Here is a 52,947-nt window from a genome sequence, read left to right on the forward strand (position 1 = left end):
ATTGCCTAAGCACCGTGACACCGGCAGCAGCAACTTTGCGCTGCACACCTTCCGCGGCGCGGCGTACTCGTCCAGCGAGGACAAGTACCAGAAATACGCGTTCGACAAAGATGAAAACCTGAGCGTCACCACCAAAGACGGTTGGGTCGCCATGCTGCAGCAGTACTTCGCCACCGCGTGGGTGCCGGCGACCAAGGGTGACAACACCTTCTACACCGCCAAACCGGGCGACAACCTGTCCACCATCGGCTTCAAATCTACGCCGGTCGTGGTGCAGCCGGGCGCTCAGCAGCAGCTGAACGCGACCCTGTGGGTCGGCCCGGAGCTGCAGGACCAGATGGCCCAGTTGGCGCCGCACCTGGATCTGACCGTGGATTACGGTTGGCTGTGGTTCATCTCCCAGCCGCTGTTCAAACTGCTGAAGTTCATCCACGGCTTTATCGGCAACTGGGGCTTCTCCATCATCATCATCACCTTCATCGTGCGCGGCATCATGTACCCGCTGACCAAGGCGCAGTACACCTCGATGGCGAAAATGCGCATGCTGCAGCCGAAGCTGCAGGCGATGCGCGAGCGCATCGGTGATGACAAACAGCGCATGAGCCAAGAGATGATGGCGCTGTACAAGGCGGAGAAAGTGAACCCGCTCGGCGGCTGCCTGCCGCTGATCATTCAGATGCCGATCTTCCTGGCGCTGTACTACATGCTGATGGGTTCGGTCGAGCTGCGCCACGCGCCGTTCGCCCTGTGGATCCATGACCTGTCGGCGCAAGACCCGTACTACATCCTGCCAATCCTGATGGGTGTGACGATGTTCTTCATTCAGAAGATGTCGCCGACCACCGTGACTGATCCGATGCAGCAGAAAATCATGACCTTCATGCCGGTGATCTTCACAGTGTTCTTCCTGTGGTTCCCGTCCGGTCTGGTGCTGTACTACATCGTCAGCAACCTGGTGACCATCCTGCAGCAGCAGCTGATTTACCGTGGTCTGGAAAAACGCGGTCTGCACAGCCGCGACAAGAAAAAAAGCTAAGCGTAGTGTAGGGGTTCGGCGCGCCGACCCTTGCAGTAACACCAAAGGCGGTCATTAGACCGCCTTTTTGCATCTTAATCGTCAGAGAGAACCGTTATGAGCACCACCGATACCATCGTAGCCCAAGCCACCCCGCCGGGACGCGGCGGCGTCGGCATTCTGCGCATTTCAGGAAGCAAGGCCAAAGACGTCGCCCAGGCGTTGCTCGGCAAGCTGCCGAAGCCGCGCTACGCTGACTATCTGCCGTTCCGCGACGCCACGGGCGCCACCCTCGATCAGGGCATCGCGCTGTGGTTCCCGGGGCCGAACTCCTTTACCGGCGAAGACGTGCTGGAGCTGCAGGGCCACGGCGGGCCGGTGATCCTCGATCTGCTGCTCAAGCGCGTGCTGGCGCTGCCCGACGTGCGCATCGCGCGGCCGGGCGAGTTCTCCGAGCGCGCGTTTCTCAACGACAAACTCGATCTGGCGCAGGCCGAAGCGATTGCCGATCTGATCGACGCCAGCTCCGAGCAGGCGGCGCGTTCGGCGATGAACTCGCTGCAAGGCGCGTTCTCCACCCGCATCCACCAGCTCGTGGAAGCGCTCACTCACCTGCGAATCTACGTGGAAGCGGCGATCGACTTCCCGGACGAGGAAATTGACTTCCTGTCCGACGGTAAAATCGAGGCGCAGCTCAACGACGTCATGGCGGATCTGGACAGCGTGCGAGGCGAAGCGCGCCAGGGCAGCCTGCTGCGTGAAGGGATGAAGGTGGTGATCGCCGGGCGCCCCAACGCCGGCAAATCGAGCCTGCTCAATGCGTTGGCCGGGCGCGAGGCGGCGATCGTCACCGATATCGCCGGCACCACCCGCGACGTCTTGCGCGAACATATCCATATCGACGGCATGCCGCTGCACATCATCGACACCGCCGGCCTGCGCGACGCCAGCGACGAAGTGGAGCGCATCGGCATCGAACGTGCATGGAACGAAATCGAACAGGCCGACAGGGTGCTGTTTATGGTTGACGGCACCACCACCGCCGCCACCGAGCCGGCGGAGATCTGGCCGGAGTTTATGGCGCGCCTGCCAGGCACGTTGCCGATCACCGTGGTGCGCAATAAGGCCGACATCACCGGTGAAACGCTGGGTCTGACGGAAGTGAATAACCACTCACTTATTCGCCTGTCGGCCCGCACCGGCGAAGGCGTCGATGTGCTGCGCGATCATCTTAAACAGAGCATGGGCTTCACCAGCAACATGGAAGGCGGCTTCCTGGCGCGCCGCCGCCACCTGCAGGCGCTGGAACTGGCGGCGCAGCACCTGGTGCAGGGCAAAGAACAGTTAGTGAGCGCTTACGCGGGGGAGCTGTTGGCCGAAGAACTGCGCCAGGCGCAGCTGGCCTTGAGTGAAATCACCGGTGAATTCACCTCCGACGACCTGCTGGGCCGCATTTTCTCCAGCTTCTGTATCGGCAAGTAACACCGCCAGACACCTTCACGGCCGGGACAAGCCCTTGTTCCGGCCGTTTTTCTTTTCCGCTCTCGCTCTGCGCGCCGGCTCACAGAGCCGCCGCAGCGTCCCGCGCTATACTGGCCAGTCAGGAATCTCTCTCAGGAACGAGTCAACATGGCATTGACCCTCAGGGTACTGCTGGAAAACCGCCGCGCCGCCGGCGCCAACCCGCTATTGCAGGCCAAGGCCGGGTTAAGCCTGCTGATTGAGGATGATACGACGTCCATACTGTTCGATACCGGCCCCGACGACAGCTTTCTGCGCAATGCGGCGCTGATGGGTGTCGATCTCTCCCGTATCACCGCGACGGTGCTCTCCCACGGCCACTATGACCACTGCGGCGGCGTCGCCTGGCTGCCAGACAACAGCCGTATCATCTGCCACCCGCAGGTCGGCGATGAGCGCTATGCGGCGCTGAAGGTGCTGGGCCACACTCGGAAAATCAAAAAGCTCTCTTTGGATATCGACTACTCGCGCCACCGCATGCAATACAGCCGCGAACCGCTGGCGATCGGCGATCGCTTTATGTGGTCAGGCGAAATCGCGGTGCCCGCACCCCGCGCCTACGGGGTGATCGCCGGGGAGAACGCAGCGGTAGATTACGTTATTGACGAAGGGGTGCTGATTTACAAATCGGATCGCGGTCTGGTGATCGTGACCGGCTGTGGGCACCGCGGGATCGTGAATATCGTGCGCCATTGCCAGCAAATCACCGGGATCGATCGGATCCACGCCTTGATCGGCGGTTTTCATCTACGCTGCGCTTCCCCGCGCACGCTCTGGCGCGTCCGCCGTTTTTTGCGCCAGCATCAGCCGGAAAAGATTATGGGCTGCCACTGTACCGGCGCCTGGGGCCGGCTATGGCTGCCGGAAGGGATCGCGCCGGCCACCGGCGATAGGCTGGTTCTGGATTAAGCGTGCCGCTTTACACCAACAACGTTGCGATTACCGCGATCCCGCAGCCCAGCACGACGACGCCGATCCCCTTTTGCCTGCCGCCGCCCCGTAGCAAAAAATACAGTGATGGGATGAAAAAGACGGTCATCACGATAACGGGTATCGACCAGCCCGAGATGATCTTGATAATGCTCGGGTTGATCGCGCCAATAAACGTACAGACAACGATATTCCCTGCGATGATTCTCTTTTTGCCCGCCACGCCGAAGGACGTAATGCCATCGATCACGCCGGTCAACGTGCCGATATAGGCGCCGCCGGTCAGTAAACACAGCAACAGGGCAGCGCCTAACCACGCCGTGGCGTTGCCGGTCAAACCGGCGGTATAAAACAGCGCATCCACATTGCGGCTGTTAATGATTGAGATGTCATCCAGCGTCAGCAAGCGGCTGATGGCGATAACGATCATGACGATAAACGCCATGATCAGTACCTTGCCAAACAGAATACTGCGCGCCTGCGGTCGTAAGGCGCTTTTCGCAAAGCGTTGGATGCACGGGGTAAAGTTAAATGTAAAAAGAAAAATCGGCAGCAGCAGCCACGTCTGCAATGAAATGCCAGGCGGCGCCTGCACCGCCTGCTGCCCCCCCGCAGGTTGTAACAGGAAAAACACCGCCAGGATCGCCACCAGTACGATAGAAACCAGTGCCATTCTGGAAATCAGGTGCTCGATTCGCTGACTAAACGCCAACCATGCCGCCGACAGCGCGGCACTCAGCAACAGCGAAATGCCGCCCCTGACCCAGAATCCGTTGTGGAAAAAAGACGCGACGACGTTGACTAAGGTGATGAAATTTATCAGCACGATAATAATCATCGACAAAATAAACAGCACACAGACGATTGCCGCTGCCCGCTCGCCGATAAATGTCGATGATGCCGCCAGGAAATCTTTCTCCGGGTGCGAAATGATGAATTTGAAAAAAAGATAGTGCGCCATCATCGATACCGACATGGCGATAACGATAAACAGCATGAACACTTTCATCCCCAGCACGCCCGGCCCCACCGCCTGTGGCAAAAAGAAAATCCCGGCGCCAAATGCCGTGGAGAAGAAAGTGACAGGCCAATACAGGTGTGAGATTTTCATGATGATGCTCGACCATCATGGCTATGCGTGACGCATAGCCAGCTGGCACAAAAATGTCATTCGAAACAGGATTTGCCGAAGAAGACCAGTAAAGAAGGCAAAGCGAAGTTATCGTAAAAAGTCGCGGCCGCACGATAGCCGTTAAGCACGTTGACGCGTGAACACAGCGGAAAAACGCCAATATGCGACGTGTAATTATCAAAGATTTTATTGGGGGAAATGCGATACCGAATAGCCCTGAACGTCGCAGCATTTCCCGCCGCGCAGGTCGGTTTATTTTCCTTGATGATATCGAACGTGTGTTCACCCACCGTCATCTTCACATTTCCGTCTTGGCGCTGAAAATACGCCTCTTTATCCATACGGTTTTTAATGTGGCGTTTAAAGCGATCCGCCATGTTTTTTTCACTGACATAAAATGCATTGATATCAATGCCATGACGTTGATTCGACGCCAGAATGTAGTCGTTTATTTTTTCCGGAATAATGTACGGCGATGTCGCCATCTTCCTGAATTCGTTAGCGCCGTCTATCTCGCTACCATCGCTTTTTTCCATATAGAAATCATTTATTTCCATCAAGAAGTCAGGCTGAACACTGAGCCGTCTGATGGATTCGGCAATGTAGTCAATGCAGAAGCGCGCAGACTTTTCCACTTCACTGCTGACAGAAAAACGATCGTCCAAATTAACCACGGTATGCCCGCCGGAAATCACCACCTTATCCGTCAAAAAAGACGATGCCAGCGCGATGAGATCTTCAACGTTGTTATTTGAAACCTCATTGTTGATAACCTCAGCGATCCTATTCTGATCGGCTTTGTAGACGATAAAGCGATCTTCACCCTTCCAACCTTTTTTGCAGTTACATTTATATTCTTTAAAAACAACACGTTCAGCTGTCTTATAAAAATCGGCGCTTTGCAGCGGCATTAATTCGAGATCTGGCATACCCTTCTTCCCTATTCGTAGCCAATGACGCCAACTTTTTATAACAATAGCTAATGTAAATTTAGTGACCTGACTCTGATAATTAATAAACACACACAATAAATAGGGTTTTTGTGGGTTTGCTCACATTTTCAAGTTCAGGTTATTTTAACCATTTTAATTATGTGGTTTTATATTTCCAACAAACGAACGCGGAGAGGTGGGCGAGTGGTTTAAGCCAGATTTAAGAAACTAACCGTTTCTTAAATCCACACGAGTCATCGTGTCGTAGGTTCGAATCCTGCTCTCTCCGCCAACTTTTTCTTATCAGGCGATATTTTATGGGTTCATTGGACGCCGTCGATTCGAAAGCGGCTGGCTTCGGAACTGATTAATTTTATGCACGACCCCGTTACGCAACGCGATTTGAGGTCTGAATAACCTTCGCCTTGCATGCCCCCATGCCCCCATGCCCTCCTGCACAGCGCAAAAGCCAACAAATCGGATAATCCGCATAGTGTTTTTTGATGATAAATCCTCAACTTAGTCTTAATCTAACACCCCTGCGTTCTTAGCGACCCTCTGTCATGGAGTGAACAATGGCGTGTCATTTTGCCCGATGGACCCCGGCCTCCGCTGTCCTGGATACCCAGAGACTCTCCGACGAAGTGATAGCCGCCACCCGCACCTTTTCCGTTAAGCGCCGCACGCGTTACCTGCAAGGGCGCATTCTGCTCGCCGAAATGATGTTCTACCTGTACGGCCTGCCGACGCTGCCCCCCATCGCCACCACGCCGACCGGCCGCCCCTGCTTCGCCGATCATCAGTTGCCCGATTTTAGCCTCGCCTATGCCAGCAACACCGTGGGCGTGCTGCTTAGCGACGAGGGCAAAGTCGGACTGGATATCGAAGTGATGCGGGCGCGCGGCAGCCGGCAAAGCGCGCTGCAGAACGCGCATCAGACGCCGGCGGAAAGTGCCTGGATCGGCGCGCAGGACGATCGGCTGGAGGCGGAGACTCAGCTGTGGAGCATTCGGCAAAGCGTGCTGAAAATTTCCGGCCTCGGCAACAGCGGCCAATCCACGCTACGTCTGCATCCCTTCTCCGGTCACCTGCGCTCCAGCGCCACGCCGGACGTTCAGGTGATGAGCGACGCCGACGAATATCTGAGCTGGGCCTGCGCCGGCAGCCCCGAGCTGGATCGCCTGCTGTGCTGGCGCTACGAAGAGCGCGGCGGCCTGCACAAAGACGGGGAAATCTCGCCGCGCAGCCCGGCGGCATCCTCACGCTTCGTTAAACTGACGGGCCTGAAGACGCCAGGTTGACGCGGCGCAAAGCGGATAACGCGGTCTTTACCGCACGAGTTACTGGATTAAATTGTAAAGACAGCTAAATGTTGAGCAATCGCCTATTCTCGACCCGCGCTTTAGCCTACTATTCGCCCATGTTGTACGCTGAATCTGCTCATTCGAAAGGGAGAATCACCATGTCAGACCAAGCCTTAAAAATCGTCACTCTACTCGGCAGCCTGCGCAAAGGCTCCTACAACGCCATGGTGGCCCGCGCCCTGCCTGGCCTGGCTCCGCAGGGCGTCACCATTGAAGCGCTGCCCTCCATCCGCGATATCCCGCTGTACGACGCCGACATGCAACAGGGTGAAGGCTTTCCTGCAGCAGTCGAAGCGATAGCAGAGCAGATCCGCCAGGCCGACGGCGTGATCATCGTCACCCCCGAATACAACTATTCCGTGCCCGGCGGGTTGAAAAACGCCATCGATTGGCTGTCTCGCGTACCGAATCAGCCGCTGGCCGGCAAGCCGGTGGCCATTCAAACCAGCTCAATGGGGCCGATCGGCGGCGCGCGCTGCCAATACCATCTGCGTCAGATCCTGGTGTTCCTCGATGCGATGGTAATGAACAAGCCTGAGTTTATGGGCGGCGTGATCCAAAGCAAGGTCGATGAACAGGCCGGTGAACTGAGCGATCAGGGAACGCTGGATTTCCTGACCGGCCAGCTGTCCGCGTTCAGCGATTTTATTCGCCGCGTGGAGTGAAGGTCTCGCGGCGCCCGCGGGGCGCCGCAACAGGACATGACGTCCGTCAATTTATTGAAATTAAAGCCATAGCATCATGTATTTTTTCATTTTAGCGTTATTTTTCGTTTCCATCACCAGTCCCGCTTTCGCCGCAGACATGCGTTATCCCGCCGGTGAAGAACCGCTGGAGCTGCCTGCGCACAGCGCGCTCAACGCCCAGCTGTCGCGATCCGCGCAAAACCAGGAAGATAAAAAACTGGGCGCCATGTCGCTGTACCTGACGCTGATGCGCGAAGACGGCCGCAATGTCTGGGCGCCCTACCAGCTGGCGGTGTCGTCGGCGGAGAAAGGGCAAACCGAGCTGGCGGAGCGCTACCTGCAGCTGAGCGCCGACCGCGGCCTGTGGTACTACTACAACCTGCTGGAGGACGACGCCTTCAACAGCATCCAGCACTCCGCCACCTACCAATCTATCCTGGCCGCCACCAAAGCGCGCTATCTGCAGCACGCTCGCCGCTATGAAGGCAAGGCCAGCTACGCGATACCGGACGGCGAAACGCCACCCGAAGGGTGGCCAACGGTGATCTTCCTGCATACCTACGGCAAAGCCGCCGCCATCAGCCCCGAGGAGCGGCTGCTGTTCGGCGAAATGGGCGTGGCCTACATCGAGCTCAACGGCACGCAGATGCTGTCGGAAAACAGCTTCCGCTGGTCGAATTACAGCGACGAGAGCACCCAAACCGCCATTCAGCGTACGCTGCAACAGCTGGCTCCGCAGCTAAAGCTGGATCCCCGGCGGATTTACCTCAGCGCCCGCGGCCAGGGCGCGTTGCACGCTGCCAACCTGATCGCCAAGTACCCGCAGTTTTATGCCGGCGCGCTCTTGATCGCCCCCAACGGCGAGATCAAGCCGGCCCAGCAGTCGCTGGCGGCGCAAAAGAAAATCGTGATGGCGTATTACGATCGGCAGAATTTCAGCGAACAGGCGCTGGCATTGCACTTCGCCAATCTGTTCGGGGAGGATAATCAGGTGCAAACGCTGCACTTCGCCCAGGGAGAGGATGCAGCCGGCAGTTGGCAGGCGCGCTTCAGGCGGCCGTTGCAGTGGGTGCTGGATCGGGCGCCGGATGCGACGCCGGGCGTCTAGGGTTTCAGGGCCGACGGGCGTCGGCCCTTTGGCTGTCAATGGCCGTCGACGAAGACGATCTTCAGCACGAACAGCAGCGCCACGACCACCACGCACGGGCTGATTTCACGCCAACGGCCGGTGCCGAGCTTCATCACGCAGTAGGAGATAAAGCCGAGCGCGATGCCTTCGGTGATCGAGAAACTGAACGGCATCATCACCGCGGTGACAAACGCCGGTACCGCTTCGGTCAGATCGTCCCACTTCACCCGCGCCAGGCTGGAGGTCATCAGCACGCCGACATAGATCAGCGCGCCGGCGGCGGCATAAGCCGGCACCATGCCCGCCAACGGCGACAGGAAGATCACCAGCAGGAACAGCAGGCCGGTGACCACCGCCGTCAGACCGGTGCGGCCGCCGACGGCGACGCCGGACGAGCTTTCGATGTAAGCGGTCACGGAAGAGGTCCCCGCCAGCGAACCGGCCACTGAGCTGATGCTGTCAACGTACAACGCCTGCTTCATGCGCGGGAACTTGCCCTGGCTGTCGGTCAGGCCGGCTTTATCGGTGACGCCGATCAGGGTGCCGGAAGAGTCGAACAGGTTCACCAGCATAAACGAGAAGATGACCCCGGCCAGCCCGATGTTCAGCGCGCCGGCCACGTCGACCTGGCCCACCACCGAGGTGATGCTCGGCGGCAGGGAGAACAGGCCGCCGTATTTCACGTCGCCCAGCATCCAGCCGATCAGGGTGGTGACCACGATCGACACCAGCACCGCCGCGTGGAAGTTGCGCGAAGAGAGCACGGCGATGATGAAGAAGCCGAGCGCCCCCAGCAGCACGTTGTGCGAGGTCAGGCTGCCGATGGTCACCAGCGTGTCCGGGTTGGCCACCACGATGCCGGCGTTTTTCAGCCCCATCATGCCGATGAACAGCCCGATGCCGCTGGTGATGCCGACGCGCAGGCTGACCGGAATGTTGGCGATCATCCAGTAACGGATGCGGAAAATGGTCAGCAACAGCAGGCCGACCGCGCCCCAGAAGATGGCGCCCATGCCCACCTGCCAGGAAATGCCCATCGCCCCGACCACCACGAAGGCGAAGAAGGCGTTCAGGCCCATCGCCGGCGCCAGCGCCACCGGCAGGTTCGCCAGCAGGCCCATAAAGATGCTGCCGAAGGCGGCGATCAAACAGGTGGTGACAAATACTGCCTGGGTATCCATGCCCGCTGCGCCCAAAATTTGCGGGTTAACGAACACGATATACACCATGGTGAGGAAGGTGGTGATACCGGCAATCGTTTCCGTACGCGCCGTCGTGCCATGTTGCTTGAGTTTAAACACGCGCCCAAGCAAGCCTTGCTCAGCGTCAAGGCCAGATACTGGTTTGGTCATTATCAGAATTCCGAAAATGGGAATGGACAGTCGCCGGCTATCCTATAACAAAAAGTGGGGCTTTTGACGCCGGTCACAGGTTTTTTTCGCCGTCTTTACGGCTAAACGCGTCAACGGCTTGTATTTACAGGCATTCATCCCCCTTGCCGCCCGCTGCGTTGCCGTTTGCCGGCACGGCCGATAAAATAGCCTATCGCCCCTCTATCCCTATCCGTTAAAACAGGAATCCGCATGTCTTCGACCTTTATCGATAAGCTGGCGTTGATCGCGCTGAAAGATGACAAAGTGGCGCTGGTGCGCTCGCACAACAAGACGCTGTTTTATATGCCGGGCGGAAAGCGCGAAGCGGGCGAAACCGACGAACAGGCGCTGTGCCGCGAAATCGACGAAGAGCTGACCGTTGCGCTGCTGTCGCAATCCATCGCGTTTTACGGCGAGTTCACCGGCCCGGCGGACGGCAAGCAGGACGGTACCCAAGTGCGCATTCGCTGCTACCAGGCCGACTTTACCGGGCAGTTGCAGCCCGCCGCCGAAATCGCCGAGCTGAAGTGGTGCGACAGCCGCGATCTGCCGCAGTGCTCACACGTCGCCGCGCTGATTTTGCACGATCTCAAGGCGCGTAACCTGATCAAGTGATCGCTGAGTCGCCTCAGCGGCGTTAACCCGAAGGAACCTGTCCCGCATGAATCAGATTGACTGCATTTTGTTCGACTGCGACGGCACGCTGGTGGACAGCGAAGTGCTGTGCAGCAAAGCCTATGTCCATATGTTCGCCCACTACGGCATTCATCTGTCGCTGGAAGAGGTATTCAAGAAATACAAAGGGGTGAAGCTGTACGAGATTATCGATCGGGTCAATGCCGAGCAGGGCACTGACCTGGAAAAAGAGACGCTGGAGCCGCTGTATCGGCAGGAAGTGGCGCGGCTGTTCGACAGCGAGCTGCAACAGATTGCCGGCGCCCGCGAGCTGCTGGCGCAGGTGACGGTGCCTGTCTGCACCGTCTCCAACGGGCCGGTCAGCAAGATGCAGCACTCGCTCGGCCTGACCGGCATGCTGCCTTATTTTGATGACCGGTTGTTCAGCGGCTATGACATTCAGCGCTGGAAGCCGGATCCGGCGATCGTGTTTCACGCCGCCGAACAGATGCGGGTGCCGGTGACGCGCTGCATCCTGGTGGACGATTCTCCCGCCGGCGCGCAGGCCGGCATCAATGCCGGCATTCCGGTCTTTTACTTCTGCGCCGATCCGCATAATCCGCCGATCGATCACCCGCTGGTGACCACGTTTGACGACCTGGCTCAATTGCCCGCGCTGTGGCGCGAACGCGGCTGGCGGCTGACGGCCGATTAACTGGCCGGCAACGGCGGCTTGTTGCGCCACCAGCGCCAGGACCGCTTCAGCGCGCGGGTTTGCGCGCCGAAGCGGCGGTTGACCGCGTTGGCCAGCAGATCGAGCGCCAGGCAGAATACGAAATAGACCAGCGCCACAAACAGGAACACTTCCATCGGATAGACCATGCTGCGGTTGTTAACCTGGGTCGCCAGGAAGGTCAATTCGCCAACGCCGACGATATAAGCCAACGAGGTGTCTTTGATCAGAGAAATCCACTGGTTGATGAACGACGGCACCATCATGCGCAGCGCCTGCGGCAGCACGATCATGCGCAGCGTCTGCCAGCGCGTCAGCCCCAGAGAAAGCCCGGCCTGCCACTGGCCGGGACCGATCGCGGCGATGCCGGCCTTCACCGCATGAGCCAGATAGGCCGAGGCGATCAGCGCCAGCGCACACACCACGGTGGTAATTTCCGGGATCTCGACGCCAAACACCATCGGCAGCAGGAAATAGGTCCAGAAGATCAGCATGATGACCGGAATGGCGCGGAAAAAGCCCAACACCGCCGCCAGCAGCCCGGCGGCGACGCCGCGCGACATTGCCAGCGCCACGCCGAGTAAGGTGCCGAGCACCGCCGAGGCCACGCCGGCCATCAGGCTGATCGCCAACGTCAGCGCCGCGCCGCCCAGCGGCCCATCCGGCCAGGTGCCCCACAGCAGGTAACCCAGGTTGTCGTGAATCACGCTGAAATCCATCTCAATGTCCTCCCAGCGGTTTACGCTGTTGTCGCCACATGCCCCAACCTTCCAGCAGCGCGATGATGGCGATATACAGTACCGTCGCCACGCCGAACGCCTGGAAGGTGCGCAGGGTTTCGGTTTCGACCTGACGCGAGGCGTAAGAGAGTTCGGCAACGCCGATCGCCATGGTCAGCGACGAGTTCTTGATCACGTTCATGTATTGCCCCAGCAGCGGCGGCAGCGCGATTTTCAGCGCCTGCGGCAGCACCACGTAGCGCATCGCCTGCCAGCCGGTCAGCCCCAGCGCCTGAGCGGCATATTTCTGCCCGCCGGCGACGCCGCGAATGCCGGAGCGGATCTCTTCGGCGATAAAGGCGGTGGAGTACAGCGTCAGGCCGAAGAAACCGGCGAGAAACTCGAACGACGGCCACTCAAGCGGGCCGACCTGATGTGCGCTGTTCAGCCACTGCATGGCGGCGGACGGCAGGATTTGCCCGGCGGCGAAGTACCAGAAGAACAGCTGCACCAGCAGCGGCGTATTGCGAAACAACGAGCTGTATCCCATCGCCAGCCAACGCAACGGCCGCAGGCTGCTGTCGCGCATCGCCGCCAGCACGAAGCCCAACAGCGTGGCCGCCAGGCCCGCGCAGGCGGAAAGCCACAGCGTCAGCAGAAAGCCGTGCCACAGCCAGTTCAGGTATTGCGGCGCCAGCAGCCAGTCCAGGTTCATGTTCAATCCTTGTCTTGCAGAATGCATCAGGGGCGCAGCAAGCTGCGCCCCTCCGTACCGATCTCACCGCGAGCGGTTAAATCAGGCTTTCGGTTGCTGATCCAAAGGCGCGATTTTGAAATCGCCGCGCGGCTGGGCGGATTTGGTTTCCGGCCCGAACCAGCGATCGTAAATCTTAACCGCTTCGCCGTCGTTTTCCAGCTTGATCAGCGTCTCATTCACCGCGGCGGTCAGGCGATCCTCGCCCTTGGGAATGCCCACGCCCTGATACTCTTTGGTCAGGCTGAACGGCGAAATTTCAAATTCCGCCTTCTGCGCCGCCGGCAGGTTGCCGAGCAGGCCGACCAGCTTGGCGTCGTCCTGAGTGATCGCCTGCACGTTGCCGTTGCGCAGCGCCACGAACGCCAGCGGGGTATCATCGTAAGAGATCACTTTCGCCGTCGGGAAACGCTCGCGCAGGGTGATTTCCTGCACCGTGCCCTTGTCCGCGCCGATGCGCAGCTTCTTGATGTCTTCCGGGGTTTTCAATACGCCTTTGCGAGCGATGAATTTCTGGCCGGTGGCGAAATACGGCACGCTGAAGTTCACTTCCTTGGCGCGCTCGTCGGTAATGGTGAAGTTGGCGGCAATCAGGTCAACCTTCTTCGACACCAGCAGCGGAATGCGGTTGGCCGGGTTGGTGGCGCGCAGCTCCACTTTCACCCCCAGCGCTTTGCCGATCGCGTCGGCGACGTCCACATCGTAGCCCACCAGCTTTTTGCTCTGCGGATCGATGTAGCCGAACGGCGGGTTGCTGTCGAACACCGCGATACGCACCACGCCGGCTTGCTTGATATCGTCAAGTTTGTCCGCGTGCGCGGCGCCGGCGGCGAGGCCGGTCAGACTGGCTAACAACGTTAAGGCCAAAGCGCGATGTTTCATAGAAAGCTCCTAAGTGGTTGATGTCCTGCTGGCGAATAAGCTAGCAAGCGCCACATAGGTCAGGAAATAATATAAAAAGCTATATTTATAACCTTTTTATCTTTACGCGCTTAAGATGGAATAAAGGCGCGGGAAACCGCGCCTTTGAAGGATATTACCCGGAAAGAGTTAGTCGGCCTTTTCGTCTTTACCGCCCGGAGAGAGCAGCTTTTCCAGGGCATCGCCGCCCAAATGACGGAAATCCTGCCCCTTGACGAAATAGAAGATAAATTCGCAGATGTTCTGACAGCGGTCGCCGATACGCTCGATAGAGCGGGCGCAGAACAGCGCGGTCAGCACGCTCGGAATGGTGCGCGAGTCTTCCATCATGTAGGTCATCAGCTGACGCACGATGCCTTCGTATTCCTGGTCGACCTTTTTATCTTCGCGGTAAATACGGATCGCTTCGTCCAGATCCATGCGCGCGAACGCGTCCAGCACGTCGTGCAGCATCTGCACGGTGTGGCGCCCCAGCGACTCCAGACTGACCAGCAGCGGCTGATGCTGGTGCGAGAACTTTTCCAGCGCGGTGCGGCAGATCTTGTCCGCCACGTCGCCGATGCGCTCCAGCTCGGAAATGGTTTTGATGATCGCCATCACCAGGCGCAGATCGCTGGCGGTCGGCTGGCGCTTGGCGATGATGCGCACGCACGCTTCGTCGATCGCCACTTCCATCATGTTGACCTTGGCGTCGCCTTCAATTACGCGCTTGGCCAACTCGCCATCCTGATTGTGCATCGCGGTGATGGCGTCGGTCAGCTGTTGCTCCACCAGCCCGCCCATGGTCAGCACCTGGGTGCGGATATGCTCGAGCTCTGCGTTGAACTGGCCGGAAATGTGTTTGTTTAAATTCAGGTTATCCATGATGCTTCCTATCAACCATAACGGCCAGTGATGTAGTCTTCAGTCTGCTTTTTCTGCGGCGCAGTGAACAGGTTATCAGTATCACTGAACTCGATCAGCTCGCCCAGATACATAAATGCGGTAGAGTCGGAGCAGCGCGCTGCCTGCTGCATGTTGTGCGTCACGATCACCACGGTGTAATCGGCCTTCAGTTCACTGATCAGCTCTTCAATCTTGCCGGTAGAGATCGGATCCAGCGCCGAGCAAGGCTCATCCAGCAACAGCACTTCCGGACGAATGGCGATGCCGCGGGCGATGCACAGACGCTGCTGCTGGCCGCCGGAGAGGCTGTAACCGCTCTGGTGCAGCTTGTCCTTGGTTTCGTTCCACAGCGCGGCCTTGGTCAGCGCCCACTGCACGCGCTCGTCCATATCGGCGCGCGACAGCTTTTCAAACAGGCGAACGCCGAAAGCGATGTTGTCGTAAATCGACATCGGGAACGGCGTCGGCTTCTGGAACACCATGCCGACCTTGGCGCGCAGCAACGCGATATCCGAGTTGTCGGTCAGGATGTTCTGGCCGTCCAGCAGAATGCCGCCTTCCGCACGCTGTTCCGGGTACAGCTGGTACATCTTGTTAAAGGTGCGCAGCAGGGTGGATTTGCCGCAGCCGGATGGGCCGATAAACGCGGTGACCTTGTTCTTGGCGATATCCAGCGTGATGTTCTTCAGCGCATGGAATTTGCCGTAGTAGAAGTTCAGATCACGTACCTGAATTTTGCTGCTGGAAGCGTCAGTAACCATACTCATCAAGACTTCTCTCTTTTCATCAGCGCCGCCAAAGCGGCGCTCAAAATTTTACGAATGCTTTTTCTTGGCGAAAATTACGCGCGCCAGGATATTCAGTAACAGTACGCACAGGGTGATCAACAGCACCCCGGCCCAGGCCAACTGTTGCCATTCGGCGAACGGGCTCATGGCGAATTTGAAGATGGTCACCGGCAGGTTGGCGATCGGCTGCATCAGGTCGGTGCTCCAGAACTGGTTCGACAGCGAGGTGAACAGCAGCGGCGCGGTTTCCCCCGCGATGCGCGCAATCGCCAGCAGCACGCCGGTGATGATGCCGGACACCGACGCCTTCAGCGTGATGGCGGAAATCATGCGCCATTTCGGCGTGCCCAGGGCATAGGCGGCCTCGCGCAGCGTATCCGGCACCAGCTTCAGCATGTTCTCGGTGGTGCGAATGACGATCGGCACCTGCAGCAACGCCAGCGCCACGATGCCGGCCCAACCGGAGAAGTGTTCCATCTTCGCCACCACAATGGTGTAAACGAACAGGCCCACTACGATCGACGGTGCGGACAGCAGGATGTCGTTGATAAAGCGGATCACTTCCGCCAGCCAAGATTTACGGCCGTATTCCGCCAGGTAGATGCCGGCCATGATGCCCAGCGGCGTACCGAAGAGGGTCGCCCACAGGATCAACAGGCCGCTGCCGGCGATGGCGTTGGCCAGGCCGCCGCCCGCGGTATTCGGCGGCGGGGTCATCTCGGTGAACAGCGCCAGCGACATGCCGTCGAAGCCTTTGGTGACGGTAGCGATCAGGATCCAGATCAGCCAGAACAGCCCGAACGCCATGGTCGCCATCGACAGGAACAGCGCGAGGCGATTTTTCTGCCGGCGCCAGGCCTGCATTTTGCGGCGGCTTTCCGCCAGAACGACTGCGTTTTGCATATCCATCGTCGCCATGTTAACGCCCCTCATTCTTGGCCAGACGCATGATCATCAGTTTCGACAGCGCCAGCACGATAAAGGTGATAACAAACAGAATCAGGCCCAGCTCCATCAGTGCGGCGGTGTGCACGCCGGACTCGGCTTCGGCGAATTCGTTGGCCAGCGCCGAGGTGATGCTGTTGCCCGGCATGTACAGCGAAGCGCTGTCGAGCTGATAAGTGTTGCCGATGATAAAGGTCACCGCCATGGTCTCCCCCAGCGCACGGCCCAGGCCCAGCATCACCCCGCCGATGACGCCGTTTTTGGTGAACGGCAGCACGATGCGCCAGATGACTTCCCAGGTGGTGCAGCCGATGCCGTAGGCCGACTCTTTCATCATCACCGGGGTCTGTTCGAACACGTCGCGCATCACTGCGGCGATGTAAGGAATGATCATGATCGCCAGGATCACCCCGGCGGCCAGGATGCCGATGCCGAAGGCCGGGCCGGAGAACAGCTCGCCGACGATTGGAATGCCCGACAGCACGTCGCCCACCGGCGTCTGGAAGTATTCGGCGAACAGCGGGGCGAACACGAACAGTCCCCACATGCCGTAGACGATGCTCGGAATGGCCGCCAGCAGCTCAATGGCGATGCCCAGCGGCCGCTTCAGCCAGTTCGGCGCCAGTTCGGTCAGGAACAGCGCGATGCCGAAGCTCACCGGCACGGCGATGATCAACGCGATAAGCGAGGTGACCACGGTGCCGTAGATCGGCACCAGCGCGCCGAACTGCTCCGCCGGCGCGTCCCACTCTTTGGTCCACAGGAACGCAAAGCCGAATTTCTGCATGCTTGGCCAGGAGGCGAAGATCAGCGAAACAATGATGCCGCCCAGCAACAATAGGGTAATCAGCGCAGCCAGTCTCACCAGCGCGCTGAAAATGATGTCACCGTTTTTGCCCGGTGCTTTGATGGTCGGCTTGTACTCAGCCATAGATTACTCTCTGTTTGAACCCTGGCAGCCCCAACCGGGATCGGAGCCTGAAGAACTGTGTGGGGCGCGGCGAACCCGCGCCCCTGCGTTGTTAGTACAGCGCTTTACCTGAACTGTCTTTTACGTTGGTTTTCCAGGCCGCACGCACCTGCTCAACCACTTCTGCCGGCAGGGTGGCGTAATCCAGCTCGTTAGCTTGTTTTGCACCGGTTTTGTAGGCCCAGTCGAAGAACTTCAGCACTTCGGCGCCCTGAACAGGGTTTTTCTGCTCTTTGTGCACCAGGATGAAGGTGGTGGAGGTGATTGGCCACACGTTGTCGCCTTTCTGGTCAGTCAGATCCTGAGCAAAGGTTTTGCTCCAATCTGCACCTTTGGCGGCGTTGCTGAAGCTCTCTTCGGTCGGGCTGACCGGTTTGCCGTCAGCGGACACCAGCTTGGTGTAAGCCAGGTTGTTCTGCTTGGCGTAAGCGTATTCTACGTAGCCGATAGAGCCTGGCAGACGCTGAACGAAGGCGGCGATGCCGTCGTTGCCTTTACCGCCCAGACCGGTCGGCCAGTTAACGGTAGAACCGGCGCCAATCTTTTCTTTCCACTGCGCATTGGCTTTGGACAGGTAGCTGGTGAACACGAACGAAGTGCCGGAACCGTCGGCGCGGCGCACTACGGCGATGTTTTGGTCAGGCAGTTTCACGCCTGGGTTCAGCTTGGTGATAGCCGGATCGTTCCATTTTTTGACGTTGCCCAGGTAGATGTCGCCCAGGGTTTTGCCGTCCAGCGTCAGTTCGCCGGATTTGATGCCCGGGATATTCACCGCCAGCACCACGCCGCCGATCACGGTCGGGAACTGGAACAGGCCGTCGGCCGCCAGCTTGTCGTCAGACAGCGGGGCGTCGGAAGCGCCAAAGTCAACGGTGTTGGCCACGATTTGCTTTACGCCGCCAGAGGAGCCGATGCCCTGATAGTTAACTTTGTTGCCAGTTTCTTTCTGATAAGAATCTGCCCACTTGGCGTAAACCGGAGCGGGGAATGTCGCACCTGCACCGGTCAGGCTGGCAGCAGCGAACGCGGACACGGCGGTCAGGGAGAAGGTCGCTGCCACAATACTGGCGACGGTGGTACGCATCAGTTTCATAATCCCTCCTAATGGGATACTTAAAATCGACTTCGAGTCGTTTTAATCAGAGTAAGTATTGCTGCAGGAGGGAAAATAGGACAGTTTGGTGACAGAAAAATGTACGCAATATGACAGTTATATTACAGTGCATTTAATGAGTGCTTGTTTGTATTTAAATCAGAAGGTTAGCCGTGAAACAGCACATTTCCCAAGCAATAAAAAACCGGCTTGGCGCGGCCTATCCGCTTGAATATGACAACGTTTATCACCGAAACGGCAGCGCTGTCATCTTTAAGGTCACTCATGAAAAAAGCCGGCGCTAAGGCCGGCTTTTGCAGTTTACCTGCGGCAAATTACTCTACGGTGACAGACTTCGCCAGGTTGCGCGGCTGGTCAACGTCGGTGCCTTTGATCAGCGCCACATGGTAAGACAGCAGCTGCAACGGCACGGTGTAGAAGATCGGCGCAACGATTTCCTCGACGTGCGGCAGAGGAATGATGGTCATGCCTTCGCTGCTGACGAAGCCGGCGTCCTGATCGGCGAACACGTACAGCTGGCCGCCGCGCGCGCGCACTTCTTCAATGTTGGACTTCAGCTTTTCCAGCAGTTCGTTGTTCGGCGCCACCACAATCACCGGCATATCGGCGTCGATCAGCGCCAGCGGGCCGTGTTTCAACTCGCCCGCCGCATAAGCTTCGGCGTGAATATAGGAGATCTCTTTCAGCTTCAGCGCCCCTTCCATGGCGATCGGATACTGATCGCCACGGCCGAGGAACAGCGCATGGTGCTTGTCGGAGAAGCCTTCCGCCAGCGCTTCGATATCTTTATCCATCGACAGCATCTGCTCGATACGCGCTGGCAACGCCTGCAGACCATGCACGATCTCGTGCTCCACGCTTTCCGCCATGCCTTTCAGACGGCCCAGGCGCGCCACCAGCATCAACAGCACGGTGAGCTGCGTGGTGAAGGCTTTGGTCGAGGCTACGCCGATTTCCGTGCCCGCTTTGGTCATCAACGCCAGATCGGATTCACGCACCAGCGAAGAGCCGGCAACGTTACAAACGGCCAGCGAACCGAGATAACCCAGTTCTTTGGACAGGCGCAGCGCCGCCAGAGTGTCGGCGGTTTCGCCGGACTGCGACAGAGTGATGATCAGGCTGCCCGGACGCACCGCCGATTTGCGGTAACGGAATTCGGACGCGATCTCGACATCGCACGGCACGCCGGCCAGCGCTTCGAACCAGTAACGCGCCACCATACCGGAGTGGTAAGAAGTGCCACAGGCGATAATCTGCACGTGCTGCACCTTGGCGAGCAGCTCGTCGGCGTGCGGCCCCAGCTCACTCAGGTTGATTTGGCCATGACTGAAACGCCCTTCCAGGGTGTTTTTCAGCGCCAGCGGCTGTTCGTAAATCTCTTTTTGCATGTAGTGGCGGTAAGCGCCCTTGTCGCCGGCGTCATACTGCACCTGGGACTCGATCTCAGGGCGCTCGATGGCGTTGCCCTGTTTGTCGAAAATGTTGACGGTGCGGCGAGTCACTTCCACCACGTCGCCCTCTTCCAGGAAGATGAAGCGGCGGGTGACCGGCAGCAGCGCCAGCTGATCGGAAGCGATGAAGTTTTCCCCAACGCCGCGGCCGATAACCAGCGGGCTACCGGAACGCGCCGCGACCAGCACGCTCGGATCGCGGCTGTCCATCACCACGGTGCCATAAGCGCCGCGCAGCTGCGGGATCACGCGCTGAACCACTTCCAGCAGCGTACCGCCTTGCAGTTGTTCCCAGTGCACCAGGTGCGCAATCACTTCGGTATCGGTTTCAGAGCTGAAACGGTAACCACGTTCAATCAGCAGTTCGCGCAGCGGCTCGTGGTTTTCGATGATGCCGTTATGCACCACGGTAATGTAGTCGGAAACATGCGGGTGCGCGTTCGCTTCGGTCGGTTCACCGTGCGTAGCCCAACGGGTGTGAGCGATGCCGGTACCGCCGTGCAGATCGGTTTGTTCCGCCGCTTCGGCCAGCTTTTGTACCTTGCCAACGCGACGCAGGCGACTGACGTTGCCTTTTTCATCGACCACCGCCAGACCGGCGGAGTCATAACCGCGGTACTCGAGACGACGTAAACCTTCCAACAGGATTTCTGCGATATCACGTTGCGCTACTGCGCCTACAATTCCACACATTCAGTTATATTCCTAATGAACGCCCTTCATGGGCGCTTTCGATGCCTTGACCTGATTTTTGCCGGTTTTTACCGTGCGCCCCCGAGCCTGTAGATGGTGGGGATTATTATGTTTTGTATTGGGCTCGTGAACGGAGCCCAACGCAAAACACACTATGACTTCTTCTTCACCGGACGTTGCCAGCCCTGAATGTGCACCTGCTTGACGCGGCTCAACACCAGTTCGTTCTCGGCGATATCGCGCGTCACCGTGGTGCCGGCGGCGATGGTGGAGCCTTTGCCGACCGACACCGGCGCCACCAGCTGAGTATCGGAACCGACGAACACGCCGTCGCCGATCAGCGTCTTGTGCTTGTTGGCGCCATCGTAGTTGCAGGTGATGGTGCCGGCGCCGATATTCACGTCATCGCCGATTTCAGCATCGCCCAGGTAGCTGAGGTGACCGGCCTTGGAGCCTTTGCCCAGGCGCGCCTTTTTCATTTCCACGAAGTTGCCGACGTGAGCCCCTGCCGCCAGCTCCGCGCCTGGGCGCAAGCGGGCGAACGGCCCCACCGTGCAGTCTGCTTCCAGCACGCTGTCTTCCAGCACGCTGTAAGGGCTGATCTCGCAGTCATCACCGATCACGCAGTTTTTCAGCACGCAGCCGGCGCCGATTCTCACCCGATCGCCCAGCTTGACGTGACCTTCGATAATCACATTCGCATCAATAGTGATATCACGGCCGTGAACAAGTTCCCCGCGCAGATCGAAACGCGCCGGATCCAGCAGCATAACGCCGGCCAACAGCAGCTTTTCAGACTGTTCCGACTGGAATACGCGCTCCAGAGTCGCCAGCTGCAGACGGTTGTTCACGCCTTCCACTTCACTTAAACGCGACGGGTGCACGGCTTCGATTTTCTTGCCGTCGGCATGGGCCAACGCAATGATATCGGTGATGTAAAACTCGCCCTGTGCGTTGTCGTTATTCAACATTCCCAGCCAGCGTTTCAGATCGCGCCCGTTCGCCACCAGGATGCCGGTATTGATCTCGTTGATCTGCCGCTGCGCTTCACTGGCGTCTTTATGCTCGACGATGCCCACCACGTCGCCGTTCTCACGCACGATGCGGCCATAGCCGCTCGGATCGTCCAGCTTGACCGTCAGCAGGCCGATGCCGCCCTGCGGTTTAGCCGCCAACAGGCGTTGCAGCGTATCGACGGAGATCAGCGGCACGTCGCCGTACAGCATCAGCACGTCTTCATCATCGGCAAAATGCGGCGCGGCCTGCTGCATTGCGTGACCGGTACCCAGTTGCTCGGCCTGCAGCACCCAGTTCAGCGCGCCGTCAGTCAACGTGCTTTTCAGCAAATCGCCGCCGTGGCCGTATACCAGGTGAACATGTTGCGCACCCAGCTTCATCGCGGCATCAATGACGTGTTGCACCATCGGCTTGCCGGCCAACGGGTGCAACACTTTGGGAAGATCGGAATACATGCGCGTACCCTTGCCTGCGGCGAGGATAACTACGCTCATTGCGCTGTTCGACATAAGCAACCTGATAACTCCATTTTGATAGACGAAAGTAAAACCGTTTAGCGACGATATTACTACATATTTCTCATCACGAACCCGGCGCAGGCCGCGCGGCGCGTGGTCTGTCACCACCATGCCCAATTCAGCTCCAGGGCAAAAAAACTGTCGGCGTTCGGCGACGTTTCTTGCCCGATATCAGGGGTTATACACCACTCTGCCAGCCGGGCCGAAATGCTTATTTTAAAGTAAAAAAAAAGCGACCCTATGGGCCGCTTTCTTAAAGTTGGGTGCAGAGCACCCAAACATTACATCGCTTTTCTGGTGAGCTCGATAACGCGCAGTTTTGCGATCGCTTTCGCCAGTTCAGCGGATGCCTGAGCATAGTCGACATCGCCATGAGAGCTGCGAATGTGTTCTTCAGCTTTACGCTTAGCTTCCAACGCTCTCGCTTCGTCGAGGTCAGTACCACGGATAGCAGTGTCCGCCAGCACGGTAACCACGCTCGGCTGCACCTCGAGGATGCCGCCGGACAGGTAGATGAACTCTTCTTCACCGTGCTGCTTAACAATACGCACCATGCCAGGCTTGATGGCAGTCAGCAGCGGCGCATGGCCAGGGAAGATCCCCAGTTCACCTTCGCTGCCTGTCACCTGGATCTTCTGCACCAGGCCGGAAAACATCTGTTTTTCCGCGCTGACTACATCCAGATGGTAAGTCATAGCCATATCACCCTCCTCTCAAGGCGTTACAGTTTCTTGGCTTTTTCCACTGCTTCTTCAATGGTGCCAACCATGTAGAACGCCTGCTCCGGCAGGTGGTCATAGTCGCCGTCCATAATGCCTTTGAAACCACGGATGGTGTCTTTCAGCGATACGAACTTGCCCGGAGAACCGGTGAAGACTTCTGCCACGAAGAACGGCTGAGACAGGAAGCGTTGGATCTTACGCGCACGGGATACGACCAGCTTGTCTTCTTCAGACAGCTCGTCCATACCCAGGATCGCGATGATATCTTTCAGTTCCTGGTAGCGTTGCAGAATGGACTGCACGCCACGCGCTACGTCGTAGTGCTCCTGGCCAACGACCAGCGGATCCAGCTGACGGCTGGTGGAATCCAGCGGGTCAACGGCCGGGTAGATACCCAGAGAAGCGATGTTACGGCTCAGTACCACGGTTGCGTCCAAGTGCGCAAAGGTGGTGGCTGGAGACGGGTCAGTCAAGTCATCCGCAGGAACGTAAACGGCCTGTACGGAAGTGATGGAACCGGTCTTGGTCGAGGTGATACGTTCTTGCAGAACGCCCATCTCTTCCGCCAGCGTTGGCTGATAACCTACCGCGGATGGCATACGGCCCAGAAGTGCGGACACTTCGGTACCGGCCAGGGTGTAACGGTAGATGTTGTCAACGAACAGCAGAACGTCACGGCCTTCGTCACGGAATTTCTCCGCCATGGTCAGACCGGTCAGCGCAACGCGCAGACGGTTACCTGGTGGCTCGTTCATCTGGCCGTAAACCAGGGATACTTTGTCCAGAACGTTGGAGTCGGTCATTTCGTGGTAGAAGTCGTTACCCTCACGAGTACGCTCGCCCACGCCCGCAAACACGGAATAACCGGAGTGCTCGATCGCGATGTTACGGATCAGCTCCATCATGTTTACGGTTTTACCTACGCCCGCACCGCCGAACAGACCGACTTTACCGCCCTTGGCGAACGGACAAATCAGGTCCATTACCTTGATACCGGTTTCCAGCAGTTCCTGGGAGCTGGACAGCTCTTCGTAGCTTGGCGCCGCGCGGTGAATCGCCCAACGCTCTTCTTCGCCGATGTCGCCTTTCATGTCGATCGGTTGACCCAATACGTTCATGATACGGCCCAGGGTAGCTTTACCCACCGGCACTTCAATCGGGTGGTCCAGGTTGTTCACTTTCAGACCGCGACGCAGACCGTCGGAGGTCCCCATTGCGATACAGCGAACCACGCCACCGCCCAGCTGTTGCTGAACTTCCAACACCAGTTTTTCGGTGCCGTTTTCTACCTCAAGGGCGTCGTACACTTTCGGTACGGCATCCTGAGGGAACTCGACGTCCACCACGGCGCCGATTACCTGGATAATCTTTCCAGTAGCCATCTTGAATCCTCTACGTAATTCGTAAACCTAGCTTAAACCGCGGAGGCTCCCGAAACGATCTCGGTGAGTTCCTGAGTGATGCTGGCCTGACGCGCCTTGTTGTATACCAACTGCAGCTCTTTGATCAGGCTACCGCCGTTATCGGTTGCGGCTTTCATCGCGACCATTCGTGCGGCCTGCTCGCTGGCCAGGTTTTCCACGACGCCCTGATAAACCTGCGACTCCACATAGCGGCGCAGCAAGGTATCAAGCAGCACTTTTGGATCGGGTTCATACAGGTAATCCCAAGGCGTTTTCTTCAGCTCTTCGTCATCGGCTGGCGGTAACGGCAGCAGCTGAAGCACCTGCGGCTCTTGGGACATCGTATTAACAAATTTGTTGCTGACAATGTACAGCTTGTCCAAACGACCTTCGTCGTAGGCCTGCAGCATCACTTTCACCGGCCCGATCAGATCCGACAGGGAAGGTTTGTCCCCCATGCCGGTCACCTGGGCAACCACGTTGCCGCCCACGGAACCAAAGAAAGAGGCCGCTTTAGAGCCAATCAGCGCCAAATCGGTTTCGACGCCTTTTTCGGACCAGGCTTTCATCTCCGCCAGCAGCTTTTTGAACAGGTTGATGTTCAAGCCGCCGCAGAGACCACGGTCAGTAGACACCACCAGATACCCGACGCGCTTAACGTCACGCTCATCCAGGTACGGGTGCTTGTACTCCAGATTCCCTAACGCAAGGTGACCAATCACTTTGCGCATGGTCTCTGCATAAGGACGGCTGGCCGCCATGCGATCCTGCGATTTACGCATTTTGGAGGCGGCGACCATTTCCATCGCTTTAGTGATCTTTTGCGTGTTTTGCACGCTAGCGATCTTACTACGTATCTCTTTTGCGCCGGCCATCTCTGCTTCTCCTCAGTGCCAGACGGCCTGCTGTCTTTCAACAGCAGGACCGTTCGGCGTTACCAGGACTGGGTTTTCTTGAAGGTCTCGAGGATGTCTTTCAACTTGCCCTCGATCTCATCATTGAAGTTGCCAGTTTGGTTGATGTGGTTCAGCAGTTCGGCGTGCTCGCGGTCCGCATAGGCTACCAGCGCGGCTTCGAAGCTCACCACTTTGGCGACTTCGACGTCGTTCAGGTAACCGCGTTCTGCGGCAAACAGCACCAGAGACTGTTGTGCAACCGACATCGGCGCATACTGTTTCTGTTTCAGCAGCTCGGTCACTTTCTGACCGTGGCTCAGCTGTTTGCGGGTCGCGTCGTCCAGATCGGAGGCGAACTGGGAGAACGCAGCCAATTCACGATACTGCGCCAGCGCGGTACGGATACCGCCGGACAGTTTCTTCATGATCTTGGTCTGCGCGGCGCCACCAACACGGGATACGGAGATACCCGGGTTAACTGCCGGACGAATACCGGAGTTGAACAGGTTGGATTCCAGGAAGATCTGACCATCGGTAATCGAGATTACGTTGGTCGGAACGAACGCGGAAACGTCACCCGCCTGGGTTTCAATGATCGGCAGAGCGGTCAGTGAACCGGTTTGGCCTTTAACTTCACCTTTGGTGAAGGCTTCAACGTATTCGGCGTTGACGCGCGCTGCGCGCTCCAGCAAGCGGGAGTGCAGGTAGAATACGTCGCCTGGGTAAGCTTCACGACCTGGCGGACGACGAAGCAGCAGGGAAATCTGGCGGTAAGCAACGGCCTGTTTGGACAGGTCATCGTACACGATCAGCGCGTCTTCACCGCGGTCACGGAAGTATTCGCCCATTGCGCAACCGGCGTATGGCGCCAGGTATTGCAGTGCGGCGGATTCGGAAGCGGTCGCCACCACCACGATGGTGTTGGCCAGTGCACCGTGCTCTTCCAGTTTGCGCACCACGTTAGCGATGGTGGACGCTTTCTGGCCGATAGCCACGTAAACGCATTTGATGCCGGAGTCGCGTTGGTTGATGATCGCATCGATCGCCAGCGCGGTTTTACCGGTCTGACGGTCACCGATCACCAGCTCACGCTGGCCACGGCCGATTGGAATCATGGCGTCAACGGATTTGTAGCCAGTCTGAACCGGCTGATCAACGGACTGACGCTCGATAACGCCTGGCGCGATAGCTTCTACCGGAGAGAAGCCGTCGTTCTCAATCGGGCCTTTGCCGTCGATTGGCGCGCCCAGGGTGTTAACTACGCGGCCCAGCAGACCACGACCGACTGGAACTTCCAGGATACGGCCGGTGCATTTAACCTTCATGCCTTCGGCCAGATCCGCGTACGGACCCATGACCACGGCACCGACGGAGTCGCGCTCCAGGTTCAATGCGATTGCGTAACGGTTGCCAGGCAGCGCGATCATTTCGCCCTGCATAACTTCGGCCAGGCCGTGTACGCGGATGATCCCGTCGCTGACGGAAACGATAGTACCTTCATTGTGAGCTTCGCTCACTACATTGAACTGAGCAATGCGCTGCTTGATCAGTTCGCTGATTTCGGTGGAATTCAGTTGCATGCTCCAGTCCCCTTAAGACTGCAAGACGTCTGTCAGGCGTTCAAGACGACCGCGAACGCTGCCATCAATCACCATATCGCCGGCGCGAACAACGATGCCGGCCAGTACAGACTTGTCAATTTTGCAATTCAGCTTAACTTTGCGTGACAGACGTTTTTCCATCGCAGCGGCGATTTTCGCCTGCTGTTCGTCGTTCAGCGCGCTCGCAGAGAGCACTTCGACTTCGACGGTGGATTCCAGCGAGGCGCGCAGTTCGATGAACTGCTGCAGCACGGCAGGAAGAACCAGTAAACGTCCATTTTCGGCCATTACACGGATAAAGTTCTGGCCATGTTCGTCGAGCCGATCGCCACAAACCGCGATGAACGTCTTGGACAGCGTTTCTGGCGCAACCGCGCCAGACAGCAGTTCAGAAATCTGTTCATTGCGAGTGACTTCAGCCGCAAACGCCAGCATGTCCTGCCAGCGCTCTACGCTTTGGTGCTCAACGGCAAAGTCAAAAGCTGCTTTGGCGTAGGGGCGAGCTACAGTTACAAATTCAGACATCAGCCCCTCCCTCCTTACAGTTCAGCGACCAGTTTATCAACGATGTCGCTGTTAGCAGCTTCATCCACGGAACGTTCGATGATCTTCTCGGCGCCGGCAATTGCCAGCATCGCGACTTGCTTACGCAACTCTTCACGAGCGCGCTTACGTTCGGCTTCGATCTCAGCCTGAGCCTGCGCCACGATTTTGTTACGTTCCTGCTCGGCTTCGGCTTTCGCTTCATCCATGATCTGAGCTTTGCGTTTGTTCGCTTGCTCGATGATCACCTGAGCTTCTGCTTTGGCAGTTTTCAGCTGGTCGGTCGCATTGGCTTGCGCTAAGTCCAGATCTTTTTTGGCACGCTCTGCAGAAGCGAGGCCGTCAGCGATTTCTTTCTGACGTTTCTCGATGGCAGCCATGATCGGCGGCCATACGTACTTCATGCAGAACCAGACAAACAGAACGAACGCGATGGCCTGGCCGAGGATTGTTGCGTTAAGATTCACAGCACAATGCCTCTTTAAAAGTTAATAGTTTGGTTACGTCGTAGAGGGTTGCTCTACTTACGCGACGGCGAACATCACGTACAGACCCAGACCTACAGCGATCATCGGGATGGCGTCGACCAGACCCATAACGATAAAGAACTGTGTACGCAGCAGAGGAATCAGGTCAGGCTGACGAGCAGCGCCTTCCAAGAATTTACCACCCAGGATGCCGATACCGATCGCAGCACCGATTGCCGCTAAACCCATCATCACAGCGGCAGCCATGTACAGCAGATCCATACTCAGGTTTTCCATGACAGTCTCCAGTTTGTTTCAGTTTAAAAGTGCAAGTGTTTTAAGAAAATCAGTGCTCTTCAGACGCCATCGACAGATAGACGATCGTCAGAACCATGAAAATAAAGGCTTGAAGCGTAATGATCAGGATGTGGAAGATAGCCCAAGGCAAGCTCAGGACCCACTGTGACCACCACGGCAACAGGCCGGCAATCAGGATGAAGATCAACTCACCCGCATACATGTTGCCGAACAGTCGCAGACCCAGTGAAACAGGTTTGGACAGCAGGCTGACACCTTCAAGAATCAGGTTGATAGGAATGAATACAGGGTGGTTGAACGGCTGCATGGTCAACTCTTTAACAAACCCGCCAACGCCTTTCATTTTGATGCTATAGAACAGAATCAGGATGAACACGCCCAGCGCCATCGACAGCGTGACGTTCACATCGGCGGTAGGCACGACGCGCAGCGCAGGCAGGCCGAGGATGTGTTCGCCAACGTAAGGCAGGAAGTCGATGGGCAGCAGGTCCATCAAGTTCATCAGGAACACCCAGACGAACACGGTCAGCGCCAGCGGCGCAATCACCTTGCTCTTGCCGTGGTACATGTCGCGCACGCTGCTGTCGACGAAACCGACCACCAGCTCCACGGCGGTTTGCAGTTTACCCGGCACGCCGCTGGTGGCGTTTTTGGCCACTTTGCGGAAGATCACCAGGAAAAGCGCCCCGAGGACGACGGAGAAAAACATCGAGTCGATGTTGATCGACCAGAACCCAGTCCCGACCTGAAGCTGCGTCAGGTGGTGACCGATATACTCCTGTGGAGTCAAGACTTCTCCTGCAGACATGATGCCTCTTACCCTTATTTAGTTAAGTTCGGTAACTGTTAATCACGGCCGGTGCCACTATCTGCACCACTAACACCGCTAAATAGGTCAGGCCAAGCGGTATAAACTCCGCCTTGAACACCCCCAGCGCCACGATCAGCAAAACGATGGTGATCACGACCTTTAGCCCCTCGCCGATGGCGAACGACCAGGCAACCCTACCGGGCGCCGGCGTTTGCGCCTGATGGCGCAAGGCAAACAGCATAAACATTGCACTCGGCAACCAGGCGGCGAGACCGCCTGCCAGCGCCGAAGCGCTCCATTCCGGGCTTTTCAGCCAGAAAGCAACGCTGATCAGAACAAAAGTCATTAACTGCAAAAACAGCAGTTTGCGTGCGACTTTCCCGCTGTAAAGGGACACAGACATGACGTTTGTTCTCTCCGTACCCCAGAGGGGGTATGCTGAGTGACGTATACAACTGTTTTTGCTGTCCTGAGTCAAGCAGCAAAAAACGAGCAAATTATACGGGGCATACCAACGAATTCAATCGATAAGTAGCGAAAAGGTGAACAATTATTTAAATTTCCCTATTCCAGCCTATTTTCACAAGAAAACGGTCGGAATAATAGGGCGCATTTAATTGTCTGATTATTCCAGCGTTGCGTTTAGAAACGCGAAGCCGATCACAGTAATGTCCCTTCCTGATTTATAGCCGATGGTCAACCAAACCGTCTTTAGCAATTTGAGCGATCAAAAAATTATATAAATCAAAACATTACCAGTTAACTGTTCAAAAACAATCCGTATACCCGATGAAAACCTTTTATTGACAAGCAGCGGGGCAATATTCCAACAGCCAATTAACATTAGCAGCAAACGCCAATCTTTCGCACATGATTGCTAACGTGACTATTTCCAAATGCAATTACTCTATTGTCGCTAATTAGCCGCGTTTTTTGTGTTAATAGAAAGTAAATTAACTAAAAAAAGCGACCAACTAATTAGCCTGCTTACCTTTCTGCTTGGTACGACCTTTAATTCACGCTTGTTTGATCAAAAGCAAACTCAGTTTGCCTTAAGAATCACCAGATGACGTTCGCCTTCCAGTTCAGGCACCTGCAGCCGCACGATGGACTCCAGGCTAACGCCAGCCGGCAGCTGCGTCAGTTCTTCATCCGGACGCACGCCTTTCAACGCGTAAAAACGCCCCTGCCCTTTCGCCGGCAGGTGATGGCACCAGGACAGCATATCCTGCAGCGAAGCGAATGCCCGGCTGATCACGCCATCGAACGGCGGCTCGGCCGGAAACGCTTCGACGCGGCTCTGCACCGGCTCGATATTGTTCAGGCCCAGCTCATGCTGCACCTGACGCAGAAAACGCACGCGCTTGCCCAGGCTGTCGAGCAGCGTGAAATGCGCGTCCGGGCGCACGATCGCCAGCGGAATGCCCGGTAAACCGGGGCCGGTGCCGACATCGATAAAACGCGAGCCCTGCAGATGCGGATTGACCACAATACTGTCGAGGATGTGGCGCACCAGCATTTGTTGCGGATCGCGCACCGACGTGAGGTTATAAGCCTTGTTCCACTTATCCAGCATGCCGACATAGCCCAGCAGCTGCTGTTTCTGCTGATCGGGCAGCTCAATGCCAGCTGCCGCGAGCAGCGAGTCTAATTTTTTTTGCACAACGGATCCTCTGGCAGGCGCTGAACGACCAGCGGATGGTTAGCTGGCGCAATGAGGCGACTATGATAATTCAGGGCGCAAGTGATGTCAGCGGCCGTTTGGCTACGGGTTGAGCAAACGGCCGCCTGGATGCGGGATTTATGCGCTGCGGCGCAGCAGCCCCTGCTTTTTCAGCCAGATCAGCAAAATCGAGATCGCCGCCGGCGTAATGCCGGAGATGCGCGAAGCCTGGCCGATGGAGTTCGGTTTGTGATCGTTCAGCTTGGCGATCACTTCGTTCGACAGTCCCGAAACCTGACGGTAGTCGAGATCCAACGGCAACATGGTGTTCTCGTTGCGCTGCTGTTTTTCGATCTCTTCCTGTTGGCGAGCGATGTAGCCTTCGTATTTGACCTGGATCTCGACCTGCTCGGCGGCTTGGACGTCGTCCAGCGGTGGCGCGAAAGCGTCGGTGCCGGTCAACTGCGCGTAATCCATCTCCGGGCGACGCAGCAGTTCTTCGCCGTTCGCTTCACGCGACAGCGGCGCTTTCAGCAACGCATTGACCTGTTCGACGTTCTCGGCGTGCGGGTGCATCCAGATGTCGCGCAGGCGCTGACGTTCGCGTTCGATCCGCTCCAGCTTCTCGCTGTAGCGCGCCCAACGCACGTCGTCCACCAGGCCCAGCTCGCGGCCTTTTTCCGTCAGGCGGAGATCGGCGTTGTCTTCGCGCAGCATCAGACGATACTCGGCACGAGAGGTAAACATGCGGTACGGCTCTTTGGTACCAAGGGTGCTGAGATCGTCCACCAGCACGCCGAGATAGGCCTGATCGCGACGTGGCGCCCAGCCCTCTTGTTCATCGGCGAAACGCCCGGCATTCAGACCGGCCAGCAAGCCCTGCGCGGCGGCTTCTTCATACCCGGTGGTGCCGTTGATCTGGCCGGCGAAGAACAGGCCCTGAATGAATTTGCTTTCCAGCGTCGGCTTCAGATCGCGCGGATCGAAGAAATCGTACTCGATGGCATAACCAGGGCGAATAATACGCGCGTTCTGCATTCCTTCCATCGAACGGACGATCTGCATCTGCACATCGAAAGGCAAGCTGGTGGAAATCCCGTTAGGGTAAATCTCGTTGCTGGTCAGGCCTTCCGGCTCAAGGAAGATCTGGTGCGCGTTGCGATCGGCAAAACGCATGACCTTGTCTTCGATCGACGGGCAGTAACGTGGGCCGATCCCTTCGATGATCCCGGCATACATCGGGCTGCGATCGAGGTTATTGCGGATCACGTCATGGGTTTTTTCATTGGTGTGGGTGATGTAGCACGCCATTTGTTCCGGGTGCTGGCTGGCATCGCCCAGGAACGAGAATACCGGCACCGGCGTATCGCCGTGTTGCGGCGCCAGTACGCTGAAATCGATAGTGCGGGCGTCGATGCGCGGCGGCGTACCGGTTTTCAAGCGGTTAACGCGCAGCGGCAGTTCACGCAAACGCTGCGACAGCGAGATCGAAGGAGGATCCCCGGCGCGGCCGCCGCTGTAATTCTCCAGACCGATATGGATCTTGCCGTCCAGGAAGGTGCCTACGGTCAATACCACCGCCTTGGCGCGGAATTTCAGGCCCATTTGGGTGACGGCGCCGACTACGCGATCGTTTTCGACGATCAGATCCTCAACCGGCTGTTGGAAGATCATCAGGTTGGGCTGGTTCTCCAACGCGGTACGGATCGCCTGGCGATACAAGACGCGATCCGCCTGAGCGCGAGTGGCGCGAACGGCAGGGCCTTTGCTGGCGTTTAGTATCCTAAACTGGATGCCGGCATGATCGATCGCCGTCGCCATCAAGCCGCCGAGCGCATCAATTTCCTTAACCAGATGCCCTTTACCAATACCGCCAATCGCCGGGTTACAGGACATCTGTCCCAGCGTATCGATATTGTGTGTCAATAATAAAGTCTGACGTCCCATGCGCGCCGCGGCCATGGCGGCCTCGGTACCTGCATGGCCACCACCGATGATGATGACGTCAAATTGATCTGGATAAAACATGGAACTGCACCTCGCCGTATTGCGAACGATCGTATTTGCCCTGGGGTCGGGGATTCTACTCAAGTTTAGACGATCGACCAAGTGGTCCGGATCGTCGGTAATTAAAAGAAGATCTTTTTTATTTAAAGATCTCTTTATTAGATCTCTTATTAGGATCGCGATCCTCTGTGGATAAGTAACTATTCACGATGAAGATCAGCAGATTAAGGAGGATCGTTTGCTGTGAATGATCGGTGATCCCGACGCAGATAAGCTGGGATCTAAAAGGCTTGTTATGCACAGGACAAAAAGCGCTCTACGGTTGTTATTGGGATAACTACGGCTTTTACCCTGCTTTTAAGCTTAGTTATCCACAATCGTTCGCGCGATCTTTAGACGAATTAGAGTAAATTAATCCAGTTTTTTACCCATTCCTCGGCCGGATCCTCGGGAATTTCATGCTCGGTCACGTCGATCTCGAGACGATCGCCGATCCTTTTAGCGCCTCTGGCGATCAACAGATCGTCGATCTGTTTGATCGCGCCGCAGAAGGTGTCGTATTCCGAACTGCCCAAACCGACGGCGCCGAACTGCACCTCGGAAAGATCCGGCTGCTGCTCAGCGATCTGTTCCAGCAGCGGTTGAAGGTTATCCGGCAGTTCGCCGGCGCCGTGCGTGGAAGAGACCACCAGCCAGCGGCCGGTCAACGGCAGTTCATCCAGTTCAGGGCCGTGCAGCATCTCGGTAGAGAAACCCGCGTCTTCCAGCTTTTCAGCCAAATGTTCAGCCACGTATTCGGCGCTGCCAAGCGTACTGCCACTGATCAGAGTAATGTCTGCCATGAACCAACGATCCCAACCTTCTCACTCAAAGTGGCTGCATTGTACGCTGTGAATCGGCTGGGATCTACCTGTGGATAATGTGGGTATGCAATTTGGCGGGTTACGGCACGATGGTGCGCATAATGGGGTTCTGCAGCGAGATCAGCGTTTCGGTAGACTGGATCTCGTCGATGGTCTGGATCTTGTTGATAAGTACCTGTTGCAACGCGTCGATCGATCGGCACATTACCTTAATAAAGACGCTGTAGTGGCCGGTGGTGTAATAGGCTTCCACCACTTCTTCCAGGCTTTCCAGCTTCTTCAGCGCCGAAGGGTAATCCTTGGCGCTCTTTAAGATGATGCCGATAAAGCAGCACACGTCGTAGCCCAGCTGTTTGGGGCTGACGTCGATGCGCGCGCCGGTGATGATCCCGGCCTGCTTCATCTTCTCCACCCGCACATGAATAGTGCCGGGGCTGACGGCGAAGTTTTTCGCCAGTTCGGCGTACGGTGTGCGCGCATTGTCCATCAGGGCGTTGAGAATGCCGCGATCGAGATTATCGATCTGATAAATTTCCGCCATTTAATCCCCCATTAATTAACGATTGTTGAATTCTGTCCGGGTAAAAATGAACGATTAAAAGTGAAAAGGCAATATTGATTAATGGATATTGAATAGTCGTGTCATTTTGTTGCTTAATCGATGGCAACAGAGACAGGTTTACAAGAGATACGGCAATGAAAAAACAGTTTATCCAAAAACAACAACAAATCAGCCAGGTCAAATCCTTCTTCTCCCGCCAGCTGGAGCAACAGCTCGGTCTGATCGAAGTGCAGGCCCCGATCCTTAGCCGCCTGGGCGACGGCACGCAGGATAACCTTTCCGGCAGCGAGAAAGCGGTGCAGGTCAAAGTCAAAACCTTGCCGGACGCCACCTTCGAAGTGGTGCATTCGCTGGCGAAATGGAAACGCAAAACCCTGGGCAGCTACGATTTCGGTGCCGGCGAAGGCCTGTATACCCATATGAAGGCGCTGCGCCCGGATGAAGACCGTCTGACGCCAATCCACTCGGTGTACGTCGATCAGTGGGACTGGGAGCGGGTGATGGGCGACGGTGAGCGCAGCCTGGACTACCTGAAAAACACCGTGCGCAGCATTTACGCTGCGATCAAGGCGACGGAGGCGGAAGTCAGCCGTGAGCATGGCCTGACCCCATTCCTGCCGGAACAGATCCACTTCGTGCACAGCGAAACCCTGCTGCAGCGCTATCCGGATCTGGACGCCAAAGGGCGTGAGCGAGCGATTGCCAAAGAATTGGGCGCGGTGTTCCTGATCGGCATCGGTGGCAAGCTGTCGCACGGCAAATCGCACGATGTGCGTGCGCCGGATTATGATGACTGGACTACGCCGACGGCGGATGGACTGGCGGGCCTGAACGGCGATATCGTGGTGTGGAACCCGGTGCTGCAGGACGCTTTCGAGCTGTCTTCCATGGGCATTCGCGTCGACGCCGCGGCGCTGAAACATCAGCTGGCGCTGACCGGCGACGAAGAGCGCATGAAGCTGGAATGGCACCAGTCGCTGCTGCGCGGCGATATGCCGCAGACCATCGGCGGCGGCATCGGTCAGTCGCGTTTGGTGATGCTGCTGTTGCAGCTGTCGCATATCGGCCAGGTGCAGTGCGGCGTGTGGTCGCCGGAAGTGCGCGGCGCGGTCGAAGGCCTGCTCTAACCGCCTAGCGCCGCCAGCGGCGCATCAAACGGCTTTTCAACCCGGTATCAAAGCGCCAGATATGATCGAAGATGCGCATGATGCCGGGTTTGCCGTAAGCGGACATCGCCACCGCGTGGAAACGTTGCTGGTGGCTTTGTTGCTGCTGTTTCACCTTCTTTATTACCTCCTCCGGCAACCGCTGGGCGATAAAATCGGAAATGATCACCGCATCGGCGTCGAACCAGCCGCTCTCCGCCATTTTGGTGACGGTGGCGTTCAGGCAGGCCGCCAGATCGGTGCCGCCGCGAAACTGCTGGCCGAGAAAGCGCACCGCTTGTTCGATGCCGCTGGCGGCGGTGAGCTCGTAATGCACGATCTGGTTGGCGAACAGCATGATATAGCAGCGGCGGTTGTCCGCCAGCGCAATGCGCAGCAGCGCCAGACAGAAGGCCTTGGCGCACTGTTCGTTGAAACCGCCCATCGATCCGGAGGTGTCCACGCAGACGATAAACGGCCCGCGCGGCTGTTGATCCTGCTGCTGGTGAGTGACCTGGCGGATCAGGATCTGTTCCTGCCAGACGTCGCCTTGCAGACGGTAGCTCAGCAGCCGCTTTTCCAACAGGCGGCGGTAGAACTCGAATTCCAGCTCTTCTATCCCCAGCGTCGCCAGCTCCGGCGGCAGCAGGCGCAGGATGTCGTCGCTCTGATGAATGCCGCTCACTTCTTCCGGCAGCGTGGCCGGCACCTGCACCATGACCCTGAACGGCTCCGGCTGCGCGTCCTGTTGCTGCACCGCCTTGGCCTGATAGCTGCGGCCCAGCTGTTGCGCCAGCTTTTTCAGCTCCGGCTGCTGCTGCAAAAAGTTGCCGTACTCCACCAGCCGCTGGTAATCGCCACGCTGCAGCTGGCCTTTGCTCATGTCCCACAGCCTGCCGGCGGCGGTGTCGTTTTCCGACAGCAGCGGCTCCAGCGCGCCGCTCAGCGCCAGGCGCTCCTGCAGCTCCGCCATCAGCTGCTCGCGCTCTTGTTCCAGCAACTGGTGGTGCAGCATGGTGGCCTGCAGCGTCAGGCTGATGCGCCAGCGCTGCAGAAACAGGGTTTGAAAGCTGTCGTCAAGCGGGTGATTGGGCAGATCGGCGGCGTCCACCAGCGCGCGCGCCTGTTCATAAAACGGTGAGACCAGCTGGCGCAGCAGTTCCATCGTGTCGTTGAGGTTGTGATAAAACTGGGTGTTGTTCTCCAACTGGCACTGTTGGTAGCGGTAAAATTCCTGCGCCAGCGCCGGCGGCACCATCGCCTCCTGCAGACGTTCCTTAAGCTGCAGCTTCCAACGCGGCAGATCGCGATCCAGCGCCCGGCGAAGGGCCGGAAACTTTTTAAAGAATACCGACAGCTGCGGCGCCGCCAGCATGCCGACGATCATCTCCTCGATCATCTCGCCTTCGGTGATCGCCAGCAGCAGATCGAGCGTCTCCAGACTGAGCATGGTTACTGGCCGCGCATTTGCTGCAGTTGTTGTTTAACCTGTTCCGCGACCTGCAGCAGACTGGCTTCGATCTTGGCCAGGCCGGCGGCGGGCGTGAACAGACAGGGCTGATGTTGGCTGAAGGCGCGGCGTTGCTCCACCAGGCGCTGGGCCAATCCGTCCATTTCATCCAGCAGCGCCTGTGGCGTGGCGGTGGCCTGTTTGCCCGGCAGCGCCAGCAACGATGGCTGGCGGCTGACGTCCAACACCGTGAGGTGCAGTTGATCGTCCACGTCCAAATCGATCGGCTGCGCGAAGCCGATGCCATTTAGCTTGGCGCGCACGTCGCCGCCTTTTTGCAGCCAGTTGTCCAGCGCGCTGCTTTCGATGCTCAGATGATTGACCTGAATGTCATGCAGCTGCAGCGGTTTTTGCAGCAGCAGGGTGAGGGTGCCGCCGGGGAACGGCGTGGCCGGCGCGTATTGCGGTTTACGGCTGAACATGCCGCCCTTTTTCACCAGGCTGATGGCCTGCCGATCGCTTTGCTGTTGCTGGTCCTGCAGCCAGCGGGTGTGGATCTGTTGCAACTGGATCAGCATCGATTGTTGCTGATAGGCCGACTCGGTCAGCAACTGATCGATCTGCTGTTGCAGCAGCTTCAGCGAGGTGAGATCGTGCCACAGGCAGTCTTTCAATAGCATCAGGTCGAGCGGGGCGATGGCGTCGCGCCCGCTGAAGAAGGCGCAGGCTTGCAGCAGGCGCAGGGCTTTTTTCCAGCGCCGATCGGAGACGTAAGGCGCCTGCTCCAGCGCATCCAGCCGCTGGCGCAGCTGGAAGATCAGCTCAAAACAGGCTTCCGGCAGCGCAACTTTGTCGATCTGCGGTTGCCACTGCAGAAACTCTTCGTCGCTGATGCTCAGCGCTGCCGGCACCGGGTTTTGGCTTTCGCTCTGGCGGTTGACCAGCAGCGAGCGGAAATTCTGTTTATCCTGCACCTTGTCCAGCCACAGACGGATCAGCATGCGGTCATATAAGGCTTCGAGGCTGTTGTCCGCTTCGGGCAGTTCGTTGGAGGCGGTGACCAGCAGGCGCAGCGGGATCGGTTCTTCGCTGTTGCCGTTGCGAAAACGGCGTTCGTTGATCGCCGTCAGCAGGGTGTTAAGGATCGCCGGGCCGGCCTTCCAGATCTCGTCCAGAAACACGATCTCCGCTTCCGGCAGATAGCCGGCGGTCAGACGCTGATAGCGCCCCTCATCTTTCAGCGCCTGAATAGATAGCGGGCCGAAGACCTCCTCCGGCGTGGAAAAACGCGTCATCAGGTATTCAAAGGAGCGGGCGTTGCGGAAGGCAAACTTCAGCCGGCGCGCGATCAGGCTCTTGGCGATGCCGGGCGGGCCGAGCAGGAATACGCTTTCGCCGCTCAGCGCCGCCAGCAGGCACAGACGGATTGCCTCTTGCCGCTCATAAAGACCGCTCTCCAGCGCGTTGCTGAGGCGGGAAATTCGTTCTGCCAGAAGGGATGATGGCGTCATATAATTGTCGCATTGTCCGAGAGTTAGCCAATCTTGGTCGATAATCCGATGATAAACCACCATTATTTTTAGTGGTATAGCCTGTTGATTAGTAATATTTTTCTAAGTTAAGCCGGATATTCGGTTCACATTTTGTTTATTTTTCGGCTCTGATATAAGGGTAGGCAAGCGGTATAAATGGTGCATACTGTGCGGCTTTCTGGTGGGCGTGACGGATCTTTGAGCCCGTATTTTGCCTGATGCGGATGCATCGCTAACGGATGTTCTGATAAAGAAACGAATTATGAGCGCAGAGCATAAGCAGTCCTTATCGGCGGTAACCTTGGCTGCCATCGGCGTGGTCTACGGTGATATCGGCACTAGCCCTCTCTATACGTTGAGAGAGTGTTTCTCCGGCCATTACGGCTTCGATGTTCGTCCAGACGTGGTTTTCGGCTTCCTGTCGCTGATTTTCTGGATGCTGATCGTGATCGTTTCCCTCAAATATCTCACCTACGTGATGCGCGCGGACAACGCCGGCGAGGGCGGCATTCTGACGCTGATGTCGCTGGCCGGGCGCAATACCTCGGCGCGCACCACTGCGGTGTTGGTGATACTGGGCCTGATCGGCGGCAGCTTCTTCTATGGCGAGGTGGTGATCACCCCGGCGATCTCGGTGATGTCGGCGATAGAGGGGTTGGAAATCGCCGCGCCTGCGCTTGACGCCTATATCGTGCCGCTCTCCATTCTGGTGCTGACGCTGCTGTTCGTTATCCAAAAGCACGGCACCGGCAGCGTCGGCAAGCTGTTCGCCCCGGTAATGCTGCTGTGGTTCATCGTGTTGGCGGTGCTGGGCGCGCGCAGCATCATTTCGAACCCGGAAGTGCTGCAGGCGCTGAACCCCAAATGGGCGCTCAACTTCTTCATGGAATATAAGAAGGTGTCGTTCTTCGCGCTGGGGGCAGTGGTGCTGTCCATCACCGGCGTCGAGGCGCTGTATGCCGATATGGGGCACTTCGGCAAGTTCCCTATTCGCCTGGCCTGGTTCACCGTGGTGCTGCCTTCGCTGGTGCTCAACTACTTCGGCCAGGGCGCGCTGCTGCTAAAAAACCCTGAGGCGATCAAAAACCCGTTCTTCCTGTTGGCGCCCGACTGGGCGCTGATCCCGCTGCTGATTCTGGCGACCCTGGCGACGGTTATCGCCTCGCAGGCGGTGATTTCCGGCGTCTTCTCGCTGACCCGCCAGGCGGTGCGTCTGGGTTACCTGTCGCCGATGCGCATCATTCACACCTCGGAAATGGAATCCGGCCAGATCTACATTCCGGTGATCAACTGGACGCTGTATATCTCGGTGGTGCTGGTGATCATCGGCTTCGAACACTCCAGCAACCTGGCGGCGGCGTACGGCATCGCCGTTACCGGCACCATGGTGCTGACCAGCATTCTGGTCACTTCGGTGGCGATTAATAACTGGCATTGGAACCGCTTCCTGGCGATCGGCATCGTAACCATCTTGCTGATCATCGACGTGCCGATGTTCTCCGCCAACGCCCTGAAGCTGTTCTCCGGCGGCTGGCTGCCGCTGACCTTGGCGCTGGTGATGTTCATCATTATGACTACCTGGAAGAGCGAGCGTTTCCGCCTGTTGCGTCGTTTGCATGAGCACGGCAACTCGCTGGAGGCGATGATCGCCTCGCTGGAGAAATCGCCGCCGGTACGGGTGCCGGGCACCGCGGTCTTCTTGTCGCGCGCCACCAACGTCATTCCTTTTGCGCTGTTGCATAACCTGAAACACAATAAGGTGCTGCATGAGCGCGTGGTGCTGCTGACGCTGCGCACCGAGGATGCGCCTTACGTGCACAACGTGCGTCGGGTGACCATCGAGCAGCTGTCGCCGACCTTCTGGCGGGTGGTGGCCAGCTACGGCTGGCGTGAAACGCCGAATGTCGAGGAAGTGTTCCACCGCTGCGGGCTGGAAGGGTTGCCGTGCCGCATGTCGGAGACGTCGTTCTTCATGTCCCATGAATCGCTGATCCTCACCAAGCGGCCATGGTACCTCTACCTGCGCGGCAAACTATTCGTTGCTCTGAGCCGCAATGCGCTGCGCGCGCCGGATCAGTTCGAAATCCCGCCGAACCGGGTCATCGAGCTCGGCACGCAGGTCGAGATCTAACCCGCCTGACAGGGGCTCAGTTAGGCTGAGCCCCTTTTGTTTGCGCTTTCTCCGTGCGCGAACGAAACGTTTCGATAACGATCACACTTCTGCATTGTCCTGGTTGCCTTCCCCTGCCGTTTTTTTAAACTCCCCCAAAGAGCGAAACGTTTCGCTAGCGGAGTGAGAAGATGAAAAAAGGCGTATTACTGAATTCCGACGTGTCTGCCGTGATTGCCCGGCTGGGGCATACCGACCAGCTCACTCTGTGCGACGCGGGCCTGCCGATACCGGCGGAAACGCAGCGCATCGATCTGGCGCTGACGCAGGGCGTGCCGACCTTCATGCAGGTGTTCGCGGCGGTCACGCAAGAGATGCAGGTAGAAAGCGCCATCCTGGCGGAAGAGATCGTGAAACAGAATCCGTCGCTCCACGAGGCACTGCTGGCGGAACTGACCGCACTGGGCCAACGCCAGGGTAACACCATCAGCGTGCGCTATATCAGCCATCAGGCGTTTAAAGCGCAAACCGAGCACAGCCGGGCGGTGATTCGCAGCGGGGAGTGTTCGCCTTACGCGAACGTGATCCTGTGCGCCGGCGTAACTTTCTGAGGCGTTTATGCAACCTTTACTGCAACTGAAAGGGATTGATAAAGCCTTTCCCGGCGTGAAGGCGCTTTCTGGCGCCGCCCTCAGCGTCTATCCCGGCAAGGTGATGGCGCTGGTGGGGGAAAACGGCGCCGGGAAGTCCACCATGATGAAAGTGCTGACCGGCATCTACCAGAAAGACGCCGGTAGTCAGTATTTTCTCGGTAAAGAGGTGGTATTCAACGGGCCCAAGGATTCGCAGGAAGCGGGCATCGGCATTATCCATCAGGAGCTGAACCTGATCCCGCAACTGACGATTGCGGAAAACATCTTCCTCGGCCGCGAGTTCGTCAACCGTTTCGGCCGCATTGACTGGAAGCGCATGTACGCCGAGGCCGATCGCTTGCTGGCGCGCCTCAACCTGCGCTACAGCAGCCATCGGCTGGTGGGCGAGCTGTCGATCGGCGATCAGCAGATGGTGGAGATCGCCAAGGTGCTGAGCTTCGAATCGAAAGTGATCATCATGGACGAACCGACCGATGCGCTGACCGATACCGAAACCGCCTCGCTGTTCAAGGTGATCAACGAGCTGAAGGCCGAAGGGCGCGGCATCGTGTATATCTCGCACCGCCTGAAAGAGATTTTTGAAATCTGCGACGACGTGACGGTATTTCGCGACGGGCAGTTCATCGCCGAGCGGCCGGTGAGCGAGCTGCAGGAAGATTCGCTGATTGAGATGATGGTCGGCCGCAAGCTGGAAGAACAATACCCGCGCCTTGATTTGCCGCGCGGGGAAAAGCGGCTGGACGTCAGCCACCTTTCCGGCCCCGGCGTTGAAGACGTCAGCTTTACGCTGTATCGCGGCGAGATCCTCGGCGTGGCCGGGCTGATGGGCGCCGGGCGTACCGAATTGATGAAGATCCTGTATGGCGCCGCCCCGCGCAAGGCCGGCACCGTCAGCCTGGACGGCCGCGAGGTGGTCACCCATTCGCCGCAGGATGGGTTGGCGAACGGCATCGTCTATATCTCGGAAGACCGCAAGCGCGACGGCCTGGTGCTGGGCATGTCGGTGAAGGAAAACATGTCGCTGACCGCGCTGCGCTACTTCAGCCGCGCCGACGGCAGCCTGAAGCAGGCCGACGAGCGGCAGGCGGTGGGGGACTTCATCCGCCTGTTCAATATCAAAACGCCGTCGATGGAGCAGCCGATCGGTCTGCTTTCCGGCGGCAATCAGCAGAAAGTGGCGATCGCCCGCGGCCTGATGACCCGGCCGAAGGTGCTGATCCTCGATGAGCCGACGCGCGGCGTCGACGTCGGCGCCAAAAAAGAGATCTATCAGTTAATCAACCAGTTCAAACAGGAAGGGCTGAGCATCATTCTGGTGTCTTCGGAAATGCCGGAGGTGATGGGCATGAGCGATCGCATTCTGGTGATGCACGAAGGGCATCTCAGCGGCGAGTTCCCGATTGAACAGGCCACCCAGGAAGCGTTGATGGCGGCAGCCGTCGGCAAGCAATACGGCGTAAAGCAGGAGTAATCAGATATGAGTTCCCAGACTATCGCAGCTAAGCGCTGGTTCAGTAAAGAGTGGCTGTTAGAGCAGAAGTCGTTGATTGCGCTGCTGGTGCTGATCGCCGTGGTCTCTTCCATGAGCCCGAACTTCTTCACCCTGAACAACCTGTTCAATATTCTGCAGCAGACCTCGGTGAACGCCATCATGGCGGTGGGGATGACGCTGGTGATCCTCACGTCCGGCATCGATCTGTCGGTGGGATCGCTACTGGCGCTGACCGGCGCGGTGGCGGCGTCGATCGTCGGCTTTGAGGTCAACGCGCTGGTGGCGGTGGCGGCGGCATTGGCGCTGGGCGCCGCGGTTGGCGCCTGCACCGGAGTGATCGTCGCCAAAGGCAAAGTGCAGGCCTTTATCGCCACGCTGGTGATGATGCTGTTGCTGCGCGGCGTCACCATGGTGTACACCAACGGCAGCCCGATCAACACCGGTTTCACCGATGTGGCCGACACCTTCGGCTGGTTCGGCATCGGCCGTCCGCTGGGCGTGCCTACGCCGATCTGGATCATGGCGATCGTGTTCATCGCCGCCTGGTATATGCTGCACCATACGCGCCTGGGCCGCTATATTTATGCCCTGGGCGGCAACGAAGCGGCGACCCGTCTGTCCGGCATCAGCGTCGATAAAGTGAAGATTATCGTCTACTCGCTGTGCGGCCTGCTGGCGGCGTTGGCTGGGGTAATCGAAGTGGCGCGCCTGTCGTCGGCGCAGCCAACCGCCGGCACCGGCTATGAGCTGGACGCCATCGCCGCCGTGGTGCTGGGCGGCACCAGCCTGGCCGGCGGCAAGGGGCGCATCGTCGGCACGCTGATCGGGGCGCTGATCCTCGGCTTCCTGAACAACGGCCTGAATTTATTGGGTGTTTCTTCCTACTACCAAATGATCGTGAAGGCAGTGGTGATACTGCTGGCGGTTCTGGTAGATAACAAAAGCAACAAGTAACCTCCCCCTACAGGAATCACGATGATGAAAATGAAAAAACTGGCAACCTTAGCCTCCGCCATCGCGCTGAGCGCCACCCTGAGCGCCAATGCCATGGCCAAAGACACCATCGCGCTGGTGGTGTCCACCCTCAACAACCCGTTCTTCGTTTCGATGAAGGATGGTGCGCAGCAAGAGGCCAACAAGTTGGGCTACAACCTGGTGGTGTTGGATTCCCAGAACAACCCGGCGAAAGAGCTGGCCAACGTGCAGGATCTGATGGTGCGGGCGCCCAAGCTGCTGTTGATCAACCCGACCGACTCCGACGCGGTGGGTAACGCCATCAAGATGGCCAACCAGGCTAAGATCCCGGTCATCACGCTGGACCGTGTGGCGAGCAAGGGCGACGTGGTGAGCCACATCGCTTCGGATAACCGCGTGGGCGGCAAAATGGCCGGCGACTTCATCGCCAAGAAAGCGGGCACCGATGCCAAGGTGATTCAGCTGGAAGGCATTGCCGGCACCTCCGCCGCGCGTGAACGCGGCGAAGGCTTCAAACAGTCGCTGGATCAGAATAAATTCACACTGTTGGCCAGCCAGCCGGCCGATTTCGATCGCACCAAGGGTCTGAACGTGATGCAGAACCTGCTGACCGCTCACCCGGATGTGCAGGCGGTATTTGCCCAGAACGATGAAATGGCGTTGGGCGCGCTGCGTGCGCTGCAAACTGCCGGTAAAACCGACGTGATCGTGGTAGGCTTCGACGGCACCGCCGACGGCGTGAAAGCGGTCGAAGGCGGCAAGCTGGCGGCGACCGTGGCGCAGCGCCCCGATCAGATCGGCGTGATCGGTGTGGAAACCGCCGATAAGGTGCTGAAAGGCGAAAAAGTGCCGGCGACCATCCCGGTGGATTTGAAGCTGGTCACTCAGTAAGTCATACCAGCGCCATCGGAACGGGGCGTTTACGATGGCGCGCAATTCAGGAATCAATGCGATGGAAACAGGTAAGCTGGTGGTTCTTGGCAGCATCAATGCCGACCATATCCTCAATATTGAACAGTTCCCCCACCCGGGCGAAACGGTGATCGGGAAACAGTATAAGGTGGCGTTTGGCGGCAAGGGCGCGAATCAGGCGGTGGCGGCCGGGCGCAGCGGGGCGGAGATCGCCTTTATCGCCTGCGTAGGCGCCGATGATATCGGCGAGCGTATCCGCCGGCAGCTGGCGAGCGATCGCATTGATACTCAACCGATTGAAGCCATCGCCGACAGCACCACCGGCGTGGCGCTGATCTTCGTCAATGCCGAAGGCGAGAACGTGATCGGCATCAATGCCGGCGCCAACGCCGCGGTGACGCCGGATTACCTGGCGCGCTACCAACAAAAAGTGATCGACGCCGACGCCCTGCTGATGCAGCTGGAGTCGCCGCTGGAGACGGTGATCGCCGCCGCCCGCTTGGCGAAGCAACATCAAACGCAGGTGATCCTCAACCCGGCCCCGGCGCGCGAGCTGCCGGACGAGCTGCTGGCCATGATCGATATCATCACCCCGAATGAAACCGAAGCGCAGCGCTTGACCGGCATCGCTGTGGACAACGACGACGATGCGGCGCGTGCGGCGCAGGCGCTGCACGACAAAGGCATCGCGACGGTGATCATCACCCTCGGCAGCCGCGGCGTGTGGCTGAGCGAAAACGGCAACGGCAAACGGGTGCCCGGCTTCAAGGTGCAAGCGGTGGATACCATCGCCGCCGGCGATACCTTTAACGGTGCGCTGGTGACCGCCCTGTTGGAAGGCAAGGTCATGGCCGACGCGGTGCGTTTCGCCCATGCGGCGGCGGCGATCGCCGTGACCCGCCCAGGCGCGCAGCCTTCGGTGCCGTGGCGTGAAGAGATCGACGCCTTCTTGCAGCAGCAGGGGTGATCCTTTGGCCACCATGAAAGATGTCGCCCGCCTGGCGGGCGTTTCAACTTCTACCGTTTCGCATGTGGTCAACAACAATCGCTTTGTCAGCGACAGCGTGCGCGACAAGGTCATGGCGGCCGTGGAACAGCTGAACTATGCGCCTTCCGCGCTGGCGCGCAGCCTGAAGCTCAATCAGACGCGCACCATCGGCATGCTGGTGACCGCCAGCAACAACCCGTTTTATGCCGAAGTGGTGCGCGGCGTGGAGCGCAGCTGCTATGAACGCGGCTACAGTTTAATTCTGTGCAATACCGAAGAAGACGCCGCGCGCATGAACCGCAGCATGGAGACGCTGCTGCAAAAGCGCGTCGACGGTTTGCTGTTGATGTGCACCGAAAACCACCGGCCATCGCAAGATGCCCTGAGCCGCTACCCGTCATTGCCGATCGTGATGATGGACTGGGCGCCGTTCGAGGGCGCCAACGACATTATTCAGGATAACTCGCTGCTGGGCGGCGAGATGGCGACCGACCATCTGATCGCCCGCGGCTACCGCAAGATCGCCTGCATCGCCGGCCCGCAGGATAAAACCACCGCCCGTCACCGACTGGAAGGCTATCGCAACGCGATGCGTCGCGCCGGATTGCCGGTTCCGCCAGGGTATGAAGTGCATTGCGACTTTGAGTTTGAGGGCGGGGTAAACGCCATGCGCCAACTGCTGGCGCTGGACGAGCCGCCGCATGCGGTGTTCGCCGGCAACGACGCGGTGGCGGTAGGCGTTTATCAGGCGCTGTATCAGGCCGGGCTTTCCGTGCCGCAGGATATGGCGGTGATGGGTTACGATGACATTGAGCTGGCGCGTTATTTGGCGCCACCGCTGAGCACCATTCACCAACCGAAGGATTCGCTGGGCGAATTGGCGATCGATGCGCTGATCAACCGCCTGCAGAACCCGGAGCGCGCACCCCAGGTGCTGGTGCTGACGCCCGAGCTGGTGGAACGCGCCTCGGTGGGGCGCCGTTAACTGGCCGCCTTCGCTTCTTTCTTGCTTTCCTGGCCGCTGATCAAATTGCGGCCATCTTTCCTTCTCAGCAACATAAACACCAGCGCCGACGCCACGGTGACGATCCCCATGGTGATAAAGGTGTAATGGAAGTGGTCGATCATGGTGCCTAACGACAGGGATTCGTAAAAACGCAGCACCGCCGCGCTGATCGCCACGCCGAAGCTGATGGACAGCTGTTGGGTGACCGCCAGGACGCTGTTGCCGGCGCTGGCGTTGGCGTCGTTCAAATCCGCCAGGCTGATGGTGTTCATGGCGGTGAACTGGGTGGACATCGCCATGCCCAGCACGAACAGCGGCAGGATCATCAGCCACAGCGGCATGCCCGGGCTTTGCAGGGCGAACTGGGCGATCAGCACCCCGATGATAACGGTGATGCCGACCAGCGTTTTACGGTAGCCGAACCAGCGCAGTACCTGAGTGACGGTGGATTTCGCCATCAGCGAGCCGATGGCGGTTGGCGCCATCATGCAACCGGCGACGATCGCCGTGTAGCCGAATCCCACCTGCAGCATGAGCGGCATTAAAAACGGCACGCAGCCGGTGCCCAGTCTGGAGGCGACGTTGCCAGCGATGCCGACCGAGAAGGTGCGGGTTTTGAACAGGTCGAGACCGATCAGTGGCTGAGGATGGCGGCGTGCGTGCGCGATGTAGCTGAACAGCATTACGAAGCCGCTGAGCAGAATGCCCAGCGAAACGTAGCTGGCCAGCACCCGCTCGCCAAACAGCTCCAGCCCGGTGGAGATCAGCACCAGGCTCAGGCCGAATAGCATAAAGCCAAGGAAATCGAAGCGGCGTTTGGGCGTGGTGAAGTCCGGCATGTATTTGCGTGCATAGAAGATGCCGAGCAGACCGATAGGGATATTGATCAGGAAAATCCAGTGCCAGGTGGCGTAGGTTACCAGCCAGCCGCCCAGCAGCGGCCCCAGAATCGGCCCGACCAGGCCGGGCATGGTGACGAAGTTCAGCACCGGCAGCAGTTCGCTGCGCGGGTAGGCGCGCAGCAGCGCCAAGCGCGCGACCGGCATCATCATCGCGCCGCCGATGCCCTGCAGCACGCGAGAGGCAACCAGCGCGCTCAACGTAGGAGACAAGGCGCACAGCAGCGAACCGAGGGTGAATAACGTGACGGCGAAGATGAATACCCGTCGAGTGCCGAAGCGATCCGCCAGCCAGCCGCTGACCGGGATCAGCATTGCCACCGTCAGCGTGTAGCTGATGACGGCCGATTGCATCGCCAGCGGCGAACGCCCCAGGCTTTGGGCGATCGCCGGCAGCGCGGTGTTGAGGATAGTGGCGTCCAGCGCCTGCATAAAGAACGCCATTGCGGCGATCCACGGTAGTCCTGCCATACTGCGCGCGGATTGGGTCATGGTCGGTCCTGGTTAAATGGTCGTCTGTCCCTCGTCTCTTTCTTCTATATATAAGCGGGGAGCGTGTCTAGTCTTTCTCTTTCAGCAATACCTGGCAGGCGACGAGGGCGCCTGCGCTGTCTCCGGCGAGTATCGCATCGACGATAGCCTGATGATGGCGCAGCTTGATCACTTCATTGCCGGTGATGGCGCGGAAGTAGCTTTGGTACACCGAACTGAACAGGTTGGCGAACGAGGTCAGGAACGGGTTGCCGCTGGCCTCGTAGATGAGCTGGTGGAATTGGGTATCGACCTGGATCCAACGCTCGCGATCAAACTGGGTATGCAGCGCGCGCATTTCCGCCATCAGCCCCGCCAGCAACTTGGTTTGCTGCGGGCTGGCGTGGTTTGCCGCCAACGCGCAGGCCTGCGGCTCCAGCGAGGTGCGCAAGATAAGGAAGTGTTGCATCACCTGATCGAAGTTTTCCCGCGTCATCCACCAGGTCAGTAAATCTTGATCGAGGAAATTCCATTGGCTTTGCGGCATCACGCGGGTGCCAATGCGCGGGCGCGGCAATAACATGCCTTTGGCGGCTAACATCTTCACCGCTTCGCGCACTGCGGTACGGCTGACGCCGAATTGCTCGCCCAGTTCCATTTCACCAGGCAGGATGCTGCCGGCCTGATAATCGCCTGCCAGAATTTGTTGGCCGAGTTTTTCTGCAAGCAGATAAGAAAGATTGCGTTGGGCGGCCTGTTGTTGTGCATTTAACGGCATGGCTGCGGATCCTTACTGACATCGTTATTTCTATTTTACTCCAGTGATCGCCAGCTTTTATGGCTGTTTGCCTGAAAAAGTGACATAAATTCGCCGCTTTTTCGCCCTTTTGTTGAAAAAATCCGCGCTTGAAAAGTTTTTTGCAATTAGGGGTTGCGGCCTGCCGAGAACTCCCTATAATGCGCCTCCACTGACCGGGAACAACGACTGACAAGCCGCCGGGTCAGCGAGAAGAAAGCGAAATAAACGCTTGACTCTCCGGGCGAAAAGCGTAGTATACGCAGCCCGCGCCGATGAGTTTCTCGGCACTGCTCTTTAACAATTTATCAGACAATCTGTGTGGGCACTCCACAAGACGATATCCAGCATCTTTGGATGCAAAAAAATATCAAGTCTTGAAGAGTGACTAACTGAAGTAAAATTCATGCAGTAAATCTTTGAGCATCGCTTCTCGAGTGGAAGCAAATCAAGCTTTTAATTGAAGAGTTTGATCATGGCTCAGATTGAACGCTGGCGGCAGGCTTAACACATGCAAGTCGAGCGGTAGCACAGGGGAGCTTGCTCCCTGGGTGACGAGCGGCGGACGGGTGAGTAATGTCTGGGAAACTGCCTGATGGAGGGGGATAACTACTGGAAACGGTAGCTAATACCGCATAACGTCGCAAGACCAAAGAGGGGGACCTTCGGGCCTCTTGCCATCAGATGTGCCCAGATGGGATTAGCTAGTAGGTGGGGTAATGGCTCACCTAGGCGACGATCCCTAGCTGGTCTGAGAGGATGACCAGCCACACTGGAACTGAGACACGGTCCAGACTCCTACGGGAGGCAGCAGTGGGGAATATTGCACAATGGGCGCAAGCCTGATGCAGCCATGCCGCGTGTGTGAAGAAGGCCTTCGGGTTGTAAAGCACTTTCAGCGAGGAGGAAGGTGGTGAACTTAATACGTTCATCAATTGACGTTACTCGCAGAAGAAGCACCGGCTAACTCCGTGCCAGCAGCCGCGGTAATACGGAGGGTGCAAGCGTTAATCGGAATTACTGGGCGTAAAGCGCACGCAGGCGGTTTGTTAAGTCAGATGTGAAATCCCCGGGCTCAACCTGGGAACTGCATTTGAAACTGGCAAGCTAGAGTCTCGTAGAGGGGGGTAGAATTCCAGGTGTAGCGGTGAAATGCGTAGAGATCTGGAGGAATACCGGTGGCGAAGGCGGCCCCCTGGACGAAGACTGACGCTCAGGTGCGAAAGCGTGGGGAGCAAACAGGATTAGATACCCTGGTAGTCCACGCTGTAAACGATGTCGATTTGGAGGTTGTGCCCTTGAGGCGTGGCTTCCGGAGCTAACGCGTTAAATCGACCGCCTGGGGAGTACGGCCGCAAGGTTAAAACTCAAATGAATTGACGGGGGCCCGCACAAGCGGTGGAGCATGTGGTTTAATTCGATGCAACGCGAAGAACCTTACCTACTCTTGACATCCAGAGAACTTTCCAGAGATGGATTGGTGCCTTCGGGAACTCTGAGACAGGTGCTGCATGGCTGTCGTCAGCTCGTGTTGTGAAATGTTGGGTTAAGTCCCGCAACGAGCGCAACCCTTATCCTTTGTTGCCAGCGGTTCGGCCGGGAACTCAAAGGAGACTGCCAGTGATAAACTGGAGGAAGGTGGGGATGACGTCAAGTCATCATGGCCCTTACGAGTAGGGCTACACACGTGCTACAATGGCATATACAAAGAGAAGCGACCTCGCGAGAGCAAGCGGACCTCATAAAGTATGTCGTAGTCCGGATTGGAGTCTGCAACTCGACTCCATGAAGTCGGAATCGCTAGTAATCGTAGATCAGAATGCTACGGTGAATACGTTCCCGGGCCTTGTACACACCGCCCGTCACACCATGGGAGTGGGTTGCAAAAGAAGTAGGTAGCTTAACCTTCGGGAGGGCGCTTACCACTTTGTGATTCATGACTGGGGTGAAGTCGTAACAAGGTAACCGTAGGGGAACCTGCGGTTGGATCACCTCCTTACCTAAAGATATTGCTTCGAGTGGCGTGCTCACACAGATTGTCTGATGAAAAAGTAACGAGCAAAAGCGTCATAAAAGTACGGTGTCGTGTCCCCTTCGTCTAGAGGCCTAGGACACCGCCCTTTCACGGCGGTAACAGGGGTTCGAATCCCCTAGGGGACGCCAAGCTTCCGACCCACCCGGTGAAAGCGGCGGTCTCAAGTATCTGACGATACACCATATCTTAAAGATGACTTCCGAGTCATGTTTAAGATATTGCTCTTTAACAATCTGGAACAAGCTGAAAATTGAAACATGACGGCTGAAATTTATCCCTCCGTAGACGTATTGGGATGAAGAGTAACCTGTCATAGAGTCTCTCAAATGTTTGCAGCGCGAACGATGGAAACATCTTCGGGTTGTGAGGTTAAGTGACTAAGCGTACACGGTGGATGCCTAGGCAGTCAGAGGCGATGAAGGGCGTGCTAATCTGCGAAAAGCGTCGGTAAGGTGATATGAACCGTTATAACCGGCGATACCCGAATGGGGAAACCCAGTGTGTTTCGACACACTATCATGTCATGAATACATAGTGGCATGAGGCGAACCGGGGGAACTGAAACATCTAAGTACCCCGAGGAAAAGAAATCAACCGAGATTCCCCCAGTAGCGGCGAGCGAACGGGGAGGAGCCCAGAACCTGAATCGGCTTGTGTGTTAGTGGAAGCGTCTGGAAAGTCGCGCAGCAAAGGGTGATAGCCCCGTACACTAAAATGCACAGGTCGTGAGTTCGATGAGTAGGGCGGGACACGTGACATCCTGTCTGAATATGGGGGGACCATCCTCCAAGGCTAAATACTCCTGACTGACCGATAGTGAACCAGTACCGTGAGGGAAAGGCGAAAAGAACCCCGGCGAGGGGAGTGAAATAGAACCTGAAACCGTGTACGTACAAGCAGTGGGAGCACCTTCGTGGTGTGACTGCGTACCTTTTGTATAATGGGTCAGCGACTTATATTTTGTAGCAAGGTTAACCGTATAGGGGAGCCGTAGGGAAACCGAGTCTTAACTGGGCGATTAGTTGCAAGGTATAGACCCGAAACCCGGTGATCTAGCCATGGGCAGGTTGAAGGTTGGGTAACACTAACTGGAGGACCGAACCGACTAATGTTGAAAAATTAGCGGATGACTTGTGGCTGGGGGTGAAAGGCCAATCAAACCGGGAGATAGCTGGTTCTCCCCGAAAGCTATTTAGGTAGCGCCTCGTGAACTCATCTTCGGGGGTAGAGCACTGTTTCGGCTAGGGGGCCATCCCGGCTTACCAAACCGATGCAAACTCCGAATACCGAAGAATGTTATCACGGGAGACACACGGCGGGTGCTAACGTCCGTCGTGAAGAGGGAAACAACCCAGACCGCCAGCTAAGGTCCCAAAGTCATGGTTAAGTGGGAAACGATGTGGGAAGGCATAGACAGCCAGGATGTTGGCTTAGAAGCAGCCATCATTTAAAGAAAGCGTAATAGCTCACTGGTCGAGTCGGCCTGCGCGGAAGATGTAACGGGGCTAAACCATGCACCGAAGCTGCGGCAGCGACGCTTAGGCGTTGTTGGGTAGGGGAGCGTTCTGTAAGCCGTTGAAGGTGGCCTGTGAGGGTTGCTGGAGGTATCAGAAGTGCGAATGCTGACATAAGTAACGATAAAGCGGGTGAAAAGCCCGCTCGCCGGAAGACCAAGGGTTCCTGTCCAACGTTAATCGGGGCAGGGTGAGTCGACCCCTAAGGCGAGGCTGAAAAGCGTAGTCGATGGGAAACAGGTTAATATTCCTGTACTTGGTGTTACTGCGAAGGGGGGACGGAGAAGGCTAGGCTAGCCGGGCGACGGTTGTCCCGGTTTAAGCGTGTAGGGGGTGTGACCTGGTAAATCCGGTTGCATACTAACCCTGAGGCGTGATGACGATGCACTACGGTGCAGAAGTAGTTGATGCCCTGCTTCCAGGAAAATCCTCTAAGCATCAGGTAACATTAAATCGTACCCCAAACCGACACAGGTGGTCAGGTAGAGAATACCAAGGCGCTTGAGAGAACTCGGGTGAAGGAACTAGGCAAAATGGTGCCGTAACTTCGGGAGAAGGCACGCTGGCATGTAGGTGAAGTCCCTCGCGGATGGAGCTGAAGCCAGTCGAAGATACCAGCTGGCTGCAACTGTTTAATAAAAACACAGCACTGTGCAAACACGAAAGTGGACGTATACGGTGTGACGCCTGCCCGGTGCTGGAAGGTTAATTGATGGGGTCAGCCGCAAGGCGAAGCTCTTGATCGAAGCCCCAGTAAACGGCGGCCGTAACTATAACGGTCCTAAGGTAGCGAAATTCCTTGTCGGGTAAGTTCCGACCTGCACGAATGGCGTAATGATGGCCAGGCTGTCTCCACCCGAGACTCAGTGAAATTGAACTCGCTGTGAAGATGCAGTGTACCCGCGGCA

Annotated in this window: 46 protein-coding genes, 1 tRNA gene, 2 rRNA genes and 1 pseudogene (1 of these 50 cut by a window edge); 20 read left to right on the top strand and 30 right to left on the bottom strand. The window is 57.7% G+C overall.

Going from position 1 to position 52,947, the window contains the following annotated elements; genetic code table 11:
- The 3 genes from yidC to CRO23_RS23685 all read left to right on the top strand — a co-directional run.
- Window positions 1–1,036, top strand: partial view of a membrane protein insertase YidC gene (gene yidC, locus CRO23_RS23675; RefSeq protein WP_016929601.1) — the 3' portion only. The gene continues 602 nt to the left of window position 1, outside the view; 1,036 of the gene's 1,638 nt are visible here — the last part of the coding sequence; the start codon falls outside the window, past its left edge; it ends in the stop codon at window positions 1,034–1,036.
- A gap of 96 nt (window positions 1,037–1,132) precedes the next feature.
- Window positions 1,133–2,497, top strand: coding sequence for a tRNA uridine-5-carboxymethylaminomethyl(34) synthesis GTPase MnmE (mnmE, locus tag CRO23_RS23680; protein WP_016929602.1), 1,365 nt, complete (start codon window positions 1,133–1,135; stop codon window positions 2,495–2,497).
- A 147-nt stretch (window positions 2,498–2,644) separates the two neighbouring features.
- The gene (locus CRO23_RS23685; RefSeq protein WP_016929603.1) at window positions 2,645–3,445 is read left to right on the top strand and encodes an MBL fold metallo-hydrolase; all 801 of its coding nucleotides are present in this window, start codon (window positions 2,645–2,647) and stop codon (window positions 3,443–3,445) included.
- Between the two features lie 10 nt (window positions 3,446–3,455).
- Here CRO23_RS23685 and CRO23_RS23690 read toward each other — a convergent pair whose 3' ends face one another.
- Both CRO23_RS23690 and CRO23_RS23695 read right to left on the bottom strand, forming a co-directional pair.
- The gene (locus tag CRO23_RS23690; RefSeq protein WP_079450355.1) at window positions 3,456–4,577 is read right to left on the bottom strand and encodes a threonine/serine transporter; all 1,122 of its coding nucleotides are present in this window, start codon (window positions 4,575–4,577) and stop codon (window positions 3,456–3,458) included.
- A 56-nt stretch (window positions 4,578–4,633) separates the two neighbouring features.
- Window positions 4,634–5,527: a hypothetical protein gene (locus tag CRO23_RS23695; RefSeq protein WP_049299623.1), complete on the bottom strand. Its 894-nt coding sequence runs from the start codon at window positions 5,525–5,527 to the stop codon at window positions 4,634–4,636.
- 193 nt (window positions 5,528–5,720) lie between these two features.
- On the opposite strand from CRO23_RS23695, the pseudogene CRO23_RS25150 reads away from it, so the two are divergent.
- From CRO23_RS25150 to CRO23_RS23710, 4 genes and pseudogenes are all read left to right on the top strand, one after another.
- A pseudogene (locus CRO23_RS25150) lies at window positions 5,721–5,822 on the top strand.
- Between the two features lie 283 nt (window positions 5,823–6,105).
- Complete coding sequence (locus CRO23_RS23700) at window positions 6,106–6,831, top strand: 4'-phosphopantetheinyl transferase family protein (RefSeq protein WP_033639103.1); 726 nt, start codon at window positions 6,106–6,108, stop codon at window positions 6,829–6,831.
- 161 nt (window positions 6,832–6,992) lie between these two features.
- A complete protein-coding gene (locus CRO23_RS23705) occupies window positions 6,993–7,559 on the top strand; it encodes an NADPH-dependent FMN reductase (RefSeq protein ID WP_004933859.1) in 567 nt (188 codons plus the stop codon).
- Between the two features lie 76 nt (window positions 7,560–7,635).
- Window positions 7,636–8,688 (top strand): hypothetical protein, encoded by a 1,053-nt coding sequence (locus tag CRO23_RS23710; RefSeq protein WP_033639104.1) that lies wholly within the window; start codon window positions 7,636–7,638, stop codon window positions 8,686–8,688.
- Window positions 8,689–8,723: 35 nt separating this feature from the next.
- Here the strand turns inward: CRO23_RS23710 and CRO23_RS23715 are convergent, their stop codons facing one another.
- A complete protein-coding gene (locus CRO23_RS23715) occupies window positions 8,724–10,061 on the bottom strand; it encodes an NCS2 family permease (RefSeq protein WP_028128066.1) in 1,338 nt (445 codons plus the stop codon).
- A 231-nt stretch (window positions 10,062–10,292) separates the two neighbouring features.
- On the opposite strand from CRO23_RS23715, the gene CRO23_RS23720 reads away from it, so the two are divergent.
- Window positions 10,293–10,697: an NUDIX hydrolase gene (locus CRO23_RS23720; RefSeq protein ID WP_016929609.1), complete on the top strand. Its 405-nt coding sequence runs from the start codon at window positions 10,293–10,295 to the stop codon at window positions 10,695–10,697.
- Window positions 10,698–10,743: 46 nt separating this feature from the next.
- A complete protein-coding gene (gene yieH, locus CRO23_RS23725; protein WP_016929610.1) occupies window positions 10,744–11,412 on the top strand; it encodes a 6-phosphogluconate phosphatase in 669 nt (222 codons plus the stop codon).
- Here yieH and CRO23_RS23730 read toward each other — a convergent pair.
- The 23 genes from CRO23_RS23730 to asnC form a co-directional block, all read right to left on the bottom strand.
- Window positions 11,409–12,149 carry an amino acid ABC transporter permease gene (locus CRO23_RS23730; RefSeq protein ID WP_004933841.1) on the bottom strand — a complete coding sequence of 247 codons (741 nt, stop codon included), beginning with the start codon at window positions 12,147–12,149 and terminating at the stop codon, window positions 11,409–11,411. The two genes, yieH and CRO23_RS23730, sit on opposite strands and share 4 nt — an antisense overlap.
- 1 nt (window position 12,150) lies before the next feature.
- A complete protein-coding gene (locus CRO23_RS23735) occupies window positions 12,151–12,864 on the bottom strand; it encodes an amino acid ABC transporter permease (protein WP_016929611.1) in 714 nt (237 codons plus the stop codon).
- An 81-nt stretch (window positions 12,865–12,945) separates the two neighbouring features.
- Window positions 12,946–13,785, bottom strand: a complete 840-nt coding sequence (locus tag CRO23_RS23740; protein ID WP_016929612.1) for an ABC transporter substrate-binding protein — start codon at window positions 13,783–13,785, stop codon at window positions 12,946–12,948.
- A gap of 168 nt (window positions 13,786–13,953) precedes the next feature.
- Window positions 13,954–14,688 (bottom strand): phosphate signaling complex protein PhoU, encoded by a 735-nt coding sequence (gene phoU / locus CRO23_RS23745; protein WP_016929613.1) that lies wholly within the window; start codon window positions 14,686–14,688, stop codon window positions 13,954–13,956.
- An 11-nt stretch (window positions 14,689–14,699) separates the two neighbouring features.
- Window positions 14,700–15,470, bottom strand: a complete 771-nt coding sequence (gene pstB / locus CRO23_RS23750; protein WP_016929614.1) for a phosphate ABC transporter ATP-binding protein PstB — start codon at window positions 15,468–15,470, stop codon at window positions 14,700–14,702.
- A 54-nt stretch (window positions 15,471–15,524) separates the two neighbouring features.
- Complete coding sequence (pstA, locus tag CRO23_RS23755; RefSeq protein ID WP_004933824.1) at window positions 15,525–16,415, bottom strand: phosphate ABC transporter permease PstA; 891 nt, start codon at window positions 16,413–16,415, stop codon at window positions 15,525–15,527.
- Between the two features lies 1 nt (window position 16,416).
- A complete protein-coding gene (pstC, locus tag CRO23_RS23760; RefSeq protein WP_016929615.1) occupies window positions 16,417–17,373 on the bottom strand; it encodes a phosphate ABC transporter permease PstC in 957 nt (318 codons plus the stop codon).
- A gap of 91 nt (window positions 17,374–17,464) precedes the next feature.
- A complete protein-coding gene (gene pstS, locus CRO23_RS23765) occupies window positions 17,465–18,505 on the bottom strand; it encodes a phosphate ABC transporter substrate-binding protein PstS (protein ID WP_079450353.1) in 1,041 nt (346 codons plus the stop codon).
- A 335-nt stretch (window positions 18,506–18,840) separates the two neighbouring features.
- Entirely contained in the window at window positions 18,841–20,670 is a 1,830-nt protein-coding gene (gene glmS, locus CRO23_RS23770) for a glutamine--fructose-6-phosphate transaminase (isomerizing) (RefSeq protein WP_097103044.1), read from the bottom strand.
- 152 nt (window positions 20,671–20,822) lie between these two features.
- The gene (glmU, locus tag CRO23_RS23775; protein ID WP_033634231.1) at window positions 20,823–22,196 is read right to left on the bottom strand and encodes a bifunctional UDP-N-acetylglucosamine diphosphorylase/glucosamine-1-phosphate N-acetyltransferase GlmU; all 1,374 of its coding nucleotides are present in this window, start codon (window positions 22,194–22,196) and stop codon (window positions 20,823–20,825) included.
- A 290-nt stretch (window positions 22,197–22,486) separates the two neighbouring features.
- Window positions 22,487–22,906, bottom strand: a complete 420-nt coding sequence (locus CRO23_RS23780) for a F0F1 ATP synthase subunit epsilon (RefSeq protein WP_004933814.1) — start codon at window positions 22,904–22,906, stop codon at window positions 22,487–22,489.
- A gap of 20 nt (window positions 22,907–22,926) precedes the next feature.
- Window positions 22,927–24,309, bottom strand: coding sequence for a F0F1 ATP synthase subunit beta (atpD, locus tag CRO23_RS23785; protein ID WP_004933813.1), 1,383 nt, complete (start codon window positions 24,307–24,309; stop codon window positions 22,927–22,929).
- A gap of 32 nt (window positions 24,310–24,341) precedes the next feature.
- Complete coding sequence (atpG, locus tag CRO23_RS23790) at window positions 24,342–25,205, bottom strand: F0F1 ATP synthase subunit gamma (RefSeq protein WP_004933811.1); 864 nt, start codon at window positions 25,203–25,205, stop codon at window positions 24,342–24,344.
- Window positions 25,206–25,264: 59 nt separating this feature from the next.
- Window positions 25,265–26,806 carry a F0F1 ATP synthase subunit alpha gene (gene atpA / locus CRO23_RS23795; RefSeq protein WP_004933808.1) on the bottom strand — a complete coding sequence of 514 codons (1,542 nt, stop codon included), beginning with the start codon at window positions 26,804–26,806 and terminating at the stop codon, window positions 25,265–25,267.
- A gap of 12 nt (window positions 26,807–26,818) precedes the next feature.
- Window positions 26,819–27,352 (bottom strand): F0F1 ATP synthase subunit delta, encoded by a 534-nt coding sequence (gene atpH / locus CRO23_RS23800; RefSeq protein WP_015376133.1) that lies wholly within the window; start codon window positions 27,350–27,352, stop codon window positions 26,819–26,821.
- A gap of 14 nt (window positions 27,353–27,366) precedes the next feature.
- A complete protein-coding gene (atpF, locus tag CRO23_RS23805) occupies window positions 27,367–27,837 on the bottom strand; it encodes a F0F1 ATP synthase subunit B (protein ID WP_004933804.1) in 471 nt (156 codons plus the stop codon).
- A 57-nt stretch (window positions 27,838–27,894) separates the two neighbouring features.
- A complete protein-coding gene (atpE, locus tag CRO23_RS23810; protein ID WP_004093904.1) occupies window positions 27,895–28,134 on the bottom strand; it encodes a F0F1 ATP synthase subunit C in 240 nt (79 codons plus the stop codon).
- A 49-nt stretch (window positions 28,135–28,183) separates the two neighbouring features.
- On the bottom strand, window positions 28,184–28,963 hold the full coding sequence (gene atpB, locus CRO23_RS23815) for a F0F1 ATP synthase subunit A (RefSeq protein WP_015376132.1): 780 nt from the start codon (window positions 28,961–28,963) through the stop codon (window positions 28,184–28,186).
- Window positions 28,964–28,985: 22 nt separating this feature from the next.
- A complete protein-coding gene (gene atpI / locus CRO23_RS23820; protein ID WP_004933796.1) occupies window positions 28,986–29,369 on the bottom strand; it encodes a F0F1 ATP synthase subunit I in 384 nt (127 codons plus the stop codon).
- A gap of 639 nt (window positions 29,370–30,008) precedes the next feature.
- Window positions 30,009–30,629: a 16S rRNA (guanine(527)-N(7))-methyltransferase RsmG gene (gene rsmG / locus CRO23_RS23825; RefSeq protein ID WP_015379471.1), complete on the bottom strand. Its 621-nt coding sequence runs from the start codon at window positions 30,627–30,629 to the stop codon at window positions 30,009–30,011.
- Between the two features lie 138 nt (window positions 30,630–30,767).
- On the bottom strand, window positions 30,768–32,657 hold the full coding sequence (gene mnmG / locus CRO23_RS23830) for a tRNA uridine-5-carboxymethylaminomethyl(34) synthesis enzyme MnmG (RefSeq protein WP_097103046.1): 1,890 nt from the start codon (window positions 32,655–32,657) through the stop codon (window positions 30,768–30,770).
- Window positions 32,658–33,037: 380 nt separating this feature from the next.
- A complete protein-coding gene (gene mioC / locus CRO23_RS23835; protein ID WP_016929621.1) occupies window positions 33,038–33,478 on the bottom strand; it encodes an FMN-binding protein MioC in 441 nt (146 codons plus the stop codon).
- Window positions 33,479–33,578: 100 nt separating this feature from the next.
- On the bottom strand, window positions 33,579–34,040 hold the full coding sequence (asnC, locus tag CRO23_RS23840) for a transcriptional regulator AsnC (RefSeq protein ID WP_004933786.1): 462 nt from the start codon (window positions 34,038–34,040) through the stop codon (window positions 33,579–33,581).
- 155 nt (window positions 34,041–34,195) lie between these two features.
- Here asnC and asnA point away from each other — a divergent pair, with 155 nt between their 5' ends.
- Complete coding sequence (gene asnA / locus CRO23_RS23845; RefSeq protein ID WP_016929623.1) at window positions 34,196–35,188, top strand: aspartate--ammonia ligase; 993 nt, start codon at window positions 34,196–34,198, stop codon at window positions 35,186–35,188.
- A 4-nt stretch (window positions 35,189–35,192) separates the two neighbouring features.
- Here the strand turns inward: asnA and viaA are convergent, their stop codons facing one another.
- Window positions 35,193–36,656, bottom strand: a complete 1,464-nt coding sequence (gene viaA / locus CRO23_RS23850; RefSeq protein WP_004933781.1) for an ATPase RavA stimulator ViaA — start codon at window positions 36,654–36,656, stop codon at window positions 35,193–35,195.
- Window positions 36,657–36,658: 2 nt separating this feature from the next.
- Window positions 36,659–38,167, bottom strand: a complete 1,509-nt coding sequence (gene ravA, locus CRO23_RS23855; RefSeq protein WP_097103054.1) for an ATPase RavA — start codon at window positions 38,165–38,167, stop codon at window positions 36,659–36,661.
- 283 nt (window positions 38,168–38,450) lie between these two features.
- Between ravA and kup the strand changes: the two genes are divergently transcribed.
- The 7 genes from kup to rbsR all read left to right on the top strand — a co-directional run bounded on the left by kup (window position 38,451) and on the right by rbsR (window position 46,303).
- The gene (gene kup, locus CRO23_RS23860) at window positions 38,451–40,319 is read left to right on the top strand and encodes a low affinity potassium transporter Kup (protein WP_015379467.1); all 1,869 of its coding nucleotides are present in this window, start codon (window positions 38,451–38,453) and stop codon (window positions 40,317–40,319) included.
- Between the two features lie 170 nt (window positions 40,320–40,489).
- On the top strand, window positions 40,490–40,909 hold the full coding sequence (rbsD, locus tag CRO23_RS23865; protein WP_016929625.1) for a D-ribose pyranase: 420 nt from the start codon (window positions 40,490–40,492) through the stop codon (window positions 40,907–40,909).
- Window positions 40,910–40,916: 7 nt separating this feature from the next.
- Window positions 40,917–42,422, top strand: coding sequence for a ribose ABC transporter ATP-binding protein RbsA (gene rbsA / locus CRO23_RS23870; RefSeq protein ID WP_016929626.1), 1,506 nt, complete (start codon window positions 40,917–40,919; stop codon window positions 42,420–42,422).
- A 6-nt stretch (window positions 42,423–42,428) separates the two neighbouring features.
- Window positions 42,429–43,397 carry a ribose ABC transporter permease gene (rbsC, locus tag CRO23_RS23875; RefSeq protein WP_004933766.1) on the top strand — a complete coding sequence of 323 codons (969 nt, stop codon included), beginning with the start codon at window positions 42,429–42,431 and terminating at the stop codon, window positions 43,395–43,397.
- Between the two features lie 24 nt (window positions 43,398–43,421).
- Complete coding sequence (gene rbsB / locus CRO23_RS23880) at window positions 43,422–44,309, top strand: ribose ABC transporter substrate-binding protein RbsB (RefSeq protein ID WP_049299635.1); 888 nt, start codon at window positions 43,422–43,424, stop codon at window positions 44,307–44,309.
- A gap of 61 nt (window positions 44,310–44,370) precedes the next feature.
- Window positions 44,371–45,297, top strand: a complete 927-nt coding sequence (gene rbsK / locus CRO23_RS23885) for a ribokinase (protein ID WP_097103056.1) — start codon at window positions 44,371–44,373, stop codon at window positions 45,295–45,297.
- 4 nt (window positions 45,298–45,301) lie between these two features.
- Window positions 45,302–46,303, top strand: coding sequence for a ribose operon transcriptional repressor RbsR (gene rbsR / locus CRO23_RS23890; protein WP_025160301.1), 1,002 nt, complete (start codon window positions 45,302–45,304; stop codon window positions 46,301–46,303).
- Here rbsR and mdtD read toward each other — a convergent pair.
- Window positions 46,300–47,715 carry a multidrug transporter subunit MdtD gene (gene mdtD / locus CRO23_RS23895; protein ID WP_079452260.1) on the bottom strand — a complete coding sequence of 472 codons (1,416 nt, stop codon included), beginning with the start codon at window positions 47,713–47,715 and terminating at the stop codon, window positions 46,300–46,302. The two genes, rbsR and mdtD, sit on opposite strands and share 4 nt — an antisense overlap.
- A 67-nt stretch (window positions 47,716–47,782) precedes the next feature.
- The gene (locus tag CRO23_RS23900) at window positions 47,783–48,472 is read right to left on the bottom strand and encodes a FadR/GntR family transcriptional regulator (protein ID WP_004933751.1); all 690 of its coding nucleotides are present in this window, start codon (window positions 48,470–48,472) and stop codon (window positions 47,783–47,785) included.
- A gap of 475 nt (window positions 48,473–48,947) precedes the next feature.
- On the opposite strand from CRO23_RS23900, the gene CRO23_RS23905 reads away from it, so the two are divergent.
- From CRO23_RS23905 to CRO23_RS23915, 3 genes are all read left to right on the top strand, one after another.
- Window positions 48,948–50,489, top strand: a 16S ribosomal RNA gene (locus tag CRO23_RS23905).
- A gap of 88 nt (window positions 50,490–50,577) precedes the next feature.
- Window positions 50,578–50,653 (top strand) — tRNA-Glu (locus CRO23_RS23910).
- Between the two features lie 239 nt (window positions 50,654–50,892).
- Window positions 50,893–52,947 (top strand): 23S ribosomal RNA (locus tag CRO23_RS23915); the annotation flags it as partial.

Source organism: Serratia sp. JKS296 (assembly GCF_900215445.1).
In the GTDB taxonomy this organism is placed as follows: Bacteria; Pseudomonadota; Gammaproteobacteria; order Enterobacterales; family Enterobacteriaceae; genus Serratia; species Serratia marcescens.

Excerpts from the sequence above, each read along its gene's own strand:
- CRO23_RS23690 (WP_079450355.1), bottom strand. The coding sequence starts at position 4,577 with ATGAAAATCTCACACCTGTATTGGCCTGTCACTTTCTTCTCCACGGCA.
- rbsC (WP_004933766.1), top strand. The coding sequence starts at position 42,429 with ATGAGTTCCCAGACTATCGCAGCTAAGCGCTGGTTCAGTAAAGAGTGG.
- yieH (WP_016929610.1), top strand. The coding sequence starts at position 10,744 with ATGAATCAGATTGACTGCATTTTGTTCGACTGCGACGGCACGCTGGTG.
- CRO23_RS23710 (WP_033639104.1), top strand. The coding sequence starts at position 7,636 with ATGTATTTTTTCATTTTAGCGTTATTTTTCGTTTCCATCACCAGTCCC.
- atpE (WP_004093904.1), bottom strand. The coding sequence starts at position 28,134 with ATGGAAAACCTGAGTATGGATCTGCTGTACATGGCTGCCGCTGTGATG.
- pstA (WP_004933824.1), bottom strand. The coding sequence starts at position 16,415 with ATGGCGACGATGGATATGCAAAACGCAGTCGTTCTGGCGGAAAGCCGC.
- asnC (WP_004933786.1), bottom strand. The coding sequence starts at position 34,040 with ATGGCGGAAATTTATCAGATCGATAATCTCGATCGCGGCATTCTCAAC.
- glmS (WP_097103044.1), bottom strand. The coding sequence starts at position 20,670 with ATGTGTGGAATTGTAGGCGCAGTAGCGCAACGTGATATCGCAGAAATC.
- viaA (WP_004933781.1), bottom strand. The coding sequence starts at position 36,656 with ATGCTCAGTCTGGAGACGCTCGATCTGCTGCTGGCGATCACCGAAGGC.
- kup (WP_015379467.1), top strand. The coding sequence starts at position 38,451 with ATGAGCGCAGAGCATAAGCAGTCCTTATCGGCGGTAACCTTGGCTGCC.
- mdtD (WP_079452260.1), bottom strand. The coding sequence starts at position 47,715 with ATGACCCAATCCGCGCGCAGTATGGCAGGACTACCGTGGATCGCCGCA.
- pstC (WP_016929615.1), bottom strand. The coding sequence starts at position 17,373 with ATGGCTGAGTACAAGCCGACCATCAAAGCACCGGGCAAAAACGGTGAC.
- glmU (WP_033634231.1), bottom strand. The coding sequence starts at position 22,196 with ATGTCGAACAGCGCAATGAGCGTAGTTATCCTCGCCGCAGGCAAGGGT.
- atpH (WP_015376133.1), bottom strand. The coding sequence starts at position 27,352 with ATGTCTGAATTTGTAACTGTAGCTCGCCCCTACGCCAAAGCAGCTTTT.
- mioC (WP_016929621.1), bottom strand. The coding sequence starts at position 33,478 with ATGGCAGACATTACTCTGATCAGTGGCAGTACGCTTGGCAGCGCCGAA.
- rbsB (WP_049299635.1), top strand. The coding sequence starts at position 43,422 with ATGAAAATGAAAAAACTGGCAACCTTAGCCTCCGCCATCGCGCTGAGC.
- CRO23_RS23735 (WP_016929611.1), bottom strand. The coding sequence starts at position 12,864 with ATGAACCTGGACTGGCTGCTGGCGCCGCAATACCTGAACTGGCTGTGG.
- mnmE (WP_016929602.1), top strand. The coding sequence starts at position 1,133 with ATGAGCACCACCGATACCATCGTAGCCCAAGCCACCCCGCCGGGACGC.
- CRO23_RS23695 (WP_049299623.1), bottom strand. The coding sequence starts at position 5,527 with ATGCCAGATCTCGAATTAATGCCGCTGCAAAGCGCCGATTTTTATAAG.
- phoU (WP_016929613.1), bottom strand. The coding sequence starts at position 14,688 with ATGGATAACCTGAATTTAAACAAACACATTTCCGGCCAGTTCAACGCA.
- atpI (WP_004933796.1), bottom strand. The coding sequence starts at position 29,369 with ATGTCTGTGTCCCTTTACAGCGGGAAAGTCGCACGCAAACTGCTGTTT.
- CRO23_RS23685 (WP_016929603.1), top strand. The coding sequence starts at position 2,645 with ATGGCATTGACCCTCAGGGTACTGCTGGAAAACCGCCGCGCCGCCGGC.
- pstB (WP_016929614.1), bottom strand. The coding sequence starts at position 15,470 with ATGGTTACTGACGCTTCCAGCAGCAAAATTCAGGTACGTGATCTGAAC.
- CRO23_RS23740 (WP_016929612.1), bottom strand. The coding sequence starts at position 13,785 with ATGAAACATCGCGCTTTGGCCTTAACGTTGTTAGCCAGTCTGACCGGC.
- rbsA (WP_016929626.1), top strand. The coding sequence starts at position 40,917 with ATGCAACCTTTACTGCAACTGAAAGGGATTGATAAAGCCTTTCCCGGC.
- atpG (WP_004933811.1), bottom strand. The coding sequence starts at position 25,205 with ATGGCCGGCGCAAAAGAGATACGTAGTAAGATCGCTAGCGTGCAAAAC.
- asnA (WP_016929623.1), top strand. The coding sequence starts at position 34,196 with ATGAAAAAACAGTTTATCCAAAAACAACAACAAATCAGCCAGGTCAAA.
- rbsD (WP_016929625.1), top strand. The coding sequence starts at position 40,490 with ATGAAAAAAGGCGTATTACTGAATTCCGACGTGTCTGCCGTGATTGCC.
- CRO23_RS23780 (WP_004933814.1), bottom strand. The coding sequence starts at position 22,906 with ATGGCTATGACTTACCATCTGGATGTAGTCAGCGCGGAAAAACAGATG.
- pstS (WP_079450353.1), bottom strand. The coding sequence starts at position 18,505 with ATGAAACTGATGCGTACCACCGTCGCCAGTATTGTGGCAGCGACCTTC.
- atpB (WP_015376132.1), bottom strand. The coding sequence starts at position 28,963 with ATGTCTGCAGGAGAAGTCTTGACTCCACAGGAGTATATCGGTCACCAC.
- CRO23_RS23715 (WP_028128066.1), bottom strand. The coding sequence starts at position 10,061 with ATGACCAAACCAGTATCTGGCCTTGACGCTGAGCAAGGCTTGCTTGGG.
- CRO23_RS23730 (WP_004933841.1), bottom strand. The coding sequence starts at position 12,149 with ATGGATTTCAGCGTGATTCACGACAACCTGGGTTACCTGCTGTGGGGC.
- rbsK (WP_097103056.1), top strand. The coding sequence starts at position 44,371 with ATGGAAACAGGTAAGCTGGTGGTTCTTGGCAGCATCAATGCCGACCAT.
- mnmG (WP_097103046.1), bottom strand. The coding sequence starts at position 32,657 with ATGTTTTATCCAGATCAATTTGACGTCATCATCATCGGTGGTGGCCAT.
- CRO23_RS23700 (WP_033639103.1), top strand. The coding sequence starts at position 6,106 with ATGGCGTGTCATTTTGCCCGATGGACCCCGGCCTCCGCTGTCCTGGAT.
- atpA (WP_004933808.1), bottom strand. The coding sequence starts at position 26,806 with ATGCAACTGAATTCCACCGAAATCAGCGAACTGATCAAGCAGCGCATT.
- CRO23_RS23720 (WP_016929609.1), top strand. The coding sequence starts at position 10,293 with ATGTCTTCGACCTTTATCGATAAGCTGGCGTTGATCGCGCTGAAAGAT.
- CRO23_RS23900 (WP_004933751.1), bottom strand. The coding sequence starts at position 48,472 with ATGCCGTTAAATGCACAACAACAGGCCGCCCAACGCAATCTTTCTTAT.
- CRO23_RS23705 (WP_004933859.1), top strand. The coding sequence starts at position 6,993 with ATGTCAGACCAAGCCTTAAAAATCGTCACTCTACTCGGCAGCCTGCGC.
- ravA (WP_097103054.1), bottom strand. The coding sequence starts at position 38,167 with ATGACGCCATCATCCCTTCTGGCAGAACGAATTTCCCGCCTCAGCAAC.
- atpD (WP_004933813.1), bottom strand. The coding sequence starts at position 24,309 with ATGGCTACTGGAAAGATTATCCAGGTAATCGGCGCCGTGGTGGACGTC.